The sequence below is a fragment of the Gordonia sp. X0973 genome (assembly GCF_013348785.1).
Lineage (GTDB): Bacteria > Actinomycetota > Actinomycetes > Mycobacteriales > Mycobacteriaceae > Gordonia.
Map to the genome: position 1 here is coordinate 964,066 of NZ_CP054691.1, position 54,632 is coordinate 1,018,697.

The following is a 54,632-nucleotide window of genomic DNA, read 5'->3' on the forward strand; positions in this document are numbered from 1 at the left end:
CAAGACGGCCGGCGCCTACCCGCTGATGCTGACCACCTACGAGGTGGTCTGCTCGACCGGCTACTCCGACGCGAAGACCGGACCGGCCATCAAGGAGGCGTTCACGACGATCCTCTCCGACGGTCAGAAGGGCCTCGCCGAGCTCGGCTACGTGCCGCTGCCGGAGGGCTACCAGGCGACGCTGCGCTCCACCGTCGACGCCCTGAAGTAGACCGTGCCGGCTCCCAACGACATGACGACTCCCCGACAGGGGCGCCATGCCAAGCCCGATGACGCCGCCGCCACCGCGGCGGCGCCATCGGGCGACCGGCCCCCCTCATCGCTCACCGGATCGGCGGCCAGCCGCCTCGGCGATGTCGTCTTCAAACGCCTCGCGACCGGATCCGGACTCCTGGTCACCCTGGTGATCGCCCTTATCGCGGCCTTCCTCATCATCTCGGCGGCACCGTCGCTGGCGGATAACCAGGCCAACTTCTTCACCTACTCCGGCGACTGGTCCATCGGCGGCGGAGAACTCAAGTTCGGCATCCCCAAACTCCTCTACGCGACGCTGGTGGTCTCGATCATCGCGTTGCTGATCGCCATGCCGATCGCCCTGGGCATCTCGGTCTTCCTTACCGAGTACGCGCACAAGAAGCTCGTCGGCCCGGTGACCTACCTGGTCGACCTGCTGGCTGCGGTGCCCTCGATCGTCTACGGCCTGTGGGGCATCCTCGTCCTCGGCCCGGCGATGGTCCCGGTCAACCGCTGGCTGGTCGACAACCTCGGCTTCCTCCCGTTCTTCACGGAGCCGAAGGACAACGTGACCAACATGTCGACCGGCGGAACCCTGCTCACCGCGGGGATCGTGCTGGCCGTCATGATCCTGCCGATCATCACCGCCGTCACCCGCGAGGTGTTCACGCAGACGCCGGTCAGCCACCGCGAGGCGGCCCTGGCACTGGGTGCGACCAAGTGGGAGGTCGTGCGCACCGCCGTCCTGCCGTTCGGTTTCTCCGGCTACATCAGCGGTTCGATGCTCGGCCTGGGCCGCGCCCTCGGCGAGACGATGGCGCTCTACCTCATCATCTCCAACACCGGCCCGATCGACTTCAACCTCATGGAGAGCGGCGAGACCTTCGCGACGAAGATCGCCAACAACGCCGCCGAATTCGACTCGCCCGCCAAGACCGGTGCGTTCATCTCCGCCGGCCTCGCGCTGTTCGTGCTGACCTTCCTGGTCAACGCCGCCGCGCGCGCCATCGTCGCGAGAAAGAAGGCGTGACATGACCACCGTCGAATCGGTCCGGTCCAGCTTCAAACCGCTCAGCGGCCGTCGCAAGGCGGTCAACGGCGTGGCCCGCGGCGCGGTCGTCCTGGCCGTCGTCATCGCCATGATCCCGTTGGTGTGGCTGCTGGTGACGCTGATCGCCAAGGGGATCGGCCCGATCGTCGACCCGAATTGGTGGCTGCGTTCGGAGCGCTACGGGGGTGCGGCGAACGCCGTCGTCGGCACCTTGGTGCAGACGCTGCTGGCGACGATCATCTCGGTGCCGCTGGGCATCCTCGTGGCCGTCTACCTCGTCGAATACTCCGACGGGAAATCGGTCCTGGCCCGCGCCACCACCTTCATGGTCGACATCCTCTCCGGCGTCCCGTCGATCGTCGCGGCGCTGTTCGTCTACGCGGTGTGGCGCACGACGCTGGGCATGCCGCGGATGGGATTCCTCGTCGCCATCGCGCTGGTGCTGCTGATGATGCCGCTGGTGGTGCGCAGCACCGAGGAGATGCTGAAGATCGTGCCACAGGACCTGCGCGAGGCGTCCTATGCGCTGGGCGTGCCCAAGTGGAAGACCATCCTGCGGATCGTGCTGCCGACGGCGCTCTCGGGCATCGTCACCGGCGTCATGCTGGCCATCGCCCGCGTCATGGGCGAATCCGCGCCGGTGCTGATCCTCGTCGGCTCGACCAAGGCGATGAACTGGAATCCGTTCGACGGTAACCAGGAATCGCTGCCGCTGATGATGGTGCAGCAGTACGGCCAGGGACCCGGCGCCTTCGACAAGGTCTGGGGGGCGGCCCTCTCGCTGGTCATCCTCGTCGCCATCGCCTACGTCGGAGCCAAGGTCGTCTCGACCGTCTTCGCGCCCAAGAAGAGCTAAGGACTATCCATCATGGCCAAGCGCCTCGATATCACCGATCTGAACGTCTACTACAGCAAATTCCTCGCCGTGAAAGACGTGTCGCTGAAGGTGCCGCCGCGCAGCGTCACCGCCTTCATCGGCCCGTCCGGCTGCGGCAAGTCGACGGTGCTGCGCACCCTCAACCGCATGCACGAGGTCACCCCCGGCGCGTATGCGACCGGGTCGGTGCTGCTCGACGGGGAGGACATCTACGGCAAGGCCGTCGACCCGGTGAGCGTGCGCTCCACCATCGGCATGGTCTTCCAGCGCCCCAACCCCTTCCCGACGATGTCGATCCGCGACAACGTCGTCGCCGGGCTCAAACTGCAGGGCGAGCGCAACGGCCGAAAACTCGACGAGGTGGCCGAGCGCAGCCTGCGCGGGGCGAACCTCTGGGATGAGGTGAAGGATCGCCTCGACAAGCCAGGCGGGGGACTGTCCGGCGGTCAGCAGCAGCGGCTGTGCATCGCCCGGGCCATCGCCGTCGAGCCCGACGTGCTGCTGATGGACGAGCCCTGCTCGGCCCTCGACCCGATCTCCACACTGGCGATCGAGGATCTGATCGGCGAGCTCAAGAAGGCGTTCACCATCGTCATCGTCACGCACAACATGCAGCAGGCCGCCCGGGTCAGCGACAAGACCGCCTTCTTCAACCTCGAAGGCGTCGGGCAGCCCGGGCAGCTCGTCGAGATCAACGACACCGAGACCATGTTCTCCAACCCGACCAAGCGGGAGACCGAGGACTACATCTCCGGCCGGTTCGGCTGACCGTCCGCACCGACTCACCCACCGACTCGCCACCACGATTAGCAGGGATACCGATGCGTACCGCATATCACGAGCAATTGACCGAATTGAATTCCACGCTGGGCCAGATGTGTGAGCTGTCCGGCGTCACGATGGAGCACGCGACCCGGGCGCTGCTGCAGGCCGACCTCGACGTCGCCGAGGAGTTGCTGCGCGACCGCGAGGGGATGACCGGGCTGGCCGCCGACGCCGAGGACCGGGCCTTCAAGCTGCTGGCGCTACAGGCGCCGGTGGCCGGCGAACTCCGCGAGGTCGTCAGCGGCTTCCAGATTGTTGCCGACATCGACCGGATGTACGCGCTGGCGCTGCACGTCGCCAAGGTGGCGCGACTGCGCCACCCGGAGCCTGCGTTGCCCGAGGAAGTGCGCGGCTACTTCGCCGAGATGGGCCGGTTGGCCGTCCGGCTCGCGCACGGGGCGCGCGACGTGCTCGACTCCCTCGACGCCAATGCGGCGCTCGCGCTCGGCGCCGACGACGACGCGATGGACGACCTGCACCGCCACCTGTTCAGCGTGCTGATGGACCGGGATTGGCCGCACGGGGTGGCCGCCGCCGTCGACGTGACGCTCTTGGGCCGCTACTACGAGCGGTTCGCCGACCACGCCGTCGCCGTCGGGCGGCGCGTCGTGTTCCAGGCGACCGGGAAGACCCCGGAGCAGATCATCGCCGAGCAGGAGTAGGGCTCAGTCGATCGCGTCGGCCACGACGATGCCGCCGCGGGCCGGGATCATCGTGACGTTGCGGTGCCGCGGCTTCTCGGCCGGTCGGTCGTGGGTGCGCAGGTCGACCCGGCGCAGGATCGCGCCGACGACCGTCTGCAACTCCGCCATCGCCAGCGGTGCGCCCAGGCAGCGGCGGATACCCCCGCCGAAGGGCATCAGCTCGTAGGGGTTGATGCGGGTGCCCAGGAAGCGGTCCGGGTTGAACTCGAAGGGGTGCGGATACAGGTCGTCGCGGTGGTGCAGCAGCAGGATGCTGACGAGCGCGGTGGTGTCCGGCTCGACGCGGACGTCGCCGAAGTCGAAGGGGGCCAACAGGTTCCGCGCGACGATCGGGACGACGGGGCGCGCCCGCATCGATTCGTTGATGACGGCCTCGACGTAGGGCTCGTCGCCGCCCAACGCCGCGGCGCGGGCCCGCGTGTAGACCTCGCGGTTGCGGGTGAGGCGCTCGAAGGTCCACGCGACCGTGTTGGCCGTCGTCTCGTGTCCGGCGAGGACCAAGGTCATCAGTTCGTCGCGGATCTCGCTGTCCGACAAGGGGTTTCCGTCGGTGTCGCGGGCCGCGAGCAGTAGCGCCATGATGTCGTCGCGCGACGTCGATCCCGGTTCGGCGCGGCGCTCGGCCAGCACGCGGTAGACGGCGCGGTCGACCCCGGCCAGGACCAGTTTGAGCAGGCCGACCGGGTCTTCCCGCCGTGCGTTCACCAGCTGGGTGACGGTGGCGAAGGGGGTCGTCGACAGCCGCAGCAGGCGCAGGATGGCGGTGCGCATGGCGCGCTCGGCGTCGGTCGCCTCGCTCGGATCGGGCAGGCCGAAGATGGCCGACATGATCACGTCGAGGGTGATCGCGTGGGCGATGTCCGACAGCGGTACCGGCTTGCCGACCGGCCACGCGCGCAACCCGGCGTCGGTGGCCCGTTCGATGCTCTGCTGATACTTCGCGACGGCCTTGCCGTGAAAGCGGGGGAGCAGCAGTGCGCGTTGCTGGCGGTGGCGCTCGCCGATGGAGGTGAGCACGGAGTCGGGCCCGACGATGGGGGCCAACGGCGACTGGTGGGTGGCCGACGGGGCGATCGACTCATCGGCGGTCATCACCGTCTTGATCTGCCCGGGGTCGTAGATCAGGACGACGGGCCCGCCGGGGCCGCCGGGCAGCGTGTAGCGCAGGACGTCGGTGCCGCGCCGGGCGGCGCGCGCCGCGTCGCCGAACAGGAGGTCGCCCTGGCGGGTGACGAAGGCCAGCGACGTGGAGAACCCGCCGGGCAGCAGGGAGCGATGGGCGTCGACCAAGGCCACCGGCCCGTCCGCACCTGCGCCGTCGCCGAGGCCGGACCGTGCGTCCGGCGGTGCGAGATACCAGTGTCGGGTGCTCGTGCTCGGTGTGGTGATCGTCGCGGTCATCGCTATTCCTCCCCGTTGATCCAGCGTATTACGCGGCGTGGTGGGCCGCACCGGCTTCCAGCGCGTGCCGGGCGGCCTTGCGCTCGCGTTCTCGTCGGAGTTCCCGATCGTGCAGCGCGTCGGCGAACTCGCGGTTGCGGAAGTCCAGGCCGTTGGGGTTGTGCATCAACAGGTAGATGGCTTCTCCGATGACTGCGGCGGCGGCGATGACGTACAGCATGACGTGCTCCTTCACCTCGGCGTCCCGGGCCGGGTGTCCGGGGCTTGGTAATCACGCTAGGTCCGCCATCGGGGCACGTCAGCGGGCTACGGGACCATCTTGTGCCCGTCTCGGGGAGGAGTGGCGAATCCGCCCGTGGGCGGAGGTCCGGCGGCGCGGCGGGGGCTAGGATCGCAGGGGTGGTGCGCTGGATTCTCGACCGCTACCGACATGCCTTCGCGCTGACCGGCTACAACTACCCGCCCTACTACATGCTGGTGGCCGAAGCCGGCATGGTCTGCTTCACCTCGTTCGCGGCCGTCCAGCGCCTCGTCGCGGGAGTATCCGGTTGGCAGTGGTCGATCCTCGCCGCCGCCTTCGTGTTGGGGAGCGCGTCCTCGGTCCTCACCCTGTTCAAGGGTCATCGTCCGCTGATCCCGGTGCTGTTGGTCAACAGCGTGGCGACGACGGGGCTGTTCTGGTCGATTCCGGTACACGGCGACGTCTCGCCACTGATCCTGGTGCTGGCCGCCACGATGACGACGGCGGTCGTGCCCTTCCGGCAGGCGATCCTCTACGTGCTCGCCTTTGAGGCGGCGATGATCGGCGGCGTGGTGTCGGGTGCCGTCGAACAGGGCTGGCTGCCCCTGGTCATGATGGTGGGCTTCGGTGGCTGCGTCGGCCAGCTGATGCAACAGCAGCTGCGGGCGTCGGATGCGGAGCGGCGCGAGCGCGAGCAGCAGCAGATCGTCGATCGCGCCGGGATCGCCGGTGAGGTCCACGACGTCGTCGCGCATTCGCTGAGCATCGTGCTGCTGAACGTCACGGCGGCCCGACGTGCGCTGGAGTGCGGAGACGACGTCGCCGACGCGGTGGAGGCGCTGCGCGACGCGGAGAGTCAGGGGCGGGCGGCGATGGGCGATGTGCGGCGCACCATCGAGTTGCTGCGCACCGACGGGGTGTCCGACGCCGCCCAGCCCGGTTTGGCGGATGTCGGCGAACTCGTGGCCGGCTTCCGTCGGGCGGGGTCCACCGTCTCCGTCGCTGTGCGCGATCCCGTCGAAGACCTGTCCAGCGCCACGGGTCTCGCCGTCTACCGGGTGGTGCAGGAATCGCTCACGAACGCGTCGAAGCATGCGGCGGATCGTCCGGTCGAGGTGTCGGCGGGGCCGGTCGGCCGACGGGGCTACGCGGTTCGCATCACCAATCCCGTCGGCGCCGTGCGCCGGGGCAGCAGTGGCCTGGGGTTGGCCGGGATGGCCTCGCGCGTGGAGAACCTGGGCGGCGTGTTCTCCGCGGGTGTCGTCGGCGGCGAATGGGTGGTGCGCGCGGAGTTCGGCGACGTGGTGCCCGACCGGGTCACCTGCCCGGTCGAGGAGGTCTTCGGTGGACGCTGAGCCGATTCGCGTGGTCCTCGTCGACGACCAGGAACTGGTCCGCTCCGGCCTGCGCCGCATCCTGCGGCGGCGCGACGGATTCGAGATCGTCGCCGAGTGCGGTGACGGCGACGAGGTGCCGGCCGCCGTCGCGTCCTGCGATCCCGACGTCGTCGTCATGGACCTGCGGATGAAGCGGGTCAGCGGGATGGCGGCCACCGCCGCGCTGCGCGGCGGGCCGCCCGTGCTGGTGCTCACGACTTTCCGCGACGAGGAGCTGCTCTCCGCGGCCCTGCGGGCCGGTGCGGCCGGTTTCGTGCTCAAGGATTCGCCGGCCGAGGAACTCATCCGGGCGGTGCGGCTGGTGGCCGCGGGGGAGGCGGTGCTCGACCCGGCGGTGACCGGCCGGGTGCTCGAGGCCTATCGCTCGTCGAGCCCGCCGCCAGGCGCCGACGTCGCCCGGGCGCTGCAGCGGCTCACCGCGCGCGAGCGAACCGTCCTCGAATTGATGGGTCGCGGGCTGACCAACGACGAGATCGCGGCGGAGCTGGTCATCTCCGTGGTCACGGTGAAAAGCCACGTCGGAAAGATCTTCCGCGCCCTGGACGTCCGCGACCGGGCGGCGGCGGTCGTCTTCGCCTTCGACCACGGTGTCGTGGCGCCGCGTTCCGGCGGCTGATCACATGGCGCGGTAGTCGCGCACCGACATGCGCGGTCCGCGCCGCGCCGGGCGCGTCCCGCACACCTCGCACAACCGCACCACACGGCCGCGCTGCCCGGCGAAGGGCTCGAGCAATTCGAGCATCCCGGCGTCGTCGACGGCCTCGCCGATCAGCGTGTGGCCGACGACCGTCGGCAGGTGGTAGTCGCCGACGGGGACGGCATCTGGGTCGCCGACGGCCCGGCGTCGGACCTCGGCCGCCGTCCACGGCCCGATGCCGCGCAGCGACCGCAGATGGTCGGCGCCGCGCTCGACGTCCATCGCCGCGGCGCGCACGATGGTCCGCATCCGGACGGGTTCGGCGCCGCTGCGGTGCCACTCCCAGGACGGGATCGATGCCCATTCCCGACGCGGGGGCGGCACGAACAGGGCGGAGTTCGGGCCGGGGGCGGGCTCGCCGTGGCGGCGTACCAGGTAGCGCCAGGCCCGCCAGGCCTCGGTCCCGACGACTTTCTGCTCGAGAACCGCAAGCACCAGGGACTCCCAGACCCGCGCCGAGCGACCGATGCGCAGACCGGGAGCCCGCTGCTGCATACGTGCGACGACGGGGTGGTCGGTGCGCAGCGATTCCGGATCGTCGGCCGCGCCGAGCAGATCGGGGAACTGCTCGATCAGCCACGCCGCGCCCGGACCCCAGGCCCGGGCGTCGACGTCGCCGCCGCGCCGCCGCAGGTAGAGGGTGCCGGGACCGTCGGGCGTGTGGCTGGCACGCCACACCGATCCGTCAGCGTCGAATCTCATCGTCGGGTCGCCAGAGCCGCGCCGATGCGTGCCGATCGTCGTCGGCAGGTCCAGGGCGAAACCGGGTGACCAGGTGCGGGTGAGGGTACCGGTCATCGACCGTCGGCCTTGAACGCCACGATCCGCTCGACGAGATCCCACGGTATCGGCTGGTCGAGGGGGAACTGGACCGAGCCCTTGCCCTGCTTGTAGCCGGCCAGCTCGTCGGCGAAGGCCGCGTGACCCGACGGCGTCGCGTACAGCCCGACATGGTGGGCGAAGGCGGCGAAGTAGACCAGGGGTTTGCCGTTCAGCTTGTATGCGGGCATGCCGTAGGAGATCGACTCGACGGCATCCGGCGCGACGGTGTGGATCAGGGTGCGCAGGCGATCCATCCGGGCGCGGGTCTCGCCGTCGAACCGGTCGAGATAGGCGTCGACGCTGGCCGGCTTATCCATCGGCACTCTTTCGATACATCGGCCACACGGTGGGGCCGTCCGGCAGGACGACCTCGTCGACGACGGCGAACCCGAATCGCTCGTAGAGCGGGATATTCGCCCGGTTCGAACTCTCCAGGTAGGCCGGCCCCTCGATTCGGCCGAGGCGGTGTTCCAGCAGCGCGCTGCCGATTCCCCGGCCCTGCTCGACGGCGCCGATCGTCCCGAGATACCAATGCGGTTCTTTGGGGCGCATCGTGGGGAAGAGTTCCTCGACCAGTGCCGCGCGGCGGATGCGGGTGCGGAAGATCGTGACGACCCGATAGGTCGCCGTCCACTTGTTCATCGACGGCCGATACCCGGGCGGATCCCACATCGCGGCGCCCACGGGCGTGCCGTTCTCGTCGAGGAACAGGTCGGAACTGTCGGGGGCGCGGTGATAGGAGCCGGTGAAATCGAACATCGCCTGGTCGCGTTTCGGGTCGGCGACGAGCCAACGGATCAGCGGATCGTTGCGAAAGGCACGGGCCAGCACCGTGGCGGCCTGGGTGCGGTTCGAGTCGTCGACGGGAACGATCGGCATGTGATCCAACCTAGTGTGGTTGGCATCTCGCGGCGATACCCGATAAGTGTGGGGTATGAGCGATTCTGTTGAGGCGGGTGCGCCCAAGCGCCGATTCATCGTCATCGCGCTCGTCGTCGCGGTGGTGTTCGCCGGTCTCGTCGTCGTCGCGCAATTGACGTCGAAGAAGGATGCGCCGCCGCCGACGGCCGCACCGTCGGCCGCCGCTCCCTCGTCGGGCGTGCCGCTCGGGCCGCGTCCCGAGGAGCTCTCGATGGTCCGGCGCGATCCGAAGGATCCGATGGCGATGGGCGATGTGAACGCGCCCGTGGTCCTGGTGCTCTGGACCGACCTGCGCTGCCCGTTCTGCGCGGTGTTCAACCGCGAGGTGCTGCCGGTGATCGAGAAGGAGTACATCAAGCCCGGCAAGGTGCGCTTGGAGGTCACCGACATCGCCTTCTTCGGTGAGCAGTCGGAGAAGGCCGCGGCGGCTGCTGCTGCGGCGGCCAACCAGGGCAAGTTCTTCGAATTCCTCCGGGCGGTCTATGCCGAGGCGCCGGAGAAGGGCCATCCCGATCTCCCGCGCGAGAAGCTCGTCCACTTCGCCACCGTGGCCGGCGTGCCCGATATGGCACGTTTCCAACGCGACCTCGACGACGAGTCGCTGGTCACCGAGGTGCAGGCCGCCACCGTTCGCGCCCAGCAACTGACCGTCGCGAGTGTGCCCTTCTTCGTTGCCGGCCGCTCGGCGCTGGCGGGCGCCCAGCCGATCGGGACGTTCCGCGAATACCTCGACGACGCGATCAAGCACGCCGCGGGGTAGCCGGGGCGATGGAACTCGGACTACTCGGAGCCCTGCTGGGCGGCATGTTGACCCTGCTGAGCCCCTGCTCGGTGATGCTGCTGCCCGCCTTCTTCTCCTATGCGTTCGCCAGTCCCGGGCAGCTGGTCGCCAAGACGGGTGTCTTCTATCTGGGACTCATCACGACGCTGGTGCCGCTGGGCATCCTGGCCGGCACGCTCGGCGCTTTCGTGAGCGAGCACCGGACGACGTTCGTGACTGTGGCGGCCTGGGTCGTCATCGTGCTCGGCGTCGTGATGGTGGCGGGCATTCCGCTGCCGATGCCGTCGTTCACCGGTTCCGGCGCCGACTCCGCGTCGTCGGCGGCCGTGTACGCGCTGGGCACCGTCTACGGGTTGGCCGGGGTTTGTGCCGGACCGCTGCTGGGTGCCGCGTTGACCTACGCGGCGGTCGGCGGCAACGCGGTCATGGGCGGCATCACGTTGATGGTGTTCGCGGCGGGGATGGTGATCCCGCTGCTCGTCCTCGCGTTCGCCTGGGACCGGCTGCCCGTCGTCCGGCGGCTCGTCCGCCCGCGCGAGGTGACCGTCGGTCGCTGGCACAACACGTGGACGTCGATCGTCGGGGGAGTGCTCACCATCGGAGTCGGCGTGCTGTTGCTGATCACCGAAGGGACGGCGTCGCTGGGCGGGATCGTCGGCGCCACGGACCAGTACCACCTGGAGTCGTGGGTCGCGCGCGTCAGCGGCGGTGTCTCGAATTGGGTCGTCGTCGCGGTGGCGGTGGTGATCGCCGGGGTCGCGTGGTTCTTCAGCCGAGATTCAGGTAGACGGCCTTGTCGTAGAGGTAGCTCTCGACGTGTTCCCGGCCACCCTTCCAGCCGTATCCGCTCATCTTGGTGCCGCCGAATCCGATCGACGGGTCGAGGACGCCGTAGCAGTTGACCCAGACGGTGCCGGCCTGGATGGCTTGGGAGACCTTGTGGGCGGTGCCGAGGTTCTCGGTCCACAGGCCGCCGGCCAACCCGTACGGGGTGGCGTTGGCGAGGGTGATGGCCTCGTCCATCGTGTCGAACGGGATGACGGTGGCAACCGGGCCGAAGATTTCTTCCTGAGCGATCGTCATGTCGTTGGTGGCGCCGGCGAACACCGTCGGCTCGACGTAGAAGCCGTCCGCATGGTCGCCGCCGAGGCGGTTGCCGCCGGCGGCCAGTTTTGCCTCTTTGTTGCCGACGTCGATGTAGCCGAGGACGCGGTCGAGTTGTCGCTGGGAGATCAGCGGTCCGAGTTGGGTGTCGGGATCGAGGCCGTTGCCGACGCGGATCGTCTTGGTGAACTCGGTCATCCGCGCGACGAACTCTTCGTGGATCGGTCGTTGCACGAAGATTCGGGTGCCGGCGACGCAGACCTGGCCGCTGTTGGTGTAGACGCCCATCGCCGCGCCGGGGACGGCTTTGTCGAGGTCGGCGTCGGCGAACACGATGTCGGGCGACTTGCCGCCCAGCTCGAGTTGGAGGCGCTTCAGGTTGCCCGCCGAGGCGCGCACGATGGTCTGCGCGGTGCCCACCGATCCGGTGAAGGCGATGCGGTCGACGCCGTGGTGCTCGGCCAGCGCGTGGCCGGCGTCCTTGCCGTAGCCGGTGACGACGTTGATGACGCCGTCGGGGACTCCCGCCTCCGTCATCAGTTCGGCGATCCGCAGGACGGACAGCGAGGCATCCTCGGCGGGCTTGAGGACCGCCGTGCAGCCGGTGGCGAGAGCGGGGCCGAAGATCCACCACAGGCCGATCAGGGGCCCGTTCCAGGGGATGATTCCGCCGACCACGCCGACCGGTGGCCGGTACCGCAGGGTGAGGAAGTCGCCCGGCAGGGAGTTCTCCGGTGCCGCGACCGTGCCCGCGCCGACCTGACCGGCGAAGAATTGCAGGACCTGCGACGTCCAGCCGCTCAACGGCTTGGTCCGCGCGAGCGGTGCGCCCATGTCCAGGGTCTCGATCATCGCCAGCTCGTCGAAGTTCTCAAGCAGCACGTCATGGATCTTGAGGATCAACTTGCGGCGCTGGTCTGGTGTCCAGCTGCTCCACTCGCCCTCGAACGCCGCGCGTGCGGCCGCGACGGCAGCGTCGACGTCGGTCGATCCGCTCGCCGCGATCGATCCGAGTGATCCACCCGTCGCCGGGTTGATCACGGGGATGGTCTCCCCGGATGAAGCCGGCACCCACTTGCCGCCGATCAGGTTCTTCTTCTCGCCGCCGATGAAGGCGGGTAGTGCGGCTGGCTTCGCGGTCTGAACAGTCATGGCTTCTCCGTCCTTGTGCCGGAGATCGGCCCCGGGTCCGACCGGGGCCACACCTGCGCGACACGGTCCCTGGTTCTCACGTCGTCGTGGGGCTGACGCGTACAGCGTCCCCCCGTTCCGAAGCCGTGAGTGTCTAAGAATCGGGACATTGTTCTCGCGTGCGAGGTGCGGCCCCGGTCGGAGCGCGCCAGTCGTTGTGAAGTTCTCAAAGGACGTGTGCGGGCCCGTCGAAGCGGCGGGTCGCTTATGGGTGGTCGTGCCTGCCTAGTGGGTGGTCGAGTGGATCCGAGCCGCTGGGCGAGGAACCGTATCGAGACCACGGCTAGGCGGCGTGGGTGAGTGTGTGGCTGCGTCGTTGGTGGCAGGGCATCCAGTCCTTCCGTCCGGTGGTTATGTGGGGTGGGCGGAACCAGGGGTGTCCGTCGGCGCCGATGGTGACTTCCCAGCCTTGGGTGTGGATGGAGGTGTGGTGATGGCGTGAACACAGCAGCACCATGTTCGCGAGGACGGTTTCACCGCCATCGGCCCAGTGCTGGATGTGGTGGGCCTGGGTCCACGCCGCGGGTGTGCCGCAGCCGGGTGTCAACGGCGGGTGAAATCTGACCCCCTATCGACGTCTGAAACCTGACCCCCTTTGATGGTTGGTTACTGCTGTTCGCCCGGTTCGGGCGAAGTTGTGAGGAGCTCCCGTCGGGAGCGGGTCCGGTACGAGTCACCGCTGAGGGTGAGGACTTCGGCGTGGTGCACGAGCCGGTCGATCATCGCTGCGGCGACGATGTCGTCGCCGAACACTTCGCCCCACCGGCCGAACGGCATGTTCGAGGTCACCAGGATCGAGCCCTGCTCGTAACGGTGCGCGATCAACTGAAAGAACAGGTTCGCCTGATCGGCGTCGAACGGTAGGTAGCCGACCTCGTCGATGATCAACAACTTGTAGCGGCGCAGCCGCTTCAACTCGTGCTCGAGGCGGCCGTCGGTGTGCGCGGCCTGCAGGCGAGCGGCCCACCCGGTCGCGGTGTCGAACGCGACCGGATATCCGGCATGGCACGCCTTGATGCCCAGCCCGATCCCCAGATGCGTCTTGCCGACTCCGGGCGGCCCGAGGAGCACGACGTTCTCGGCCTTGGCCACGAACGACATCGTCGTCAGATGCGCCAACACGTCTCGTCGCAGCGATGGCTGGTGATCGAGGTTGAAGTCCTCCAACGACTTGACCGCCGGGAAATGGGCGCCGGCGATCCGCAACCTGGTGCCGGAGGCTTCACGGTCTGCGACCTGCCGTTGCAGGACCGCGGCCAGGTACTCCTCGTGCGACCAGCCCTCCTCGCGGGCTGTGTCGGCCAGTTGTTCCCACACCCGGCCGATCGTCGGGGTCTTGAGGACCCGAGCCAGATACGCCAACGTCGAGGCCGTCGACGAACCGGCCGCAGATGCCGTCATGGTCATGATGCGATCACCTCGCGATGACCGGTCGTCGGGTTCGGGTCGAAGTCCACCCCGAACAGTTCGTCGTAGGAGGCGGTATCGCGCACCAGCGCGGGCTCGACCGGCACCAGCTTTCCCCGACGAGCCGCCTGGTACCTGGCCTTCTGGGCTTGCGCATAGTCATGACGCAGGACCTTCGCCGCGGCCACGTGCTCGTCGTCGGTGATCGTGCGCGCAGTGTCCCAACACCGCGAATGAGCACCGATGACCTGCCCCTGGCAGGAGATCACGACCTCGTCCATGCTCGCCGCGACGTCGACGAACCGGCCGATCGCTGACGGATGCGCCGAGTAATCGTTACCGTCGACCCGCACGTAGTAGTCACGACTCAAACGGACTCGCGAGGACAAGCCGACGTGCGGCGCCACCGGCGGCAACCCGGTCATCGCGGCCAGGTCCTCGTCGAGGAAGTCGATCGGTCGACCATGCAACGACCGCACCGTCCGCGCGTTCGCCTTCGGCAACCACAACCCAAGTTGGGAGTTGAAGTCCGCGGGTGAGGCGAATTCCCGACCCGGCAGGAACGAGGTCTCGAAATAGCCGTTGTTGCGTTCGGTCATCCCCTTGAACTCCGGGTCTCGGGGCGGCGCGAGCACGATCCTGGTGCCCAGAGTTCCGGCGAACATCTGCGCCGGCTCGGTGACTTTCCCGGTGCCGCCGATCGCTGATTCGCGGTCCCACACCAGCGTTTTCGAGACCTTCCCGATCGCCGATATCAACGCCCACATCCCGGCCAGGATGTCTCCGGCCTGCCGTGACGGGATCATCATCGCCGACAGAACCTTCGAAAACGTCAACGTCATCACCAGCACCGGGAGGATCTCGGCGTTGCCGAACCCGGTCGGGATCCGCGTCTCGGGGAACCACAAGTCCATCTGCGCCGACTCGCCGGGCTTGTGGACGATCCGATCGGCCGGGTCGATCCCGACGTACTCCGGGCGGATCTGCCGGATCCGGTCCTTCAAGATCGTCAACGAGTTCGTCCACTCGATCCGTTCGGCGATCACCGTTGCCGGCATCTTCGGATCCAATGTGAGTTGCTGACGGATCTGTGGCTCGACGGCGTCGACCAACGAGCCCTTCGACGGCCGCGTGTACTTCGGCGCCGCGTCCGACCGCAGCGCCGCGCGCACCGTGTTCCGCGAGTGCCCGGTCACCCGGACGATGGCCTTGATCGACAACCCCTCCGCCTTGTGCAGCCGACGGATCTCGGCCCAGTCTTCCACTGAAATCATCCCTCCAGAATGACGAGGGGGGTCAACTTTCACCCGTCGTCTGGGGGTCAGTATTCACGCGTCGTCGACACCGGGGAACTGACAGCCACGATCACGGGCGACCAGGGCTTTGCGCAGGGCGCCGGTGGCGAAGCGGGCAGTCGGTTTCACATCGATCGGTATCCCGTCGGCCATCACGATCGCGGTGAGTTCGGGGTTGCCGCAGCACAGTGCACGGGCCTGGGAGGTCGATACCGCTCCGGTGAACCCGAGGTGGGCGATCGTGGTGTGGGGGTCTCGATACGACTTCTCGGCTAGCGCCTCGAAGTCACTCGACCACCATGGCGGGGACTCGCCGCCCGTCTCTGACGTGCGGTCACCGTCTGTGGTGCTCGGCTGTCTGGTGGGTGGTCGAGTGCCGGGTGAGGCGCTAGCCGAACACGGTGTATCGAGACCCCCAGCCAACACAGCCGGTGCCGCTGACGACGGGACTCGACCACCGTTGGCTGGTAGGAGGGTGGGTAGGGGCACGGTGAGGGTGATGTGGGGCACCACCCCACCCGAGACTGGTCGGTCGGGGTTGGCCAGATAGGTGTTGACGATGTCGACCAGGCCGTCGGCCAAACGTTGCCCCCGGGTACGCGGATCACCGTCGGGCAAATCCTTGTTGGGTGCCGACAGGGCGTCGAGGGCGGTGATCAGTGTTTCCCCGGACAGTTGGTCCAGATCTGCCTCCACCGTCACCCGACCCTCATCAGTACGGGCAATCGTGGCGGTGTTGAGCAACGGGTTCTCCGCCGGCGCGATCACCGGTGGATGATCCGGCGCCAACTCGTGGGCGATCGTGCGGGCCTTGTCTGCTACTTGGGCGGGGGTGCCCCAGCGGGCTTCCTGCAGCAAGGCGGAACCGATCTGGTTCTTGTTCTCCGCGAAACCGTTCACATCCAACCTGCTCGACACGTGGCCGAGGCCGCGGATGACCGCGTCGGCGTGCTCGAGGGAGAGGTCGCCGTCGCGGACTTCGCGGGCCAGGTCGGGTAACGCGGCAAGGTTGTCGGCCAGCCGGCCCAACCGCGCGACTGCTGCTGGTGCCAGCGGGAGTTGGCCCAGCAGGTCGCGGCCGGTCTTGAGGTTTTGTCGGGCCGGGACTCCGATGGCGTGGGCCCGATCAGCGGCGGCGGCCATCAGATAGTTCCCGATCGCCACCATGCGGAATCCGGCGGTCATGATCGCCGCCAACTTGTCGTCGTCGACGACCGCCTCGGCCGAGGCCAACACGAACCCCACCCCGGTTCCGGTTTCGGCCGCGGTCGGTGTCAGGTCATCGGCCAGCATCGTCACGAACCGGTCGAGTTCTGTGGTGTCCATCCGATCCCCCCGATCAATACGTTGTGATCCACTTGTCGTATGTGTGTTCACATGTGTTACATGTTGTTCGATCTGTTTGAATCCAGCCTACAACCGGGGTCTGACATGCCGTGAATATGGTGTTGGCCTGCAGTGATCACGCATTGCGACCTGTTGGCGAGGTCTTCTCACCGGGTCTCGATACGGTTCCTCGGCTAGCGCCTCGGATCCACTCGACCACCCACGAGGGCCCACTCGACCACCCACCGGACCGACACGGCTATCCGATCGGGTGCATTCGCTGGATGGCCGGCGCCGTGGGATTGGTGTTGTCCACGACGATGGACGCGACCGAGGATTCTGGTCAGCGATGTAGATGCGGCACGCCGCCACGTATCGCGACTCATAGGCGGCGCGTGGGGCCACTCCGCCGCCGCGGCGGGCTTTGGACGTCGCGAACCGTGCCGCGGGCCATCGCGGTGAGACTCACGGCCCGCTAGCGCCCGGCGCTGTACCTGTCGCGAATTGCGTACCAACGATGCGCGATTCCGCGCAGTTTCTGGACTTGTTCGTTTGGGAGGCCCACACGCTCAGCTGTCTTGTAGGCCCGCCACCACATGCGTCCGTAATCGTCGGCTGTCGAAACGTCTGGTGCTTGACCATCAATCGGCGCAATGTCGGGAAAGCCTGATGGGACCTCAGGTGGAACTTTCGTCAGCGTGGGTAGTCCAGCAGCTTTCAATGCCATTGAGAGCCAGGCGGCCTTATCCAGTGCGCGTTGGCGCGTGACGGCCTGAATTTCTTGTTCGGTTGCAAGTCGAGTGACGGTGACGACTTCCAATCCTTCAACTTCACGCGGATCACCCGGCCCGAGGACCACAGCGGGCGCAGGTCCGTCATAGCCGGGAACGATGACGCGCATTCCACGTTGCGGAGCGATTGGAAGGTTCCAGAGGTACACGTACCCGTGTGCACCTGGGTCAGGGACTGGCCGATCGAGAGACCGAAAGGCGACGCTCACAAGCACTCTTTGTGAAGCAGGGCCTATTCTGGGGGCGAGTTCGGGACGCTCCACACGGGGAGCGTGCGACTCAACGACTGCAGCGGTCGGCATCTCCTCGCGAGTAACGAAGCCCGGCCAGGGCATTGCTTGCAAGACGTCGCGAATCACGGCCGCATGCATAGTGCCAGCCATATCGACGTTCCAGTCGATGACCGATCCTGGACCGACTTCTCTCACCCCAGCGGATACTTTCGCTCGCCATCGGTTCTTAAGGATGGAGCGCGGCACGTCGGCGACTATCGGATTGCCAGGGTCGGTGAGGGTCGCACCAACGGCGGTGGTCAAGGCGTGGCACAGTGCAGGATGCACCTGGAAGAACGGGGCTGTGGCCTCAGTCGTGAACGCCTTCTTGGTTCCCATGCCGCTCAGAATGCCCCACCGTCTGACATACCGGGACGAGATGCGTGCGCTCGTGGGCGACCGCACAGATCAAGGCTGTACGACGACGTCAAGAACGCCACTACCTGCATCGTTGTGGTGCCCCCACAGGGACTCGAACCCTGACCTGTATCGGTTTTAAGCCGACTGCCTCTGCCAATTGGGCTATGGGGGCGCGTGCAGGACGATACCGGCGGGTCGTCGAGATGAACATCTCGACCGCGTCGCTCACGACCCTCCCGGGCGGGCGCCGACGAGCCTATGGTTGAAAGTGCATATGACACCGTCGCCGACTCGAATCTGGAGGCCATCATGCGCGCAGTGAAACTCAGCAGCCCGGGAACTGTGACGTTCGAGGAGGTTCCCGTTCCGGAGCCGGGGGCGGGGGAGATCCGCGTCAAGGTGGCCGGCGCGGGACTGTGCCACTCCGACCTGCACGTACTCGACATGGGCGATGCGTGGCCGGCGTTCGGCCTGACGATGGGGCACGAGGGCGCGGGCATCGTCGACGCGCTCGGTCCGAACGCCACCGGACACAAGGTCGGCGATCCGGTGATCGTGAACGTCGTGTGGAGCTGCGGGAACTGTCGGGCCTGCGTCGAGGGCCGCGACAACGCGTGCGAGGTGACCGGCGGCCGCGACAGCTTCCCGACCACGCCCGGACTGAGCTGCGACGGTGCGATGGCCGAATACATGATCGTCCCCGTGCGACAGGCCCTTCCCCTCGGGGATATCGATCCGGTCGGCGCCGGACCCCTCACCGATGCCGGCCTGACCCCGATGCACGCGATCAACACGGTCAAGCACCGCCTCACCCCCGGCGCCACAGCGGTGATCATCGGCATCGGAGGCCTCGGCCACGTCGGCTTACAGATCGTGAAGGCCATCTCGGCCGCACGCGTCGTCGCGATCGACGCCGACGAGAAGAAACTCGAACACGCGAAGCAGCTCGGCGCCGACTTCACCTTCGCTCCCGGTCCCGAGACCGCGTCGAAGATTCTGGAACTGACCAACGGCTACGGCGTCGACGTGGTGCTTGACTTCGTCGGGGTGCAGCCGACCGTCGACACCGCGGCCGCCGTCATCGCTCCGGAAGGGCTGGTCCGGCTGGTCGGCCTGGGCGGCGGCGCATACCCCATGAACGCCGACGTCGCGGCACCGTGGGGTGTCGACGTCCAGCGCTCTTACGGCGGCACCCGTGCGGATTTGCTGGAGGTCTTGGCGCTCGCCGCGGCGGGCAAGATCCACCTCGACTACCAGACCTATCCGCTCGAAGACTTCCAGCAGGCCATCGACGACCTGCGGGCCGGGAAACTCGTCGGGCGAGCGATCCTCGTGCCCTGACTTTCGGTCAACCCAGCTGAGATCGACCCCGCTCGATGACCGATCCGACGCTCCCGGCGACGAGTTCGGTTCCGCCCGTCTCGATCCATGCTTTAGCGGTGTCGGCCTCGATGCCGAGTTGGCGCGCCAGATGGTCGTCGCGCACACGGTCGTAGGAGCGCAGGAGCGAGGCGACGGCAGATCGGTTGTTCGACGCGATGTCGGATGCCAATTTCTTGGCCGCCGGCAGCAGGTCGTCATGCCCCACCACTTCGGTGACCAAGCCGTGCTCATAGGCCAGCTGCGCGTCGACGAAATTCCCACTCAACGACATCCGCTTGGCGAACGCGAAGCCGACCATCTCCGGCAGGCGCGCCGTCAACCCCCACATGGGCATGACCCCGACGCGAGCGTGGGTGTCGGCAAAGCGGGCGCGGTCCGAGGCGATGAGGATGTCGCAGGCCAAGGCGATCTCCAGGCCGCCGGTGATGGCCGGTCCGTTGACGGCGCCGATGATCGGCTTGCTGATCGGCGCCCACGGATGCCCGACGGGAGCTTCCTCGATATCGAACTCCTCCCAGGCCTCGGATGAGCCGAACTGCTTGAGGTCCACCCCCGCGCAGAACGCCGGATCGGCACCGGTGAGGATGACGGCGGCGACCTCGTCGTCGGCCTCCGCATCGGCGATGGCCTTTTGCAGACGGCGGATCACCTCGGTGGTCAAGGCGTTTCGCGACTCCGGGCGGTTGAGTGTGACGACGAGTGTCGCCCCGTCGCGCTCGGTGAGAACCAGATCCTGCGCCATGTGCTCACCCTCCCACATCGCCGACCGTCAGTCGTCGAATCCGGCGTGCATCTCCCAGTAGAGGAGTTCGGCCGGCTCGACGACTTCGACGTCGGTGGCCGGTTCGCCGGTCAGGCGCACGGCGTCACCGCGGCCCAGCACGTCGTCGGAGCCGGTGAGCCGCACCCGGCCGGTCGCGACGAACAGGTGGCCGAACGGCGCCGCCGGAAGCGTCGCGGATCGTCCCGGTCGCAGCCGCGCGATGTGCAGGGACGCATAGCGGTTGGCCAGGCGAACGGCCGCGCCGACGCCGGGTCTTCCCGACGCCGCGACGACGAGACCGCCGTCGGCGAGGGGCGACGACAGGTCGGCCTCGGCATAACCGGGGGTCAACCCGCGGGCGTCGGGTTCGATCCACATCTGCACCACCCGCGTCGGCACCCGCGACGACCGCGGCATGGCGCTGCGCTCGCTGTGCGAGACGCCGGTCCCGGCGGTCATCCGCTGGAGCTGACCGGGTCGCAGCACTCCCGTGTTCCCGTCCGAGTCCCGGTGCTCGACAGCGCCCTCCAGGACCCAGGTCAGGATCTCCACGTCGGCGTGCTGATGACGGTCCAGGCCCTCGCCGGGATCGATCATGTCGTCGTTGTTGACCAGCAGGACGCCGTGCGCGTTGCCCGCGAGGTCGTAGTTGCCGGTCGCCGGGAAGGACTGCCAGGAGTCCAGCCACTCGTTGTTCCAATGGTGGCGCTGTGCCGCCGGGTGCACCGTGATCATTTCCCGTCCTCCTCCGGGGACTGCAGTCGGTTGAGAATGGCGACGAGGGCGCGCCCGTCGTCGGGGGAGAGGCGCTCGACGAACAGTTCCTCGACGAGTGCGAGGTGGTCGTCGGCCGCGGCGTGCAACGCGCGCAGACCGACGTCGGAGAGGCAAGCGAAACTGCCTCGACGATCGGCCTCGTCGCGCTCTCGGCATAGGAATCCCCGGTCGGCCAGCTTGTCGATCTGATAGGAGAGTCGCGACGACGAGAACACCATCGCCTGTGCGATCTCACTCATCCGCAGGCGCTGCCCGTCCGCGTGGGAGAGCAGTAGCAATACCTGGTAGTCGCCCAGGGTCAGCGAGTGTCGTCGGCGCAGATCCTCGTCGAGCCGAGTCTGGATCCGGGCCGAGACCTCGATGAACGGTTGCCACGCCACCCAGCGCGGATCGGTCGCACCCATCGCCGCCTCAGCGGACCACGTGCGGCATGAGCGCGTCCGGCGGGATCTGGCCGAGGCGCCCGGCCTGGTAGTCCTCGATCGCCTCGACGAGCTGCTGGCGGGTGTTCATCACGAATGGACCATAGGCGACGACGGGCTCGCGGATCGGCTGTCCGCCCAGGAGCAGCACCTCCAGCGCGGGACGGTTCGAGTCCTGCGACGCGTCGGCGGCGACGGTGATCGCCTCGCCCGCGCCCAACACCGCCAACTGGCCCTGGTGGATCGGGCGACCCTCCGCGCCGACGGTGCCCCGCCCGGACAGCACATAGACCAGTGCGTTGAAGTCGCGCCGCCACGGCACGGTGACGCTCGCGCCGGGTTCGACGGTCGCGTGGGCGAACGTGATCGGGGTGTGCGTCGCACCCGGACCGGCATGTCCGTCGATGTCGCCGGCGATCACCCGGATCAGGGCGCCGCCGTCGGGCGAGGACACCAACCCGAGGCCCTGGCCCTGCAGGTTCTGATACCGCGGCGCGAGGAACTTGTCGGCGGCGGGCAGGTTGACCCACAACTGGATGCCGTGGAAGAGGCCGCCGGATTCGACGAGTTCGGCCGGCGGGGTCTCGATGTGCAGGATGCCCGCGCCCGCGGTCATCCACTGGGTGTCGCCGTTCTCGATCAGGCCGCCGCCACCGGCGGAGTCCTGGTGCGCGAAACGCCCGTCGAGCATGTAGGTCACCGTCTCGAAGCCGCGGTGCGGGTGCCACGACGTGCCCTTGGGCTCACCCGGCTGGTACTCGACCTCGCCCATCTGGTCCATGTGGATGAACGGGTCCAGCGCCGCACTGCTCACACCGGCGAAGGCGCGGACGACGGGGAAGCCCTCGCCCTCGTAGCCGCGGGGCCCGGTGGTGATCGACGTGACCGGCCGATCGACGGTTTCCAAACCGGGCTCGCCCAATCGGGGCAGGGTCAGGGTGTCTGCGGTGATGGCTGGCATGACGGTCTCCTTCGGCCGATCTCAAAATAGCTCAAATTTGAGTTATCTGCTCGATGCAACCTGACCGGGGAGCGGTCTATTCCCGAAGTCGGTGCGCGGCCGCACACCGCGGAGCGCAAGAACGGTCGGGTGGTGGTCGCGCCGACCGGCCACACTTGAGTCATGGGTGGATCACGCGACCGGCTGCGCGAACTTCTGGATGCCGTCCTCGACGAGGAGAACCGCACGCTCGGGGACATGGCGGACGACGCCTACGCGTCGCCCTTCCACTTCACCCGCCAGCTGACGCGCGACGCCGGTGAGGCGCCGGTGGCGATGCGACGTCGGGTCATGCTCGAACGTGCGGCATGGCAGCTGCACCGCGGCAGCACCGTCACCGACGCGGCCTGGGCCGCCGGATACGAATCGGTCGACGGGTTCAGCCGCGCATTCGCGCGGGCCTTCGGCCACCCGCCGAGCAATCCCGCGGCGTCGCACTGGCTCCCCGCGCCCAACGGGATCCACTTCCACCCGCCCATGTCGCTGTGGGTCCATGCGAAGGAGACCACCATGAACCCGCTGACCGAACACCTCGTCGCACACGACCTCGACGAGACGCGCGAACTCCTCGACCGGGCGAAACAGGTGCCCGACGAGCAGTATCGCCGGGTGGTGCTGACCGACCACGCGGTGAACGACTGGGAGGGACCGGAGGGGTCGTTGGCGCAGGTGCTGCGCGGCATCGTGCGCGCCAAGGAGGCCTGGATCGCGGCGATCGAGGGCACCGAGTTCCCGTCGAACGGCGACGACGATCCGGTGGCGCTGATCGCCCGCCACGACGAGGTCGCACCGCGCTGGCTGGCGATGGTTCGCGACGTCGAACGCCGCGGAGCCTGGAACGACCGATTCATCGACGCACTCTGCGAACCGCCGGAGAGCTTCGTGCTCAGCGGCGTCATCGCGCATGTCATCACCTTCGACGCGGCGCGTCGTCACCTCGCCCGGCACCTGCTGCGGGTCGCGGGTGTCGATCCGGGCGACGGGGATCCGATCAACTGGGCCCGCCGCGTGCGGGGAGAGGAGCCGGGGCAGTGACGACGACGAACGGTGTGCGGGTCCACTACTACGCGGCGACGACGCTGGACGGCTTCCTCGCCGACCCGCACGATTCCCTCGACTGGCTGCTGCGCCAACCCCAGGACGAGGAGGGCTTCGGGCGTTACGACGACTTCATCGCGAATATCGGTGCCATCGTCATGGGCTCGACCACCTACGAATGGGTGGTGCCGCACCTTCTGCGCACCGGCGAACCCTGGCCGTATGAGATGCCCGCCTGGGTCATGACGACGCGGGATCTCACCCCGCTGGCCGGCGCCGACATCCGCGTCGCCTCGGGGGACATCCGGGTCGTCTACGACGAGATGGTCGCCGCGGCGGGTGGCAAAGACCTGTGGGTCGTCGGCGGGGGAGACCTCGCCGGACAGTTCGCCGACGCCGGTCTGCTCGACGAGGTCTTCGTCTCGATCGCACCGGTGACCCTCGGTGCCGGACGGCCGCTCCTGCCGCGTCGCTACGACCTGGAACTCCTCGAGACCGGGCGCAACGGCGCTTTCGTCTGCGCGCGCTACCGCTTCGCCGGCCCACTCGTCGAGGACCGCGCCTAGCTCGGTGGGTCAGTCTTGCGCCGCCCACAGGGTCGTGACGCCATAGCGTTCGAGTGTGCGGTCACCGGAAACCAGGACGAGGCCTTCGTGGGTCGCCTGAGCGACGAGCATCCGATCGAACGGGTCGCGGTGGTGCGGCGGTAATTGTGCTGCCGCCACCGCGTGTTCGTGGGTGATCGGCAGAGGTGTGAAGCCCTCGTCGGTGGCGATGTCGCCGAGGGAGGTGTCGGCGGCGAGCGTCAGCTTGCCGATCGCCTGCTTGATTCCGGCCTCCCAAATCGACGCGGCACTCACGAAGACTTCGTTCGACGGGGAGCTGATCGCGGTCCGGGCGACTGCCGGGAGCCTAGGGTCGTCGGCCAACCACCACAACAACGCGTGCGTGTCGAGCAGGCAGCCGGTCACCGGTAGAAGTCCGCGACGATCTCTTCGGGTGTGGTGTCGAAATCGTCGCTCACGACGAGCTTGCCCGCCAGCCGACCGGGTCGGCGGGGGACCTGCAACTCCGCATAGCGGATCAGCCTCGCGACCGGCTCGCCCGACTTTGTGATCACGACGTCGAGGCCGTCCTCCTCGTTGAGCTTCTTGATCAACTCGGACAGCGTCGTCTTCGCCTGATGCATCCCGATCCGCACGGTACTCTCCGTCATTAGCTAAGCTTAGCTAAGTCTGATGTGCGCGCAAGGGGTCGGCTAGCCCTGTCGGCCCTTGAAGCGCGGGTTGGCCTTGTTGATCACGTAGTTGCGCCCGCGCCGGCGGACCACCTGGGACCCGGGCTGCTTCTTGAGCGACTTGAGTGAGTTGCGGACCTTCACGAAGACTCCTTATCGACAATCGTTACCATTAGAGTATCGGATGTCGGAGCTGTGACGAGCAGGAGGTTCCTTTGCGGTCGGTCGATGTGCTCGCGGTCGTCGGGACATGCGCCCCGGAGCGCGCCGGGTTCGCCACCCGGCTGGCCGGCGGGGCGAAGCGGGCGCTTCTCCCGGCCGCCTCACTGGAGAAGGCGGCCGATCCGCTCGACGCCGCGGTGTCGACGGTGCGCTACGGCTCCTGGCAGACCGGGGTGGTCGTCGAGTTCCCCACGGCGACCGTCGTCACCGACCTGGTCGGCACGCTCGTCGGCGACGGCCTGCTCCTGACCGACGTGGTCTGCGTCGCCGATGCGGCGCATCTGCTCGCCGATCTGTGGTGCGAGGATTACGCGGTCCAACCCCCGCCGGGCAGGTGGGGGACCTATTTGGCGACAGCGAAACTGACCGTGGGCCAGCTCGAGTTGGCGTCGACGATCGTCCTGGTGAATTGGGCGGCCCTCCCCACGCCGGCATTGGCAACGGTCATGGGCCTCGTCAGTCATCTGAACCCCGCGGCGCATATCTGGCCGGACCCGGGGGAGGGCATCCCGCCGCTGGCCGGCGCTCCCTACGCCGTCGAACAGGGACGCCCGGGGTGGGTGGCGCTGCTCAACGACGAATTCCGCCCCCGGTTCACCGACACGCGGGTCGGCGCGCTGCGGTACGAGGGCATCCGCCCCTTCCATCCCGACCGATTGCAGACCCTCCTCGATCACCGGATCGAGCAGGGCGAGTTCGGCGCCGTCATCCGGTCATCCGGTTTCTGTCGGTTCGCGACCCGGCCGAACGTCGTGGCGCAGTGGGATCACGTCGGCGCGATGATCTCCTTCGAACCGATCGGCTTCGACGACGACCCCGGACGCGAGCTGCTGTCCGTCGGACAAGACCTGGCCTTCATCGGGATCGACCTCGACGACGAGGCCCTTGCCGTCGCCCTGGACGAGGCCGCTCTCTCGGACGGCGAGCTACTGGCCGGAGTGGCGGCGTGGCGCGAATACCCCGACCCGTTTCCGCAGTGGCCTACGGCGCGACGTCGCCCCAGTCGTTAAAGCCCGACGGCCGGTGCAACCCGAAGCTGGCGTGCTCGAACATCCCCCAACCCTCCCGCTGCGTGCCGTCGGCTTCGCGGCACACCGCGTGTCCGACGTGGTCGATGACGCCGTAGGGGATCCGGCCGGCGACGGCCGGATCGGCGAGGTCATAGGTGACGCGCTCGACGAAGCCCTCGCCCTTCCACTGCCCGTGGCCCCAATCCGGATCGCCGCCGTAGCCGCCGCCGACGTGCAGCGGGGTGGCGGCCGAGGCGTCGACCTCGATCGTCACCGGCCGGCCGTCGGAGTCGGTCGCCGAGATCGTCGCCCCCGTCGGCAGACGCGTGCCCGATCGGTAGTGGATCTGTACCCGCGGCCAGCCCAGTTGCTCGACCCGGCCGTCGGACCACACACGGGTGCAGTCGTTGAGCGTGCGGAACCCGGACGGGTCCTCCTGGATGATCAGCACCATCGCGAAGTCGTCGAAGGCCATCGGCACGTACAGCCACCACATGCCCTCGAACGGCGGATCGGCCGGGCGCCCGGCCGGTTCGGGTTCCCCGACGGGTCGGATACCCCACGACCGGTCGCGGGTGCCGATCCACGTCGACGGGTCGACGGCGATCTCCTCGTCGTCGACCACCAGCTTCCCCGCCCATGAGCCGACCTGGGCGAAGCGCTGCGCGTCGAGGGTGACCCGGCTGCCCTGGCGCATCAGGTGCCGCTGTTCCTGCACGACGTCGAACAGACCCTTCCAGGTGAGGTCGGCCGCGATGCCCTCGGTGGGCGCCAGCGTGACCCGAAGCTCCGCCAGCGGCTCCACCACGTCGACGGCCAGGGGGCCGACGTGCTGGTGGAGCCGGTCGTCGTCCATCGCGTCGGACAGCCGCACCACGGTGTGCCGCGCGCCGTCGCCGTCTTTGCGGTGGACGAGCACGAACGCGTCCTTCACCCCGAGGATCGGGTAGTAGCCGACGCCGATGACGACGAAGATCTCGCCGCTGCGGTCGTGGGCGCACATGTAGGAGCGGTCGTAGAAATTACGGTCCGACGTCGTGGGCCACGCGATCGGCAGCGGGGCCTGGTGGACGGGGAACTCGTCTGCCGGGGTGATCATCGGACCGCGACTCCGTCCCAGTAGGTGCCCTCGATCATGGCTGACAGGGTGTCCTTGTTGAGGATCATGTCGTCGGTGTTCGCCGGTTCCTCCGCGTGGCCGAAGTGGATCGCGCGGCTCTGCACGCGGAACAGGATGATCGAGTAGATCAGCGTCGCGTAGGTCAGGTAGAAGTCCATGTCGTGCAGCTCGACGCCGGCCGCCTCGGCGTAGGTGGCCTCGACGTCGGCGCGGCGCCAGAACGACGGCAATCCTTCGAGTCCGGCGAGATCGGCGATGTCCTGGAAGAAGCGGTGCAGTGCGATGCCCCAGGCGACGTCGAGTTCGCGCGGCGCGCGGGCCGCCATCTCCCAATCGAGGAAGGCGACCGGGGAGCAGTCGCGGTAGATGACGTTGCCCGGCCGGGCGTCGCCCCAGCACAGCACCGCCTCCCGCGTTGTCGGCAAATGGTCGTGCGCCCAGGCCAGGGCTTTCTCCAGCAGCGGCGACCCCGCCCGGTCCCGGGTGATCCAGGCGTAGAACTCGTCGATCCGGCGCAGATGCGCGGCCAGCGGCGATTCCCCGTCGCGGGGCGCTTCGAGCAGATCCGCGGGCAGCGGCGCGGCGTGGATGGCGGCCAGGGCCAGCACCGTCTCGTCCTGCAGCCGCCGTCGGTCGCGCTCGTCGGCCTCGGTCAACCAGGACCCGAAGGTATACGGCAGCACGTCGGGCGGGATCTCGCCGTCGACGCGGCCCATCACGATGAACGGCGCGCCGATCACCGTGGCGGAGGGTTCGCTCCAATACAGCGGCGGCACGGGAACCGTCGTGGTCGCCCCGACGTGTTCCATCAACCGGAACTGGTTGTCGAGGTCGTAGGAGCCGAAGATCGGGTCGCTGTCTGGCGACGGCGCGACGCGGATGACCAACGGGTGCGACTGCCCGTCCCACTCGGCGTCGACCATGACGGTCTCGCTCGACATCCCGTTCCCGTCGGGCAGGTTGATCTGTGCGATCCTCACCTGCTGCCCGACCTTTTCGGCGAGCCAGGCGGCCAGTGCCGACTCGATGGTCTCGGGGTCCAGCCGGGAGTCCGCGGGCCGGGCCAGGTCTGCGGAGTTGGCCGGGGCCGCGTCGTCGGGAATCGGTTGCGTATTAGCCATGTCCAGAATGAGAACACGTTCTAATTACTGCCCGCATGGATTCGGGCGGTTCGGTGCCTCTGGATCGCCTGACCCGGTCTTTTGACCAGGTCTTATGCCGACTGACCTGCCCGGTTTCGACGAGGTGTTGACGCCCTAACTTATCGACGATAACTTAACGTGGGTAACCAACTTGGGAGGCTTCCGTGGAACGACTCACCCGGCTCGTGCTCGCCGCGCCGAAATCCGTCCTCACCGGTGCCCTGGCACTGCTGGTGATCTTCGGCGTCTACGGCGCCGGTGTCGCCGGACACCTGTTGTCGGGCGGATTCGAGGACCCGCATTCGGAGTCCGCGCAGGCGAGCAAGATCCTCGAGAACGATTTCGAGCGCGGCAGCATCCAGGTCGTCTTCAAGATCGACGCACCCGGCCGTGACGTCACCGTCGACCCGCTCGTCGCCAAGATCGGCAAACCGCTGGTCGCCGAGATCAAGGGCTACGACTTCGTGCAGGACCCGGTGCTGTCGATCTGGACGGATCCGGCCGCGGCGAAGAACCTGATCAGCAAGGACAAATCGTCGACGCTGATCATCGTGCCGCTCGCCGGCGGGGAGAACGTCGCCCCCGGGCACGCCCAGGAATTGGCCGAGCGCTTCGCCGGGGAGCGCGACGGGGTGACGATCACCGCGACCGGGCAGGGCAAGGTCTTCGCCGACACCAACAAGCAGGTGTCCAAGGACCTGGCCATCGCCGAGGGAATCGCCATCCCGATCAGCTTCATCGCGCTGATCATCATCTTCGGCGGCGTCATCGCCGCAGCGCTGCCGCTGGTGGTCGGGATCTTCGCGATCGTCGGGACACTGGCCCTGCTGCGCGTGTTCGCCCTGTTCACCGACGTCTCCATCTTCGCCATGAATCTCGCGACGGCGATGGGGCTGGCGCTGGCCATCGACTACACGCTGCTCATCGTGACGCGCTACCGCGAGGAGGTGGCCGGCGGGCTGGATCGGCCAGCGGCGATCCGCCGCGCCATGTCGACGGCCGGTCGCACCGTGATGTTCTCCGCGGTCACCGTCGGGCTCTCCCTCTCCGGGCTGTTGCTGTTCCACCAGTACTTCCTGCGGTCCTTCGCCTACGCGGGTCTCGCCGTCGTCGTGGTCGCGCTGCTCGGATCGCTGGTCATCACACCGGCACTGCTCGCAGTGCTCGGCGACCGCATCGACGGGTGGGATCTGCGCAAGCCGATCCGCCGGCTGCTCGGGCGCCCCGAGCACGGCTTCATCCCCACCGAGCAGACCTGGTGGTACCGCTTCGTCCAGTGGGTCCTGCGCCGGGCCGCGCCGGTGGCACTGATCGTCACCGTCCTCCTGCTGGTCCTCGGGGCGCCCTTCCTCTCGATGAAACTCGGCTTCCCCGACGACCGGATACTCCCGACCTCGCAGTCCTCCCGCGTGGCGATGGACGAGATCCGTTCGGACTACGCGCAGAAACTCGGCGGCGAGGTCACCGTCGTGGTGACCGGGTCCACCGACCAGGCCGTCGACGACTATGCGGCCAAGCTTTCGGCGGTGAAGGGTGCCGACGCGGTCACCACGCCCGACGCGGTGTTCGCCGGTGGCCAGCCCGTCGGGCCGCGCCAATCCGACGACCGTCGCGGGGATCACCGCATCCTCACCGTGGCCAACAACATCAACCCGCTCGACGATCAGGGCAAACAGCTTCTGGCCGAACTGCGCGCGGTGCCCAAACCCGCGTCGGCCGACGTGAAGTTCGCCGGCATCGCCGCGTCCACCGAGGACACGGTCGCGTCGATATACCACCAGCTGCCGTGGGTGCTGCTGTGGATCGCGGTCGCCACGTTCATCCTGCTGTTCCTGTTCACCGGCAGCGTCGTACTGCCGCTGAAGGCACTGGTGCTCAACCTGCTCTCGCTCTCGGTGACCTTCGGGGCGGTCGTGTGGATCTTCCAGGAGGGCCACTTCGGCGCGCTGGGCACCACCGCCACCGGCTTCATCACCGCGACCATGCCGATCCTGATGTTCTGCGTGGCCTTCGGATTGTCGATGGACTACGAGGTGTTCCTGCTCGGCCGCATCCGCGAGGAGTGGCTCAAGTCGGACAAGACCACCGCCGACAGCGACCACGCCGTCGCTTACGGTCTGGCTAGCACCGGTCGCGTCATCACCGCCGCGGCACTGCTCATGGCGATCGTGTTCGCCGCGATGATCGCCTCGCAGGTGTCGTTCATGCGCATGTTCGGCCTCGGCCTGACGATCGCGGTGCTCATGGATGCGACGTTGATCCGCATGCTGTTGGTGCCGGCCTTCATGCGGCTGATGGGGCGCGCCAACTGGTGGGCGCCGGCCCCGCTGCGCAAGCTGCACGACAAGATCGGGCTGTCTGAATCGTGAGAACCGGAGTCGCCCGCTCATTCCCGCGGAGTACGGTGCGGTCGTGACGGCACGGCGGACCCGCTCTCCCCGCGGCTCCGGAGAGCAGCTGCGGGGTGAGATCATCGACGCGGCGGCGCGTCTGCTCGAGGAGCACGAGGACGCCGACGCGGTGTCGGTGCGAGCCGTGGCCGACGAGGTGGGCGTGAGTCCGCCGTCGATCTATCTGCATTTCACCGACAAGGACGCGCTGCTCGACGCGGTGTGCGGCCAATACTTCGACCGGCTCGACGAGGCGCTCGCCACCGCGATGGTCCAGTGCGACCACCCGTTGGACCACGTCGTGGCGCTCGGACGGACGTACATCCGGTTCGCCGTCGAGCACCCCGCGGCCTACCGCTTCGCCTTCGGCCACAACGGGACCGAGGGCACGCCGATGGTCGACGAGGCGCTGCGGGCCGCCGCCTTCCTCCGGTTGAGCGCGACGGTGCGCGAACTGGTCGATCTCGGCTGGTTCCCGGACATCGAGGCCGGGTCCGTGCCCGCCGCCGACACCGACGAGCGGACGATGCAGATCGCGTTGGAACTCTGGATCGTCGCCCACGGCGCCGCCTCGTTGATGATCGCCAAACCCGAACTGCCGTGGGGGGATGAACTCGACCTCGCCGAATCGGTGATGCGGGCCGTGCTCGTGGGACGCGGCTTGGTCCCGCTGACCGGTGCGCGGGTGGTCGGGGAGCAGATGGCGCGCTTCGTCGACGGACGCCGCGCCGCCACGCCGGATTGGGCGGATGACGCCGGGCGCCGCGAATAGTCAAGAAAGAGTAAAGTCGGAACTAATCGGCGGCTCGGAGCGTTTAACGCAATGATGGAGCCGACGAGCTTTCACCCAAACCCTAAGGAGCATGCTGTGCGAGAGTCCAGCAACCCCGTGATGCGCGGCGTCGTCCGCGACAACGAGAAGGCCGCGGCGCCGTACGCCGGCTTCAACCAGGCCATCCCCGGTGCGCAGAACGCGGTCCTCGACGCCGCCGGTCAGCCCACCTACGCGCCGGCCCCGGCCGGCCGCGCCCTGACCATCGACGACGTCGTCACCAAGACCGGCATCACCCTCGGTGTGCTGAGCGTCGTCGCCGTCGCCGCCTACGCGCTGATCGGCGCCAACCCCGGCCTCGCCTTGCCGGTGTGGGCGGTCGGCGGCATCGGCGGGTTCGTCCTCGTCCTGATCGCCTCGTTCGGGCGCAAGCAGGACAACCCGGCGATCGTGCTGAGCTACGCGGCCTTCGAGGGCCTCTTCGTCGGCGCCGCGTCGTACGTGTTCAGCCACTGGAACATCGCCGGTGGCACCGCTGACGGCGGGACCAACGCCGGTGCCCTCATCGGGCAGGCGATCCTCGCGACGATCGGTGTATTCGTCGGAATGCTCGTCGTCTACAAGACCGGTGCGATCCGCGTGACCCCGCGGTTCACCCGGATGCTCGTCGCCGGCCTGATCGGCGTCGTCGTCCTGGCCCTGGGCAACTTCGTGATCAGCCTGTTCACCCACCAGGTGGGCATCCTGCGCGACGGCGGCCCGATCGCCATCATCTTCTCGCTCGTCTGCATCGGCCTCGCCGCGTTCAGCTTCCTCGTCGACTTCGACCAGGCCGACCGCCTGATCCACGCCGGTGCGCCGTCGAAGGCCGCGTGGGGTGTCGCCCTCGGCCTGACCGTGACCCTGGTCTGGCTCTACGTCGAGATCCTGCGACTGCTGAGCTACTTCCAGCGCAACTGATCGACAGCACCAATAACGCGCGGCCCCGAGGAGATCCTCGGGGCCGCGCGTTATTGGTTGTCGGGGGAGATCAGCTCAGGCGCTCGAGCACCATCGCCATACCCTGACCGCCACCGACGCACATCGTCTCGATGCCGAAGGTCTTGTCGTGGGTCTGCAGGTTGTTCAGCAGGGTCGTGGTGATGCGGGCACCGGTCATGCCGAACGGGTGGCCCAGGGCGATCGCGCCGCCGGACACGTTCAGCTTGTCGTGGTCGATGCCGAGCACGTCGGCCGAACCCAGCACCTGCACGGCGAAGGCCTCGTTGATCTCGAACAGGTCGATGTCGGAGATCTGCTTGCCCGCGGTGCGCAGCACCTTGCGGACCGCCTCGATCGGGCCGAGGCCCATGATCTCGGGCGAGAGCCCGGTGGCCGCGGTGGCGACGATGCGCGCCAACGGGGTCAGTCCCAGCTCCTTGGCCTTGGTGTCGCTCATGATGACCAGGGCGGCGGCGCCGTCGTTGAGGGGGCAGGCGTTACCCGCGGTGACGGTGCCGTCGGGGCGGAACACCGGCTTGAGCTGGCTGATCTTCTCGTAGGTGGTACCGGCGCGCGGGCCGTCGTCGGTGCTCACCGTGCTGCCGTCGGCCAGCGTGATCGGGTCGATCTCGCGGGCGAAGAAGCCGTTGTTGATGGCGGCCTCGGCGCGGTTCTGGCTCAGCACGCCCCAGCGGTCCTGGTCCTCGCGGGAGATACCGGTGTAGGAGACGACGTTCTCCGCGGTCTGGCCCATCGCGATGTACACGTCGGGCAGCAGGCCCTCGTCGCGCGGGTCGTGCCACTTGCCGGCGCCGCCCTCGGCGGCCTTCGCGGTCCGCGCCTCGGCCTCGTCGAACGCGGGGTTCTTCGAGTTGGGCAGACCGTCGGCGGCACCGGAGATGCCGAAGGAGGAGACGCTCTCGACGCCGCCGGAGATGAACACGTCGCCCTCGCCGGCCTTGATGGCGTGCAGCGCCATCCGGGTGGTCTGCAACGACGACGAGCAGTAGCGGTTGACCGTCACACCGGGGACGTGGTCGAGGCCGAGTTCGACGCCGATCACGCGGGCGATGTTGTAGCCGCCCTGGCCGCCGGGCTGACCGATGCCCCAGTGGATGTCGTCGATGTCTTTCACGTCGAGCTGCGGCACCTTGCCGAGCGCGGCGGCGACCATCTGGCGGCTCAACTCGTCGGGGCGGACGTCCTTGAGGGACCCCTTCCCGGCGCGGCCGATCGGGGAGCGGGCATGGGCGACAATCACGGCTTCTGGCATGCGGTCAGACTACCCTCCGGCATTCAGCGCCCGGGAACCGATGGCACCAATCGCTTGATGCGGTTGACCAGCCGTCGCGACTCGGCGACTTCGGACACTTCCGGCGGCGACGGCAGCGGTCCGCCCCACTCGCCGACGGCGTCGAGGACCTCCGGCATCAGGATGCTCGCGGCCAGTGCGTATCCGGCCGCCGAGGGGTGGTAGTTGTCCGGCGAGAACATGTGCTCGGGGCGCGCCAGGAACTCCTTGGCGAGGACGTCGGCGAGGGGGACCGCGCGACCGCCGTGGGCGCGGACCGCGCTGCGTTGCGCTGCGGCCAGGCGCAGGCTGTACTGCCGGATCACCCAGCGCAGCGGCTGTGGGATCGCGGTGACGACGCCCAGGTCCGGACAGGTGCCGACGACGACCTTCGTGCCGACGTCGACGAGCTGCTGGACGGCCTCGCCGAGCCGGTTGGCCGAGGCATGCACCCGGTTGACCGCGGTGACGTCGTTGGCGCCGATGAGGATGACCGCGACATCGGGCCGCGACCGGGCGATCAGCGACGCGTCGATCTGCGCGGCCAGCCCTTTCGACGTGGCCCCGACGATGGCCTTGTTGCTGTAGCGCACGACCTTGTCGGTCTCGCGGACCAGATTGCGCACGATCTGCACGCCCGGGGTCTCCTCGGCGGTGTCGACCCCGAGCCCGGCCGCCGTGGAATCCCCGTACACCGCGAGATGCAGGTCCACCTCCATCCCGCGATGGAACGGAACCGGACCGCTTCCGTCCGGGAAGTAGACGCCGTCGCCGTTGGGGGCGGCATCGGTGCGGTGCGGGATGATCTGTCTGGCGTGCGCGGCCTGCGAGTTCAGGTAGCTGTACGCGGCGTAGGAGGCGGCGGCACTTGCCCCGGCGGCGACGACGGTGGCCCCGACGTCGCGAAGCAGCCGGTCGGCCTTCTCGTGCGGATCAGCGGGCGGCACAACAGAAACTCTACTGCGTTGCGCTCATCGTGCTCGGCAACCCGGACCCGGTGCGCCCGTGACCCGCCCGGGTGCGACCATAGAGGTATGCGCATCGCCAATCACGTGATCGACTTGGTCGGCAACACACCGCTGGTCAAGCTGAACTCGGTCGTCGAACCCGGATCGGGGATCGTCGCGGCCAAGATCGAATACCTCAACCCGGGCGGCAGCTCCAAGGACCGCATCGCGGTCAAGATGGTCGACGCGGCCGAGCAGGCCGGTCTGCTGAAACCCGGCGGGACCATCGTCGAACCGACGTCGGGCAATACCGGCATCGGGTTGGCCCTCGTCGCCCAGCAGCGCGGCTACAAATGCGTCTTCGTCTGCCCGGACAAGGTCAGCGAAGACAAGCGCAACGTACTGCGCGCCTACGGCGCCGAAGTCGTCGTCTGCCCGACCGCGGTCGCACCCGAGCACCCGGACAGCTACTACAACGTCTCCGACCGGCTGGCGCGCGAGATCCCCGGCGCGTGGAAGCCCAACCAGTACGTGAACCCGGCCGGTCCGGCCAGCCACTACGAGACCACCGGCCCCGAGATCTGGCGCGACACCGACGGCAAGGTCACGCACTTCGTCGCAGGGGTCGGCACCGGCGGGACCATCACCGGCACCGGCCGCTACCTCAAAGAGGTGTCGAACGGCGCGGTGAAGGTCGTCGGCGTCGACCCGGAGGGCTCGGTCTACTCCGGCGGCACCGGTCGCCCCTACCTGGTGGAGGGCGTCGGCGAGGACTTCTGGCCGGAGGCCTACGACCCGAGCGTGCCCGACGAGATCATCGCCGTCTCCGACGCCGACTCCTTCGAGATGACGCGCCGACTCGCGCGCGAGGAGGGCTTGCTCGTCGGCGGGTCGTGCGGCATGGCCGTCGTCGCCGCGCTGCAGGTCGCCAAGCGGGAGGGCCCCGACTCGCTCGTCGTCGTCCTCCTGCCCGACGGCGGCCGCGGCTACCTCGGGAAGATCTTCAACGACGAGTGGATGAGCAGCTACGGCTTCCTGCGTTCCACCCTCGACGGGGAGGACCCCGCCGAGCCGACGGTCGGCGACGTGCTGCGCGGCAAGTCCGGCCAGCTGCCCGACCTGGTGCACACGCACCCGCAGGAGACGCTGCGCGACGCCATCGAGATCCTGCACGAATACGGGGTCTCGCAGATGCCGGTCGTCGGGGCGGAGCCGCCCATCATGGCCGGTGAGATCGCCGGCGCGGTCAGCGAGCGCGATCTGCTCGACGCGGTCTTCTCCGGCAAGGCCAGTCTCGCCGACGCGGTGTCCGAGCACATGGGGCAGGCCTTCCCGCTGATCGGCGCTGGGGAGCCGGTGTCGGCCGCCACCAACGAACTGAGCAAGTCCGACGCGCTGATGGTCGTCGACGACGGTAAGCCCGTCGGCGTCATCACCCGCCACGATCTGCTCGCCTTTGTCACCACGAATCCCACCGTCGGAGGAAAGAAATGACCGGCCAGTCCGAGCAGGATCAGTACGGGTTCGCGACGTGGGCGATTCACGCCGGCTACGAGCCCGACCCGCAGACCGGCGCGGTCAACGTCCCGATCTACGCCAGTTCCACCTTCGCCCAGGACGGCGTCGGCGGGATGCGCGACGGATTCGAATACGCCCGCACCGGCAACCCGACGCGGCGCGCGCTCGAGGCCAACCTCGCCGCGCTCGAGGGCGGGCGCTACGGGCGGGCCTTCTCGTCGGGGATGGCCGCCACCGATGCGACGCTGCGCGCGATGCTGCGCCCGGGCGACCACCTGGTCATCCCCAACGACGCCTACGGCGGGACGTTCCGACTCATCGACAAGGTCTTCTCGCAGTGGGGGATCACCTACTCGGTGGCCGCGGTCAACGACGTCGACGAGGTGCGCGCCGCGATCACCCCGAAGACGAAGCTCGTGTGGGTGGAGACGCCCACCAACCCGCTGCTGAACATCGGCGACATCGAGGCGATCGCCGCGGTGGCCCACGACGGCGGCGCCAAGCTCGTCGTCGACAACACCTTCGCGTCGTCGTATCTCCAGCAGCCGCTGGCGCTCGGTGCCGACATCGTGCTGCATTCGACGACGAAGTACCTCGGCGGGCACTCCGACGTCGTCGGCGGCATCCTCGTCACCGACTCCGCGGAGACCGACGAGGCCGTCGCCTTCCTGCAGAACGGTGCGGGTGCGGTACCCGGGCCGTTCGACGTCTTCCTCACGCTGCGCGGCATCAAGACGCTCGGCGTGCGGATGGACCGGCACTCCGACAACGCGGAGAAGGTCGTCGAATTCCTCGCGAAGCATCCGAAGATCGAGAAGGTGCTGTACCCGGGGCTGGCCGACCATCCCGGCCACGCCGCGGCGGCCAAGCAGATGCGACGCTACGGGGGCATGGTGTCGGTGCTGGTCGCGGGTGGTGCCAAGGGTGCGCAGGATATGTGCGCGGGTACCAGCGTGTTCACCTTGGCCGAGTCGCTCGGCGGCGTCGAGTCGCTGATCGAGCACCCGGCCGCGATGACCCACGCGTCGACGGCGGGCTCGCTGCTCGAGGTGCCCGAGAACCTGGTGCGCCTCTCCGTCGGCATCGAGGACGCCGACGACCTCGTCGCCGACTTGGACAAGGCACTGTCGTAACCGCTTACGAGCATCCCGACTACGCGCGCGCCGCGGGTGACGCCGCCGACGAGGGGCGTCCGCGCCGCGGCGGCCCGACGCTGGTGGGCATGGGCCTGCTGCTCTGGCTGGTCGCGATGGTCTACTCGTTCCTCCGGCCCAACCTGTGGGTGCTCGACTGGGTCGCGCTCACCGCGGCATGGATCCTGTTCCTGCTCGGGGTCGCGCTCATCGTCGTCGGACTCATCCGTACCCGCTCACTCGTCACGACGGTGGCCGTCGGCCTCGTGGTCGTGGTGGTCAGCGCGACGATCGGCTCGTGGTGGCAGCTCTCGCCGCGCGGCTGGTTCTTCGTCAACCGGCCGATGTTCAACGCGGCGCTGGCGACCGACCCGGGCAGCGAGTACTACGGCGCGCGGTTACCCGTGCCGCTGCGGTACCTCAGCATCGAGGGTCGGGTTTCCGGCGGGTACGGGGAACAACGCGATACCCGCTTCTTCGCGCAGTGGATGGGTGTCCCCGACGATGCGGGCGGCTACCTGCACTCCCCGTCGGGTTCGCCAGAGGGTTTCGACATGTACGGCATGATGTGCCGCAATCCCGTGTCACTCGGCGGCGACTGGTGGATGTGTGGGATGCGCGACTGATCGTCGGCAGGTCAGCTGAAGTGCTTTTCCGTATCGCTCTTGACGGTGCTGAACGCGGCCGCGGCGATGGGCGAGGACAGGAAGCCGGGCAGCGACAGGCCGCTGGTGCGCAACGCGAACTTCCAGACGATTCGCGTGCCGCCGCCGGCGTCATCGGCCGGGGTGACCTCGGTGTACTCGCCGAAGTTCTTCAACCCGGGCACCGAGGCGACCTTGCCGTAGAAGGCGTGTCGATACCGGTGCTGCTCGGGATCCTCGTCCCAGATGAAGAACTGCTCGTTCAAGGTGACGACCCCGGGCGAGAGCACCGCGGTCCGCGTCGTCTTCGCGTTGTACGGCGCCGGGCTGGTGTAGGTGACCTTTTTCAGCGCCCGGCACCAGTCGAGGGTGTCCTGCCTGGTGAACTCCCGCCAGACGAAATCGGTGTCGGCGGGAACGACGATATCGATGACGTAGCGCACCGGCGCCTCGTCGAAGAAGGACTCGGTGATCGGCTGCAGCGCATAGGGCATGGATGCAGTGTATCGACGTACAAAGCCGCCGAGTGCGGATAGCATTCGGGGACTGTCCCCGTAGTAGGAGGTGCCATGCGCGTCAGCTTCCGAATGATCGGGAATTGTTCTGCAGCAATACTTCTCGCGTTCGCCGCGGCCTGCGGTACCAATGACGGAGAGGGTCAGAGCCAGGCGACGACGGTGTTCGTCGGCAAGATTCTCACCGTCGACGCGAAGGATTCGGTGGCGCAGGCCGTCTCGGTCGACGCGGCCGGACACATCGTGAAGGTGGGATCCGAGAAGCATGTCCGCGAGGGATTGCGGGCCGACGTCAAGACGGTCCAGCTCTCGCCTGGACAGGTCCTGGCGCCCGGCTTCGTCGAGCCGCATATGCACCTGGGGCCGACGATCATCCAGGACCTCGTCGGCACCCACAACATCGCGCCCTGTCTGCCGCCGCCGTTCGAGGGCCGTGACGCGCAGGAGTGCGGCCGACTCGCCGACATCACGTCGGCGCTGCAGTCGATGAAGGTGGCCCCGACGTCCCCGGCCAACGCCGGCGAGTTCATCCTCGGTATGAACCTCGACCCGTCGCGTCAGCAGTTCCTGCCCGGACGGTGTGGGACCACCGGTCCGGCGACCTTCAGCCAGCGGCCCAAGGACTTCCTCGACGCATGCGTGAGCAAGGACCGGCCGGTGCTGGTCCTCGACCAATCCGGTCACCTCGCCTATGCCAACGACAAAGCCTTCGCCGCCGTCTGCGGCGGACAACCGAAATGCCCGGTACCCGATGCGGTGACGCAGGCCGGCGGAGGCTGGGTCGTCGACGACAAGGGCGAGTTCACCGGGGTGCTGCAGGAGTCCGCCGGATACGCGCCGTTCATGGCGGCGATGGAGCGCAGCCACCTGGCCGGTCTGCAGGAGGCGAATCCGCGCAAGCTCATCAGCGAAAACCTGCCCGCGGTGATGAAGTCGATCGAGAAGCTGCGCGCCGCCGGTCTCACGACCATCACCGACGGTGGTGTGACGGGCCGCAAGCAACTCGACGCCGACGAACTCCTCGCACAGGAAAAGGACTTCCCGCTGCGCATCACCGGAGTCGTCACCTATGACACCGCGAACCGCGACGGCATCACCTCGGCCGGCCCGGGGTGTGACCCGGCGGCGGACAAGGACTGCGTGTTGCCGCGCTGGCTGGGGGCACGGGGCATCAAGCTGTGGGTCGACGGGTCGACGCAGGGGTGCACGGCCAAGCTCGCGCCGCCGATCTCCTATCGGCAGGGCGGCCATTGCGACGGCGCGGGTGAGGGTCGCGCCGACGTGTCGGGCCCCGACGAGATCGTCAAGGATCTACGGCCCTATTGGACCGCGGGGGACTGGATGATCCAGACGCACGTCAACGGCAACGGTGCGAATCGGTGGATCGTGTCTGCGCTGGCGCAGATGCAGTTGGAGAAGCGCGCGACCCGCCCGGTGCTGCTGATCCACCACACCGTCGTCGACGAGTCGCTCTCCGCCGACATCGGCAAGCTGCGCCGCGGTGAGTACGTGTTCAACGGCAAGAAGGTGCCCGCGCTCGACGTGCGGGTCACCCATCTGATCGGCCACGTCGCGTACTGGGGCGCCGCCTTCGACGACATGCTCAGCCCGGGAGCGGGTCCGAACATCGACCCGATCGGATGGGACAAGAAGTACGGCAACCCGTGGTCGTTGCACAGCGACTCGATGGTCACCCCGGCCCACCCGCTCTGGTACATGCAGCAGGCCGTGACCCGGCAGACGTGGGCGTACCCCGATTTCGCCAAGAGCTACGTCCTGGGCCCGCAGCACCGCGCGACGGCAGCCGAGGCGTTGCGCGCCGTCACGATGGAGCCGGCCGTGCAGCAGGGATTGGGGACGTGGGTCGGGTCCGTCGAACCGGGCAAGGTCGCCGACTTCGTCGTGCTGGGCGGCGATCCGTTGACGGTGACCCCCGACCGGATTGGTGCCATCCCCGTGGTCAACACCTATCTCGGCGGGGTGCCCACCAAGTAGCACCGATCGCCGACGGTGCGATCAGTCGCGCAGGGGAAGTCCGCGCTCGAGGAGGTCGATGGCGGCCAGGAGCCGGGCCCGTGCCTCGTCGTGGTCGGGCTCTTCTTGGGAGTTGGCGAGGTAGAACATCACCCCGCTCACCGCGGCGACGAACACCTGCAGGTGCAGATCGGTCGTCGGCACCCCGGTGTAGTCGGAGATGAACTCGGTGGCCTCCGAGATCGCCCGCTCGGTCTCGAGTTGATAGGCGAAACGCAGTTCCGGGTCGCTGTTGATGAGGGCGAGCCGCTCATGGCTCGCCGCCCATTCATCGGCCAGCCCGACTTCGAAGAGCCCCGCGATCATCTGCCGCAGCAACTCGAAGTGGTCCAGCCCCGGGGGAATCGCGGCCAGTGCCTCGTCGCGCGCCTCCTGCAGGTCGTCGCTGATGATGACCTGCTCCTTCGAGGTGAAGTAGCGGAAGAAGGTGGTGTGGGAGACGCCTGCGGTATGCGCGATCTGCTCGACCGTCGTCGCCGAATACCCCTGTTCGGTGAACAGGGTCATCGCGGCCGACCGAATGGCGGCGCGGGTGCGGGCCTTCTTCTGGGCCCGCACCCCGCCGTCGACCGGGGTCGCCATGACTAGGGCGCCAGGCCCCGGTCGCGGACGGCCTCGCCCTCGATGTCGAAGTTGACGACCAGCTTGTCCAGCCACTTGGGCAGACCCCAGGCACGGTCGCCGAGCAGGGCGATCACGGCGGGGACCACCGTCATGCGGATGATGAAGGCGTCGAAGAAGATGGCGATCGCCATCGAGAAGCCCATCATCTTGGCCATCGTGTCCGGTGCCAGCATGAACGCGGAGAAGACGCTGATCATGATGATCGCCGCCGACGTCACGACGCGCGCGCCGTGCCGGTAGCCGGCGATGATCGCCTCCTTGGCGCCCATGCCGTGGATGTACTCCTCGCGCATGCGCGTCACCAGGAACACCTGGTAGTCCATGGCGAGGCCGAACACCACGCCGATCAGGAAGATCGGCAGGAACGAGAGGATCGGCTTGGTGTGGTCGATCAGGCCCAGGCCGCCCTCTTGGAAGAAGAAGACCGTGGCGCCGAAGGTCGCGAGCACCGAGAAGATGAACCCGAGCGTTCCGATCAGCGGCACCCACAGCGAGCGGAAGACACCGATCATGATGAGGAAGGCGAGTCCGACCACGACGATCAGGTAGGGGATCAGCGCCTTGTCGAGCTTGGCGGTGAGATCCGACATGATCGCGGTCTGACCGCCGACGTGGAGTTCGGCTCCCTGCTTGGCGATCGCCGGACTCGTCGAACGGATCTTCTCCACGAGGTCGTGGGTCTGCGGGGACGACGCGGAGCTGATCGGGGTCACCGAGATGATCGCGGTGTTCGCGTTCTGGGTTCCCAGCGGGCCGGAGCCGTTGCCGAGCCAGGTGAGGGTCGTCGGCTGGGCGACGCCCGGCATGCCCTGGATCTCCTTGACCGCGGCGGTGGCGGCGTCGTTGACGGTGCCCTTGTCGGCGTGCACGACGGCGATCAGCGGTGCGCCGTTGCCTTCGCCGAATCCGCGCGCGAGCAGCGATTGCGCCGCGACCTCGTCGTCGGAGACGGTGTCCATGCCCAATTCCATCCGGGACATCGGGAGGGCCGCGAGGATCAGGATGAGCAGCCCGCCGACGATGAACGGGATCGGGCGCTTGACGATGGCCCGGCCGTATTTGACGCCGAGTGTGTCAGCGGTCGCCGACTCCTGCGCATGCCGGATCCACGGGATCTTCGGGCTGAAGGCGAAGCGTCCGGTGGCGCCGAGGAGGGCGGGGATCAGCGTCAGCGCCGCGAGCACGGCGACGGCAACGGCGACCGCCGCACCCAGACCCATCTGGGCGATCAGCGGGATGCCGATCACCGTCAGCGCGGCGACGGCGATCATCACCGTCAGGCCGGCGAAGACGACGGCCGAACCGGCGGTGCCGACCGCGCGGCCGGCGGCGTCCGCGGGATCACCGCCGCGCTCGCGTTCGGACCGGTAGCGCGACACGATGAACAGCGCGTAGTCGATGGAGACGGCGATACCGAGCATCGTCACGATGGCGGTCGCGGTCTGGTTGACCGACATGAACTTGGCCGACACCGTCAGCAGCATCATGGTCAGACCGACGCCGACCATGCCGGTGATCAGCGGGATGAAGGCGGCGACGATCGCGCCGAAGGCGATGATCATGACGACGAAGGCGATGGCGAAGCCGATCATCTCCGCCTTGCCCGGCTGCTCCTGGGCCTGCATCACGCCCATCGTCGCGGCCACCTCGATGCCGTGCCCGCGATGCCGTTCGAGGATGTCGGTCAGCGCCTTCTTGTCCTCGGGTTTGAGGTCCATGACGTTGATCGACTGGTGGACCGTGATCTGTCCGACGCGGCCGTCGTCGCCGAGGACCTTGGAGGCCATCTGCGGCATGAGCTGCGCGGCCGTCACCGGGTTGGCGATCGTCGACGTCTGCGGGTTCTTGTCCGTGGCGCTCACATGCGGGAGCTGCCGCAGATCGTTGACGAGCTTGTCGATCTCGACGGTGTGGTCGGCGAGCTTGTCGGTCGGCTTGGACTTGTCGGTACCGAGCACGATGATCGTGTTGGCCTCGGTCTGCGACTTGGTCACCTCCGGGAAGTACTGCTGCATCTGGGACATGGCGACGCCGCCGTCGGTCCCGGGAAGGTCGAAGTCTTTGGCGAACTTGGGCTGCAGGGCGCCGATCAGCCCGCCGAGGATGACGAGGAGGGCGAGCCAGGCGCCGATCACCCACCACTTGTTGCGGAACGAGAAGCGTCCGAGGTTGAACAAATAGGTCGACATGGCATCAAGTGTTACTGACTAACACTTTTTCGCGCAACCGCTGCCGGATCGCAGTGGTGAGCCTCACCGCCACGGCGGCCCGGCGCTCACATCTCGGTGTGCTGACAATCAGGTGTGGCTCTAGAAGATTGGAGCGCGTGCCAGAACGAGTCCGCGGATCCCTCGATTGGGGGACCTATGCCAACTCGTTCGCCTTCCGATTAGTCCAGGTCAGACGCATTCGCGGCCTCTCGCAGGAGGCGTTGGCACACAAGGCCGGGATGCATCGAAACCAGGTGTCGAACCTGGAGCGGGCGCGTAGCAATCGCGAGCCGTTCATCTCCGATCCGCAGCTCTCCACGGTCTACCGTCTCGCCGTCGCCCTCGACGTCCCGCCCGCCTATCTGCTTCCCGACGCCGACGGAAGACTGCCGGAACAGTCGCCCGAGTTGACCGACGGTTCCCGGGTCGAGAAGGAGCTGTACGAGCGGCTGGCGCCGGGGACCGACTCCGCGCTGGGCTAGTCGGAGTCGTGACTTCCCAGTCGATCCACAGGTATTGCCGATAGCTCTCTCACCTGTGCGACGGACGATAGATGCATGAGCAACAACGGCCTGTACCCCGAATCCGTCGAACTGATCGTTCTCGACGACGAGGCGGCCCGTCGCTATGCGCACGAGCTGCTGGACGCCGGGCTGCCCGTCGCCGTCGTCGCGCGCACCGCGTCGCTCGTCGTGCCCTTCCTCGAGGCCGGCGGGCGGACCGTGGCCGTCGTCGCCGACATCGACGATCCCGACCAGCTGGCCGGTGCGATCATGCGCGTCGAGAGTCGACTCGCGCCGGTCGGCGCGCTGATCCGCTACCGCTGCGACGTGCCGGTGCACCCGACGGCGTTCCACGCCGCGTGAGCATGGGCGATAGCTCGCAAGTGATGTCAGCGAGTGTGCTTTAGCATCACTTATCGTTATAAGTGATGCTATGATCGGATCATGACGTCACTTGGTACCGCCGTCACCTATGAACAGCTGACGTGGCCGGTGGCCGACGAGGCCGGCTACGGGGTCGCCGATCAGCGCGCAGCCCTACGGCAATCCGGGCCATACGACGCCGCGGTGCCCGCTGAGATCGCCGACCTGAGACTTGACTTGCCGCCCGGGGTCTTGGCCGAAGCGGAGGACGCCGCCGCCGAGCTTGCCCGATTCGACGCGGAGTTGGGCACCGAGATCGCGCCGTTCACGGCCATTTTGCTGCGGTCGGAAGCCGCGTCCAGTTCCAACATCGAAAACCTCACGGCGTCGGCCCGTGCAATCGCCGAGGCGGAGGTGTTGGTCGGTACCCACCGTCGCAACGCGGGACTCATCGTCGCCAACGTGAACGCGATGCGCGCCGCTGTCGACCTGTCCGACGACGTCGATGCGGGGGCCATCCTCGCCATGCACCGCGCATTGATGGAATCGAGTGATCCGGCGACGGCAGGCAGGTGGCGCAAGGAACAGGTATGGATCGGCGGCGGACCGTTCGGTCCGCGTGGCGCCGACTTCATCGCGCCGCACCACGCCCGGGTGCCCGGTGCGGTCGACGATCTCGTCGACTTCGCCAGACGTCGCGACCTGCCCGTCGTCCCGCAGGTCGCGATCGCCCACGCCCAGTTCGAGACCATCCACCCCTTCCCCGACGGGAACGGGCGCACCGGACGTGCGTTGCTGCAGGCGATGCTGCGATACCAACGACTGACGAGGCGAATCACGGTGCCGGTGTCCGCCGGACTCCTTGCCGACACCGAGGGGTATTTCTCCGCGTTGCACGCCTACCGCGAGGGTGATGCCGCGCCGATCGTGTCGACGGTCTCCGCGGCTTCTCTCCATGCCGTGGCCAATGGGAGACGGCTCGTCGACGATCTGCGCGGTGTGCGCGCGGGCTGGCGGGAGCTGATCACCGCGCGGAGTGACTCGGCCATTCACCGCGTCGCCGATCATCTGCTGATCCGCCCCGTCTTCGACGCGGCGCTGCTGAATCGCGAACTGGGGATCCGGACGGGAAATGCTCGCCGATATGTCGACCCGCTGGTCGAAGCGGGGATCGTCGTCGAGTTCACCGACCGGGCTCGCAACCGTGCCTGGCGGGCTCCGGAGGTGCTGGCCGCGCTCGACGACTTCGCGGAGCGCGCCGGTCGGCGAAGATTGCCGTGAGGACGGCTACGCGACGACCGTGCCCTGGTGATACAGCGCGACCCAGTCGGCACCGCGGCGCTGCCAGACGGTGGCGCGCCGGGTGCGTCGCACACCCTGCGTGAGCGCATAGGTCACCAGATACGTGTCGACGGCCAGTTCGCGAACCTGAAGGTCCGTGGCCGGCCCGGTTTCGTCGGGCTCGCCAGAGGCGAACCGCTCGGCCAGCACCGACCACACGAACTCGCGATCGTAGACCTGGCCGGATGCCCCGGTCTCGGAGAAGTCGTCGGCGGTTTGGCGCAGGAAATCCGCGCGCGTCAGCGGCTGGTGGAACAGCGGCTCACGCCGGGCCAATTCCGTCAGCACATCGTCGAGAGACGAATCAGCCGTGGTACGGCTCCGCCTTGACCAGGGTCACCTTGACCTGGGCGCCCGACGGCACGGCGTATTCACGGGTGTCGCCGACCTTCGCGTTGAGCAGCGCGGCGCCCAGCGGCGAGCTGGGGGAGTAGATCTCCAGCGAATCCGAGCCGCTGTCCTCGCGCGTGGCGATCAGGAAGGTCTCGGTGTCCGACTCGTCGCCGTCGTAGTAGACGGTGACCACGGAACCGGGCAGCGCGACGCCGGACTGGGTGGGCGCCTCGCCGACCTTCGCGTTGTTGAGCAGCTCCTGCAGCTGGCGGATGCGCGCCTCCTGCTGGCCCTGCTCCTCGCGCGCGGCGTGGTAGCCACCGTTCTCCTTGAGGTCGCCCTCTTCACGGCGTTCGTTGATCTCGGCGGCGATGACCGGACGGTTGGCGATCAACGAGTCCAACTCGCCCTTGAGGCGGTCGTGCGACTCCTGCGTCAGCCAGGTGGTGTCGGTCATGGGAACTCCTTTGTCTGTCCGCTGCCCGCGCTGCTCACTGTCGATGAGGCGGTATCGCGGGTGGACGCTGTCCTAATGCAACTGAACACGGCCCCCACGTTCGGGGGCCGTGCCTGTGAACAACAGACTACCAGTCGATGTGTTGCAAGGCACAACCGTTATCGGTTCGTTGCCGTCGGTCGGGGCGCTGACGACCTACTGCGCGACGAGTCCGTAGGTCGGCTCGTTGCGTTTGAGCCACCCGCACACGGCGTAGGTGACGGGCATGACCAGGACTTCGACGAGGACCTTCCAGATGAACCCGACCACCGTGTAGGACAGCCACGACGAGAAGCTGGTGAACCCCAGTGCCGGTGCGGCGATGGAGCAGAACACGATGGTGTCGGCGGCCTCGCCGACCACCGTCGAACCGAGCAGCCGCGCCCACAGGCGCCGCTCGCCGGAGCGTTCCTTCATCTTCACCAGGACGTAGGAGTTGAGGAATTCGCCGACGAGGTACCCGGCGAGCCCGGCGAGCAGGATCTGCGGGATCACCCCGGACACGGTGTGGAAGGCGGTCTGTAAATCGTGGGTCTGCGGGTCGGTGACCGGATCGGACATCGGCAGGTGATCGGCCACCCACAGGCTGCCCGACGCGAGCAGCAGGATCGCGAACCCGAGCGCGATCACCCGCCGCATCGCGCGGAAGCCGTACACCTCGCTGATCACGTCGCCGAGGACGTAGGCCAGCGGGAACAGGAAGAACGCCCCGTCGGTGGGCAGCCCTTGCACGTGCAGCGGGCCGAGGTCGAAGTGCAGCCACGACGCGAAGAAGACCGCCGGCCGCGACGCGGTGACGTTGCTGATGAGCATGACGCCGACGAACAGCCCGACGAGGATCGGGAAGTAGCGGCTGCCGGTCGACGCGAAGTTCACGCGTCGTTCGGTCGTGGTCGCTGCTTCTGCGCTGGTCATGGCTTATCCGTCCGGGTGAGGTAGGGCGGCACGTTCGGGTCGCAGCCGAAGACCTCGCCGATCACCGGCTGGGCCGACGTGTGGATGGTGGTGCGCACACCGACGCGCTGCGCGCTGCCGCCGACGATGAGGACTTCCCGTCGGCCGACCTCGGCGCCGTCCTTGGAGCGGGCCTTCACGACGCAGGCGACGGGAGTGCTCGGGTCGGCGCGGTCGACGGTGAACTGCACGTCGACGGTGTCGGGTCCGGTGAGGAAGAACCCGGTGGTCTCGCCGGAGACGTCGGGGTTGCCGAACTTCTGGAAGCCGATGACCGCCAACACAACGCCGAGCACCACGACGGCCGCCGTCAGCAGTGCGAACCAGCGGCGTCGCGACATCGACGACTGTTCGACGGGGTAGGTGGCACGGGGGCCGTAGCCGCCCCCGTCGGATGCGTTCACCCGTCAATACCTACCATGAACGCATGGCCAGACTGATGGCGGTTCACGCGCATCCCGACGACGAGTCGAGCAAGGGCGCCGCGACGATGGCGCGCTATGCCGCCGAGGGGCATGACGTCCTGGTGGTGACCCTGACCGACGGTTCACGCGGCGACATCCTCAATCCGGCGATGGATCGGCCGGGCGTCCTGGAGAACATCACGCAGGTGCGGCGCGAAGAAATGGCCGCCGCCGCCGCCGCGCTCGGCGTGCGGCAGACCTGGCTGGGGTTCGTCGATTCCGGGTTGCCAGAAGGGGATCCGCTGCCGCCGCTGCCGGAGGGCTCCTTCGCGACCATCCCGTTGGAGGAGTCGACCGAGGCGCTGGTCCGCGTCGTGCGCGATTTCAAGCCGCACGTGATGATCACCTACGACGAGCACGGCGGATACCCGCACCCCGACCACATCCGCTGCCACGAGGTCTCGGTCGCGGCTTACGAACAGTCCGGCGACGCCGCGGCCTTCCCGGAGGCGGGGGAGCCGTGGACGGTGAGCAAGTTGTACTACACCCACGGATTCATCCGCGACCGCATGGTGCGCTTCTCCGACGAGTTCGAGCAGCACGGTCAGGAGAGCCCGTTCAAGGAGTGGCTGGCCAAGTGGGATTCGTCGCGCGGCGACCTCATGGGGCGCGTCACCACGCAGATCACCTGTGGTGACTACTTTCCGCAGCGCGACGACGCACTGCGGGCGCACGCCACACAGATAGATCCGAACGGCGTCTTTTTCGCAGTACCCTTGGAGTGGCAGCAGCGCTTGTGGCCGACCGAGGAATACGAGTTGGCGCAGACACGGGTGACGACGTCGATCCCCGAGACCGACTTGTTCACCGGGATCGAGGAATGATGAGCCCGACGATCACCGTCGTAGCGACACGGGCCGCGATGCTGCTCGCCGCCCCCGACGGCGGCGACACCAAGGGCCCCGAGTTCGGCAAGGCGTCGCCGATCGGTCTGCTGATCATCCTGGTGCTGCTCGTCGGCACGGCCCTGCTGATCCGTTCGATGAACGCGCAGCTGCGCAAACTCCCGCAAACCTTTGACGCCGAGCACCCCGAGCCCGACCAGGCGTTCGATGAGGGGACCGATAAGGTGAGCGTCCCCGACGACGGGTCGGAGAGCCCGACGGATCCGGTCGTCCCGAAGACGGACGAGTAGTTGGCCAACCGTCTCGCGGCCGCGACCAGTCCGTATCTGCGTCAACATGCCGATAATCCGGTCCACTGGTGGGAGTGGTGCGACGAGGCGTTCGCCGAGGCCGCCCGTCGGGACGTCCCGGTTCTGCTGAGCGTCGGATACGCCGCCTGCCACTGGTGTCACGTGATGGCGCACGAGACCTTCGACGACCCGGCTCTCGCGCAGCAGATGAACGACGGATTCGTCTGCATCAAGGTCGATCGCGAGGAGCGCCCCGACATCGACGCGGTCTACATGAACGCGACGACGGCGATGACCGGTCAGGGCGGTTGGCCGATGACCTGCTTCCTGACCGCGACCGGTGAACCCTTCTTCTGCGGTACCTACTACCCGCCCGTGGCACGCAACGGCCAACCGGGATTCGGGGAGGTCCTCGCCGCGGTGACACAGACCTGGCAGGGCAATCGCGGTGAGATCAACCGGGTCTCGGCGCAGGTGCGCGAACACTTGGCGAGGTCGGCGTCGGGATTGCCCGGCGGGGACGGCAGCGTCGACGACGAGTTGGCCCGGGCGGCGGTGGCGGCCCTCATCATCGACGAGGACCCGGTCTACGGCGGATTCGGCACGGCACCGAAGTTCCCGCCGTCGTCGTTCATGTTGGCGCTGATCCGCCACGACGAGCGGGTGGGCTCCCCCGAGGCCTTCGACGTCGCGGTGCGCGCCGCGGTGGGTATGGCGGGTGGCGGCATCCGTGACCAGCTCGGTGGCGGGTTCGCGCGCTATGCGGTCGACCAGGCATGGATCGTCCCGCACTTCGAGAAGATGCTCTACGACAATGCGCTGCTGTTGCGGGCGTACGCACAGTTGGCCCGCCGCGATAGTCCCATCCGTGAGATGTCGCAGCGCATCTGCGAGGAGACCGTGGCGTTCCTCGACGACACGCTGGGTACGTCGAGTGGATACGCCTCGTCACTCGACGCCGATACCGATGGCGTGGAGGGGGCGACCTACGTCTGGACACCCGAACAACTCTCCGACGTCCTCGGTCCCGACGACGGTGCCTGGGCGGCAAGGGTTTTCGGTGTCACGAGCGCCGGGACGTTCGAAGAGGGCACCTCCACGCTGCGATTCGCCGAACCACCCGATGACATCGACCGGCTCGGGCGGATCGTCGAGAAGCTGCGCGCGGCCCGCTCGGGTCGCCCCCAGCCCGCGCGCGATGACAAGGTCGTGACGGTGTGGAACGCGCTGGCCATCACTGCGCTCGTCGAGGCCGGACTGGGGATGTCCCGGCCGGAGTGGGTTGACCGGGCCGCATGGTGCGCCGAGGAAATCCTGAGCCGCCACCTGGTCGACGGCGAGCTGCGCCGGGCATCGCTACACGGCGAGGTCGGGGCGCCCCGCGCGATGCTCGACGACCATGCGGCGCTCGTCGTCGCCCTGCTCTCGCTGTTCGGTGCCACCGGCGAACAGCGGTGGCGCACCGCGGCGATCGATCTGCTCGATACCGCGGTGGATACCTTCGCGGACCCCGACGCGGCCGGCTCCTGGTACGACGCGCCGGCTGACGGCGGGCTCATCGTGCGCCCGCGCGACCCGGCCGACGGTGCCACCCCGTCCGGCTCGTCGCTGATGGCTGAGGCCCTGTTGACGGCGTCGATGCTCGCCGAGCCCGAAGCGGCGGGTCGATACGCGGAATTGGCCGAGCAGACCCTGTCCCGTGCCGCGGTTCTCTTGGCGCGTGTCCCGCGCGGGGCGGGTCACTGGTTGGCGGTTGCCGAGGCGCGGTTGGGCGGTCCGCTGCACGTCACGGCATCGTCGCCGGAGAAGCTCGCCCTCGCGCGCGAGCTGGCTCCCGGCTTCGCAATCGTTACCGCGGCTGGCGATTCCGGCTTCTCCGCCGACCAACCCGCGAACACGGTGCTCGTGTGCCGGGGAAGTACCTGCTCGCTCCCGCTGTCGGACGCCGACGAGATCGCTTCCCAACTCCGTCCGGTTTGAGGGCGGTGGCACTACGGATCAGAGTGAATCCGTGATGACGCCGGGAAGATCGCCGAAGCGGGCAGACGAGTCCCGAGTCAGCAGGATTCGGCCCGTTTCTGCCGCGTGAGCCGCGATGACGAGGTCGTGGGCGCCGCGCGGACGCCCGACCTTTCGCACGTGGGCGATCAACCGCGCGTGGTGGGCGGCCGTCGCCTCGGTGTAGTCGAGGACGTCGACCGCGCCGGTGATCGCCGCCAGCGCCTGCGCGCGTGCTGCGGCTTGATCAGCGTTCGCCGCCAATTCGATCCCGGTGCGGTACTCGGCGACGGTGATCGCCGCGATGGCCACATCGTCGTCGTCCAGGGCCGATCGGTCGATCGCATTCCGCTCGTAGGCGATGAGGAGATTCGTGTCGAGGACTACTCGTCGGCCCATGGGTCCGTTTGGTCGGCGACCAACAGGTCGACAGCGGCAGAGATGTCGGCGGTGAAGGAATCGTCTGGTGGGGTGGTGTCGGCGAGGGCGCGGGCCAGGTCGCGTCCGGTCCGTCGGCGCACCGGGCGGATCTCGGCGATCGGGCGGTTGCCGCGCGTGACCACGACCGTGTCGCCCGCCTCGATGGAATCGAGGAGGTCGGAGAAGCCGCGGGAGGCCTCGGTGGCGCTGATCTTTCGCACGATCACATCATATCTGATAATCAGATTTCTTGCCGGTGGACGACCGGGTGCTACTGTGGGCGACGTGAACATCTCCGTGCGCGCCTATTGGCGCTTTACCGAGGCTCCGGGTGGGCCTGCGGTGAAGCGGTAGTTTCGCGCGCACATTCCACATCCGGAGCCCGAGCAGTGACCATCACGGTCGCTGCTCTTTCCTTTTCCAGGGCTCCGACCGCGGGGCCCGGCGGACCAACGCGAGAGGCCAACACCGTGACCACCACCCCCGACCTGAATGCGCAGACCACCTCCGACCGGCGCATCCGGGCCTTCCGTCCGATCCCGACGCCGGATGCGCTGCGCAGCGAGCTGCCGCTGACCGCGCGCCGCGCCGTGGCCGTCGCCCGCGACCGCGAGGAGATCGCCGCCATCCTCGCCGGGCGCGACGACCGCCTACTCGTCGTCGTCGGTCCGTGCTCCATCCACGACACCGTCGCGGCGCTCGACTACGCGCGTCGCCTCGCGCCGCTGGCCGTCGAATACGCCGACCGCCTCAAGATCGTCATGCGCGTCTACTTCGAGAAGCCGCGGACCACCGTCGGGTGGAAGGGCCTCATCAACGACCCGGGCATGGACGGCAGCTTCGACGTGGAGCGCGGCCTGCGGACCGCCCGCGCGCTGCTGCTGGACATCATCGACCTCGGGCTGCCGGTGGGCTGCGAGTTCCTCGAGCCGAACAGCCCGCAGTACATCGCCGACGCGGTGGCCTGGGGAGCCATCGGGGCCCGCACCACGGAATCGCAGGTCCACCGGCAACTCGCCTCCGGCCTCTCCATGCCGGTCGGATTCAAGAACGGCACCGACGGGAACGTGCAGGTCGCCGTCGACGGGGTGCAGGCCGCGGCCGCACAGCACGTCTTCTTCGGACTCGACGACTTCGGCAACGGCGTCGTGGTGGAGACGGCGGGCAACGAGGACTGCCACATCATCCTGCGCGGCGGGACCAGCGGGCCCAACTACGACGCGGAGTCGGTCGCGTCGGCGGCCGGCGTGCTCGCGAAGGCCGGACTGCCCGCGCGGGTGATGATCGATGCCTCCCACGCGAACTCTGGCAAGGATCACGAGCGCCAGGCCGTCGTCGCCGCCGAGATCGGCGACCTCGTCGCGCGGGGTGTGCCGATCAGCGGTGTGATGCTGGAGAGCTTCCTCGTTCCCGGCGCCCAATCGCCCGACGGCGCCGACCTCGTCTACGGCCAGTCGGTCACCGACAAGTGCATGGGCTGGGAAGCCACCGAGGCGGTGCTCCGCACGCTGGCCCGGGGCTAACCGGCCCGGCAGTAGCCGACGAGAGCGTCGACGACGACGAAGGCGAGCAGCGGAATCCCCAACAGCGGCACGAACCATCCGACGACGAGGATCGCGACGAACAGCAGGGCGAACACGGAGCGGGTGCGCATATCGGCGGCGGCGAATGCACTCCGCATGGTTCCACCCTGCGGGGGACGCCCGGCGCGGAGTCCCGGACCGCGGCGCCACCACAGGAGGTAGCCGCGGACGATGACGGTCGTCAGCGCGATCATCAGCAGGAGCAGGGCCACCGCGCTGACCCAGCCGAACAGGATGCCCATGTGCAGCTGGATGCCCCACTCGGCCAGCTTCGCCGGCAGCGACCAGGTGGAGAACGGGACGTCGGCGGTCACGCCCATCGTCGTCGGGTCGACGGCGATGGCGTCGACCGAGTAACGCCACGGCAGTCGGGTCTGCGTGATGGTGACGGCGTCCCGAGGTCCGGTCGGCAGATCGATCTCGACCCGCCCGGACAGGCCGTGTGCGCGGGCGACGGCGAGTAGGGCGTCGAAGGAGGCGCTCGGCTGCTCGTGCGCGACGGTCGGCCCGGGGGCCGCGCCGTGGTGGTGGGCGGCCGGCACCGCCGTCGGCAACGGTGGGCGATCCCAATTCAGGTGGTGCCGCAGGTCGGCGATGTTCTGCCCCGCGTGCTTCGACCACGTCAACCCGGTCGCGGAGAGGAAGACGAGTCCGACGACGAGCCACACGCCGACGGCGCCATGCCAGTTCAGGGTGCGGTTGCGCCTGGTGCCCGTGCGCTCGACCGAGGCGATCCGCCACCACGAACGACCGGTGTTTCGGCGTCGGATGCGAAACCGGTTGACCCACAACGCGAGTCCGCCGAGCGCCACGACCCACAGCCACGACGCGGCGAGTTCGCTGTATGTCCGGCCGGGCTCGCCCAGATGCAGATTCCGGTGCAACCCGTCGAGCCACGACCGCAGCGGCAGGGCGCCGTTGCTCCCGAAGGTCACCGATTGCCCCAGGACCCGGCTGGTCGTCGGGTCGACGAAGACGGTGCGGCGTTCCGACTCGCCCAGGGAGTTGTCGGCGAAGTAGACGCGCGTCGTCTCATGTGGCGCGGCGGCCGCGTCGACCGCGGTGACGACCCCGAGTCGCGACTCCCGAGCAGCGGCGACCTGCTCGTCGATGCTGTGCGGCGGGCCGTCGGAGTCGACGTGGAGCAGGTGTCGGTAGGTCACGGACTCGACTTGTGGTGCGAGGGCGTACAGGCCGCCGCTGATCGTCGCGACGAGTAGGAACGGTGCGACGAGGATGCCGGCGTAGAAGTGCAGGCGACGGATGAGGGGCAGGAGGGGACGGAACACGGTGATCGCTCGATTCGGTGAGGGCGCACGCGGGCACGCCGACGCCGCGATGCGGCAACCGATGCTCGGTGCGGGGTTAGGAACAGACGGCGGCGATCACCGGGGGACCGCGTCTGATGTGGTGGCGTGCCGTGCTGGCGTCGAAGAGCGGGGCGCGCTCGGCGGTGACCACCGCCCACGACCGGGCCAGCGGCAACGGAGTGGGCGTGACGGCCCGTACGAGGCGGTGCAACGCGGCCAATGCGGCCTGCACCGCCGATCCGCGCGGCGCACCACGGCGACGCCGACGAGGAGCGCGATCGCGTGCGCGCCGACCATCGTCGGTGACGGCGCGGCGAAGGCGTGACCCGATCCCGTCGCCAAGGTCAGGTGACCGAGGACCTGGGCGACGAGGAGTGCGGCTGCGACGGTGTACGGGCGGTCGGCGGTCGGGCGCGCCGAGCTGGTGAGTGCACCGATGGCCGCGCATCCGATGAGCAGCATGACCAGGATTCCCGCCGACGGCGTCTCGTCGGGCATCAGCGCGCAGTGGCCGGCCATCGCCGTCGTCGCGGCGACGATGCCCACGGCCGCGCCGTACACGTGCCGCCGAGCGCGGTCGGTCCGCGGTGCGGCGGCGATGAGCATGGGAAAAGTCTAGGGGTCAGCGCAGGAGCAGCAACCAGATGGCCGTGTAGTGGGCGATGGCGGCGACGACGGTGCAGGCGTGGAAGAACTCGTGGTGTCCGAAGGTCTCCGGCCACGGGTCGGGCCAGCGCAGGGCGTAGAGGATCCCGCCGACGCTGTAGAGCACACCCCCGATGACCAGCAACGAGATGACCAGCCACCCCGAGTAGTGGATGAGGGTGGCGGCCTTGGCGATGATCACCCAGCCCAGGCCGAT

General features: G+C 68.2%; 60 protein-coding genes, 1 tRNA gene and 1 pseudogene (2 of these 62 only partly in view). 27 read left to right on the forward strand and 35 right to left on the reverse strand.

The features are described 5' to 3' along the window. The 5 genes in view from pstS to phoU are tightly spaced (at most 53 nt apart) and all read left to right on the forward strand, a layout consistent with a single transcriptional unit that may run on beyond the window. On the forward strand, nt 1–211 hold the final stretch of the coding sequence (gene pstS, locus HUN08_RS04740) for a phosphate ABC transporter substrate-binding protein PstS (RefSeq protein WP_124248437.1). 863 nt of this gene lie to the left of the window's left edge; 211 of the gene's 1,074 nt are visible here — the last part of the coding sequence; the start codon falls outside the window, past its left edge; its stop codon occupies nt 209–211. A gap of 21 nt (nt 212–232) precedes the next feature. Beyond that, nucleotides 233–1,264 carry a phosphate ABC transporter permease subunit PstC gene (pstC, locus tag HUN08_RS04745; protein WP_124248436.1) on the forward strand — a complete coding sequence of 344 codons (1,032 nt, stop codon included), beginning with the start codon at nt 233–235 and terminating at the stop codon, nt 1,262–1,264. Between the two features lies 1 nt (nt 1,265). After that, entirely contained in the window at nt 1,266–2,141 is an 876-nt protein-coding gene (gene pstA / locus HUN08_RS04750) for a phosphate ABC transporter permease PstA (protein ID WP_124248435.1), read from the forward strand. A 12-nt stretch (nt 2,142–2,153) separates the two neighbouring features. After that, nucleotides 2,154–2,930 (forward strand): phosphate ABC transporter ATP-binding protein PstB, encoded by a 777-nt coding sequence (gene pstB, locus HUN08_RS04755; protein ID WP_124248434.1) that lies wholly within the window; start codon nt 2,154–2,156, stop codon nt 2,928–2,930. Nucleotides 2,931–2,983: 53 nt separating this feature from the next. Beyond that, entirely contained in the window at nt 2,984–3,649 is a 666-nt protein-coding gene (gene phoU, locus HUN08_RS04760; RefSeq protein ID WP_124248433.1) for a phosphate signaling complex protein PhoU, read from the forward strand. Between the two features lie 3 nt (nt 3,650–3,652). On the opposite strand, the gene HUN08_RS04765 is transcribed toward phoU, so the two are convergent. Both HUN08_RS04765 and HUN08_RS04770 read right to left on the reverse strand, forming a co-directional pair. Next, nucleotides 3,653–5,092, reverse strand: coding sequence for a cytochrome P450 (locus HUN08_RS04765; protein ID WP_124248432.1), 1,440 nt, complete (start codon nt 5,090–5,092; stop codon nt 3,653–3,655). 28 nt (nt 5,093–5,120) lie between these two features. Beyond that, nucleotides 5,121–5,312 (reverse strand): hypothetical protein, encoded by a 192-nt coding sequence (locus tag HUN08_RS04770; RefSeq protein ID WP_124248431.1) that lies wholly within the window; start codon nt 5,310–5,312, stop codon nt 5,121–5,123. A gap of 179 nt (nt 5,313–5,491) precedes the next feature. On the opposite strand from HUN08_RS04770, the gene HUN08_RS04775 reads away from it, so the two are divergent. Both HUN08_RS04775 and HUN08_RS04780 read left to right on the forward strand, forming a co-directional pair. Continuing rightward, nucleotides 5,492–6,688, forward strand: coding sequence for a sensor histidine kinase (locus tag HUN08_RS04775; protein WP_124248430.1), 1,197 nt, complete (start codon nt 5,492–5,494; stop codon nt 6,686–6,688). Next, a complete protein-coding gene (locus HUN08_RS04780) occupies nt 6,678–7,346 on the forward strand; it encodes a response regulator transcription factor (RefSeq protein WP_124248429.1) in 669 nt (222 codons plus the stop codon). The genes HUN08_RS04775 and HUN08_RS04780 overlap by 11 nt, the downstream gene beginning before the upstream one ends. Here the strand turns inward: HUN08_RS04780 and HUN08_RS04785 are convergent, their stop codons facing one another. Genes HUN08_RS04785 through HUN08_RS04795 form a run of 3 tightly spaced genes read right to left on the reverse strand, consistent with a single transcriptional unit; the run spans nt 7,347 to nt 9,128 of the window. Continuing rightward, the gene (locus HUN08_RS04785; protein WP_124248428.1) at nt 7,347–8,225 is read right to left on the reverse strand and encodes a DNA-3-methyladenine glycosylase; all 879 of its coding nucleotides are present in this window, start codon (nt 8,223–8,225) and stop codon (nt 7,347–7,349) included. Beyond that, nucleotides 8,222–8,566 (reverse strand): iron chaperone, encoded by a 345-nt coding sequence (locus HUN08_RS04790; protein ID WP_124248427.1) that lies wholly within the window; start codon nt 8,564–8,566, stop codon nt 8,222–8,224. Before HUN08_RS04790 ends, HUN08_RS04785 begins: the two co-directional genes overlap by 4 nt. Then, nucleotides 8,559–9,128: an N-acetyltransferase gene (locus tag HUN08_RS04795; RefSeq protein WP_124248426.1), complete on the reverse strand. Its 570-nt coding sequence runs from the start codon at nt 9,126–9,128 to the stop codon at nt 8,559–8,561. The genes HUN08_RS04790 and HUN08_RS04795 overlap by 8 nt, the downstream gene beginning before the upstream one ends. Nucleotides 9,129–9,183: 55 nt before the next feature. Between HUN08_RS04795 and HUN08_RS04800 the strand changes: the two genes are divergently transcribed. Both HUN08_RS04800 and HUN08_RS18340 read left to right on the forward strand, forming a co-directional pair. Then, the gene (locus HUN08_RS04800; RefSeq protein ID WP_124248425.1) at nt 9,184–9,930 is read left to right on the forward strand and encodes a thioredoxin domain-containing protein; all 747 of its coding nucleotides are present in this window, start codon (nt 9,184–9,186) and stop codon (nt 9,928–9,930) included. A gap of 74 nt (nt 9,931–10,004) precedes the next feature. Then, nucleotides 10,005–10,511, forward strand: a pseudogene (locus HUN08_RS18340) (cytochrome c biogenesis CcdA family protein); the annotation flags it as partial. A gap of 208 nt (nt 10,512–10,719) precedes the next feature. On the opposite strand, the gene HUN08_RS18345 reads toward HUN08_RS18340, so the two are convergent. From HUN08_RS18345 to HUN08_RS04835, 7 genes are all read right to left on the reverse strand, one after another. Beyond that, complete coding sequence (locus HUN08_RS18345) at nt 10,720–12,207, reverse strand: aldehyde dehydrogenase (protein WP_124248423.1); 1,488 nt, start codon at nt 12,205–12,207, stop codon at nt 10,720–10,722. A 322-nt stretch (nt 12,208–12,529) separates the two neighbouring features. After that, on the reverse strand, nt 12,530–12,793 hold the full coding sequence (locus tag HUN08_RS04810; RefSeq protein WP_124248422.1) for an HNH endonuclease signature motif containing protein: 264 nt from the start codon (nt 12,791–12,793) through the stop codon (nt 12,530–12,532). Between the two features lie 59 nt (nt 12,794–12,852). Further along, nucleotides 12,853–13,647: an IS21-like element helper ATPase IstB gene (gene istB, locus HUN08_RS04815; protein ID WP_298446595.1), complete on the reverse strand. Its 795-nt coding sequence runs from the start codon at nt 13,645–13,647 to the stop codon at nt 12,853–12,855. A gap of 2 nt (nt 13,648–13,649) precedes the next feature. Further along, complete coding sequence (istA, locus tag HUN08_RS04820) at nt 13,650–14,927, reverse strand: IS21 family transposase (protein ID WP_124249144.1); 1,278 nt, start codon at nt 14,925–14,927, stop codon at nt 13,650–13,652. A 54-nt stretch (nt 14,928–14,981) separates the two neighbouring features. Then, the gene (locus tag HUN08_RS04825) at nt 14,982–16,274 is read right to left on the reverse strand and encodes a DUF222 domain-containing protein (protein ID WP_301546892.1); all 1,293 of its coding nucleotides are present in this window, start codon (nt 16,272–16,274) and stop codon (nt 14,982–14,984) included. 475 nt (nt 16,275–16,749) lie between these two features. Beyond that, on the reverse strand, nt 16,750–17,676 hold the full coding sequence (locus HUN08_RS04830) for a hypothetical protein (RefSeq protein ID WP_124247807.1): 927 nt from the start codon (nt 17,674–17,676) through the stop codon (nt 16,750–16,752). 115 nt (nt 17,677–17,791) lie between these two features. After that, nucleotides 17,792–17,869 (reverse strand) — tRNA-Leu (locus tag HUN08_RS04835). Between the two features lie 137 nt (nt 17,870–18,006). Here HUN08_RS04835 and HUN08_RS04840 point away from each other — a divergent pair. Next, nucleotides 18,007–19,038, forward strand: coding sequence for an alcohol dehydrogenase catalytic domain-containing protein (locus HUN08_RS04840; protein WP_124247808.1), 1,032 nt, complete (start codon nt 18,007–18,009; stop codon nt 19,036–19,038). A gap of 7 nt (nt 19,039–19,045) precedes the next feature. Here the strand turns inward: HUN08_RS04840 and HUN08_RS04845 are convergent, their stop codons facing one another. Genes HUN08_RS04845 through HUN08_RS04860 form a run of 4 tightly spaced genes read right to left on the reverse strand, consistent with a single transcriptional unit; the run spans nt 19,046 to nt 22,003 of the window. Beyond that, nucleotides 19,046–19,822: an enoyl-CoA hydratase gene (locus HUN08_RS04845; RefSeq protein WP_124247809.1), complete on the reverse strand. Its 777-nt coding sequence runs from the start codon at nt 19,820–19,822 to the stop codon at nt 19,046–19,048. A 27-nt stretch (nt 19,823–19,849) separates the two neighbouring features. Then, nucleotides 19,850–20,578 (reverse strand): pirin family protein, encoded by a 729-nt coding sequence (locus HUN08_RS04850; RefSeq protein WP_124247810.1) that lies wholly within the window; start codon nt 20,576–20,578, stop codon nt 19,850–19,852. After that, a complete protein-coding gene (locus HUN08_RS04855) occupies nt 20,575–21,024 on the reverse strand; it encodes a MarR family winged helix-turn-helix transcriptional regulator (RefSeq protein ID WP_124247811.1) in 450 nt (149 codons plus the stop codon). Before HUN08_RS04855 ends, HUN08_RS04850 begins: the two co-directional genes overlap by 4 nt. 7 nt (nt 21,025–21,031) lie before the next feature. Next, on the reverse strand, nt 21,032–22,003 hold the full coding sequence (locus HUN08_RS04860; protein WP_124247812.1) for a pirin family protein: 972 nt from the start codon (nt 22,001–22,003) through the stop codon (nt 21,032–21,034). Nucleotides 22,004–22,165: 162 nt separating this feature from the next. Here HUN08_RS04860 and HUN08_RS04865 point away from each other — a divergent pair, with 162 nt between their 5' ends. Both HUN08_RS04865 and HUN08_RS04870 read left to right on the forward strand, forming a co-directional pair. Beyond that, a complete protein-coding gene (locus tag HUN08_RS04865; protein WP_124247813.1) occupies nt 22,166–23,077 on the forward strand; it encodes a helix-turn-helix domain-containing protein in 912 nt (303 codons plus the stop codon). After that, entirely contained in the window at nt 23,074–23,646 is a 573-nt protein-coding gene (locus HUN08_RS04870) for a dihydrofolate reductase family protein (protein WP_301546893.1), read from the forward strand. The genes HUN08_RS04865 and HUN08_RS04870 overlap by 4 nt, the downstream gene beginning before the upstream one ends. Before the next feature lie 9 nt (nt 23,647–23,655). Here HUN08_RS04870 and HUN08_RS04875 read toward each other — a convergent pair whose 3' ends face one another. The 3 genes from HUN08_RS04875 to ykgO are packed head-to-tail and all read right to left on the reverse strand — an operon-like array spanning nt 23,656 to nt 24,461. Continuing rightward, the gene (locus tag HUN08_RS04875) at nt 23,656–24,051 is read right to left on the reverse strand and encodes a type II toxin-antitoxin system VapC family toxin (protein ID WP_124247814.1); all 396 of its coding nucleotides are present in this window, start codon (nt 24,049–24,051) and stop codon (nt 23,656–23,658) included. Next, a complete protein-coding gene (locus HUN08_RS04880; RefSeq protein ID WP_124247815.1) occupies nt 24,048–24,296 on the reverse strand; it encodes a type II toxin-antitoxin system Phd/YefM family antitoxin in 249 nt (82 codons plus the stop codon). Before HUN08_RS04880 ends, HUN08_RS04875 begins: the two co-directional genes overlap by 4 nt. Before the next feature lie 42 nt (nt 24,297–24,338). After that, complete coding sequence (ykgO, locus tag HUN08_RS04885; RefSeq protein ID WP_124247816.1) at nt 24,339–24,461, reverse strand: type B 50S ribosomal protein L36; 123 nt, start codon at nt 24,459–24,461, stop codon at nt 24,339–24,341. 71 nt (nt 24,462–24,532) lie between these two features. Between ykgO and HUN08_RS04890 the strand changes: the two genes are divergently transcribed. Then, nucleotides 24,533–25,549: a GTP-binding protein gene (locus HUN08_RS04890; protein ID WP_124247817.1), complete on the forward strand. Its 1,017-nt coding sequence runs from the start codon at nt 24,533–24,535 to the stop codon at nt 25,547–25,549. Here HUN08_RS04890 and HUN08_RS04895 read toward each other — a convergent pair. Both HUN08_RS04895 and HUN08_RS04900 read right to left on the reverse strand, forming a co-directional pair. Next, the gene (locus HUN08_RS04895) at nt 25,521–26,648 is read right to left on the reverse strand and encodes a hypothetical protein (protein ID WP_124247818.1); all 1,128 of its coding nucleotides are present in this window, start codon (nt 26,646–26,648) and stop codon (nt 25,521–25,523) included. The genes HUN08_RS04890 and HUN08_RS04895 overlap by 29 nt on opposite strands. Beyond that, nucleotides 26,645–27,790 (reverse strand): phosphotransferase family protein, encoded by a 1,146-nt coding sequence (locus HUN08_RS04900; RefSeq protein ID WP_124247819.1) that lies wholly within the window; start codon nt 27,788–27,790, stop codon nt 26,645–26,647. The genes HUN08_RS04895 and HUN08_RS04900 overlap by 4 nt, the downstream gene beginning before the upstream one ends. Before the next feature lie 185 nt (nt 27,791–27,975). Here HUN08_RS04900 and HUN08_RS04905 point away from each other — a divergent pair, with 185 nt between their 5' ends. From HUN08_RS04905 to HUN08_RS04915, 3 genes are all read left to right on the forward strand, one after another. Then, on the forward strand, nt 27,976–30,180 hold the full coding sequence (locus HUN08_RS04905) for an MMPL family transporter (protein ID WP_124247820.1): 2,205 nt from the start codon (nt 27,976–27,978) through the stop codon (nt 30,178–30,180). 43 nt (nt 30,181–30,223) lie between these two features. Beyond that, entirely contained in the window at nt 30,224–30,973 is a 750-nt protein-coding gene (locus HUN08_RS04910; RefSeq protein ID WP_124247821.1) for a TetR/AcrR family transcriptional regulator, read from the forward strand. A 96-nt stretch (nt 30,974–31,069) separates the two neighbouring features. After that, on the forward strand, nt 31,070–31,933 hold the full coding sequence (locus HUN08_RS04915; RefSeq protein ID WP_124247822.1) for a Bax inhibitor-1/YccA family protein: 864 nt from the start codon (nt 31,070–31,072) through the stop codon (nt 31,931–31,933). 70 nt (nt 31,934–32,003) lie between these two features. Here HUN08_RS04915 and HUN08_RS04920 read toward each other — a convergent pair whose 3' ends face one another. Next, nucleotides 32,004–33,227, reverse strand: a complete 1,224-nt coding sequence (locus tag HUN08_RS04920; RefSeq protein ID WP_124247823.1) for an acetyl-CoA C-acetyltransferase — start codon at nt 33,225–33,227, stop codon at nt 32,004–32,006. A 23-nt stretch (nt 33,228–33,250) separates the two neighbouring features. After that, nucleotides 33,251–34,192 carry an SGNH/GDSL hydrolase family protein gene (locus HUN08_RS04925; protein ID WP_124247824.1) on the reverse strand — a complete coding sequence of 314 codons (942 nt, stop codon included), beginning with the start codon at nt 34,190–34,192 and terminating at the stop codon, nt 33,251–33,253. Between the two features lie 87 nt (nt 34,193–34,279). On the opposite strand from HUN08_RS04925, the gene HUN08_RS04930 reads away from it, so the two are divergent. The 3 genes from HUN08_RS04930 to HUN08_RS04940 all read left to right on the forward strand — a co-directional run bounded on the left by HUN08_RS04930 (nt 34,280) and on the right by HUN08_RS04940 (nt 37,469). Beyond that, complete coding sequence (locus HUN08_RS04930; protein WP_124247825.1) at nt 34,280–35,686, forward strand: cystathionine beta-synthase; 1,407 nt, start codon at nt 34,280–34,282, stop codon at nt 35,684–35,686. Continuing rightward, the gene (locus tag HUN08_RS04935; RefSeq protein ID WP_124247826.1) at nt 35,683–36,843 is read left to right on the forward strand and encodes a cystathionine gamma-synthase; all 1,161 of its coding nucleotides are present in this window, start codon (nt 35,683–35,685) and stop codon (nt 36,841–36,843) included. The genes HUN08_RS04930 and HUN08_RS04935 overlap by 4 nt, the downstream gene beginning before the upstream one ends. A gap of 89 nt (nt 36,844–36,932) precedes the next feature. Beyond that, nucleotides 36,933–37,469 carry a hypothetical protein gene (locus HUN08_RS04940; RefSeq protein WP_124247827.1) on the forward strand — a complete coding sequence of 179 codons (537 nt, stop codon included), beginning with the start codon at nt 36,933–36,935 and terminating at the stop codon, nt 37,467–37,469. An 11-nt stretch (nt 37,470–37,480) separates the two neighbouring features. Here HUN08_RS04940 and HUN08_RS04945 read toward each other — a convergent pair whose 3' ends face one another. Continuing rightward, the gene (locus HUN08_RS04945; RefSeq protein ID WP_124247828.1) at nt 37,481–37,981 is read right to left on the reverse strand and encodes an SRPBCC family protein; all 501 of its coding nucleotides are present in this window, start codon (nt 37,979–37,981) and stop codon (nt 37,481–37,483) included. A gap of 183 nt (nt 37,982–38,164) precedes the next feature. Between HUN08_RS04945 and HUN08_RS04950 the strand changes: the two genes are divergently transcribed. Further along, complete coding sequence (locus HUN08_RS04950; RefSeq protein WP_301546894.1) at nt 38,165–39,997, forward strand: amidohydrolase; 1,833 nt, start codon at nt 38,165–38,167, stop codon at nt 39,995–39,997. 21 nt (nt 39,998–40,018) lie between these two features. Here HUN08_RS04950 and HUN08_RS04955 read toward each other — a convergent pair whose 3' ends face one another. Both HUN08_RS04955 and HUN08_RS04960 read right to left on the reverse strand, forming a co-directional pair. Beyond that, entirely contained in the window at nt 40,019–40,618 is a 600-nt protein-coding gene (locus HUN08_RS04955; protein ID WP_124247830.1) for a TetR family transcriptional regulator, read from the reverse strand. A gap of 2 nt (nt 40,619–40,620) precedes the next feature. Continuing rightward, entirely contained in the window at nt 40,621–42,849 is a 2,229-nt protein-coding gene (locus tag HUN08_RS04960; protein WP_124247831.1) for an MMPL family transporter, read from the reverse strand. Between the two features lie 137 nt (nt 42,850–42,986). On the opposite strand from HUN08_RS04960, the gene HUN08_RS04965 reads away from it, so the two are divergent. From HUN08_RS04965 to HUN08_RS04975, 3 genes are all read left to right on the forward strand, one after another. Next, nucleotides 42,987–43,352 (forward strand): helix-turn-helix domain-containing protein, encoded by a 366-nt coding sequence (locus tag HUN08_RS04965; RefSeq protein ID WP_124247832.1) that lies wholly within the window; start codon nt 42,987–42,989, stop codon nt 43,350–43,352. Nucleotides 43,353–43,427: 75 nt separating this feature from the next. Continuing rightward, the gene (locus tag HUN08_RS04970; protein WP_124247833.1) at nt 43,428–43,736 is read left to right on the forward strand and encodes a hypothetical protein; all 309 of its coding nucleotides are present in this window, start codon (nt 43,428–43,430) and stop codon (nt 43,734–43,736) included. 81 nt (nt 43,737–43,817) lie between these two features. Continuing rightward, nucleotides 43,818–45,017: a Fic family protein gene (locus HUN08_RS04975; RefSeq protein WP_124247834.1), complete on the forward strand. Its 1,200-nt coding sequence runs from the start codon at nt 43,818–43,820 to the stop codon at nt 45,015–45,017. A 6-nt stretch (nt 45,018–45,023) separates the two neighbouring features. On the opposite strand, the gene HUN08_RS04980 is transcribed toward HUN08_RS04975, so the two are convergent. From HUN08_RS04980 to HUN08_RS04995, 4 genes are all read right to left on the reverse strand, one after another. Then, the gene (locus HUN08_RS04980) at nt 45,024–45,365 is read right to left on the reverse strand and encodes a DUF4440 domain-containing protein (protein ID WP_124247835.1); all 342 of its coding nucleotides are present in this window, start codon (nt 45,363–45,365) and stop codon (nt 45,024–45,026) included. Nucleotides 45,366–45,381: 16 nt separating this feature from the next. Beyond that, entirely contained in the window at nt 45,382–45,867 is a 486-nt protein-coding gene (greA, locus tag HUN08_RS04985; protein WP_124247836.1) for a transcription elongation factor GreA, read from the reverse strand. Between the two features lie 195 nt (nt 45,868–46,062). Beyond that, complete coding sequence (locus HUN08_RS04990) at nt 46,063–46,821, reverse strand: queuosine precursor transporter (protein WP_124247837.1); 759 nt, start codon at nt 46,819–46,821, stop codon at nt 46,063–46,065. Then, nucleotides 46,818–47,264: a DUF4307 domain-containing protein gene (locus HUN08_RS04995; RefSeq protein WP_301546895.1), complete on the reverse strand. Its 447-nt coding sequence runs from the start codon at nt 47,262–47,264 to the stop codon at nt 46,818–46,820. The genes HUN08_RS04990 and HUN08_RS04995 overlap by 4 nt, the downstream gene beginning before the upstream one ends. 23 nt (nt 47,265–47,287) lie before the next feature. Between HUN08_RS04995 and mca the strand changes: the two genes are divergently transcribed. The 3 genes from mca to HUN08_RS05010 are packed head-to-tail and all read left to right on the forward strand — an operon-like array spanning nt 47,288 to nt 50,439. Continuing rightward, nucleotides 47,288–48,148, forward strand: a complete 861-nt coding sequence (mca, locus tag HUN08_RS05000) for a mycothiol conjugate amidase Mca (RefSeq protein WP_301546896.1) — start codon at nt 47,288–47,290, stop codon at nt 48,146–48,148. A 38-nt stretch (nt 48,149–48,186) separates the two neighbouring features. Beyond that, entirely contained in the window at nt 48,187–48,459 is a 273-nt protein-coding gene (locus tag HUN08_RS05005; protein ID WP_124247910.1) for a hypothetical protein, read from the forward strand. Then, entirely contained in the window at nt 48,460–50,439 is a 1,980-nt protein-coding gene (locus HUN08_RS05010; RefSeq protein ID WP_124247839.1) for a thioredoxin domain-containing protein, read from the forward strand. Between the two features lie 18 nt (nt 50,440–50,457). Here HUN08_RS05010 and HUN08_RS05015 read toward each other — a convergent pair whose 3' ends face one another. Together HUN08_RS05015 and HUN08_RS05020 are read right to left on the reverse strand one after the other, a co-directional pair. Continuing rightward, the gene (locus HUN08_RS05015) at nt 50,458–50,856 is read right to left on the reverse strand and encodes a type II toxin-antitoxin system VapC family toxin (protein WP_124247840.1); all 399 of its coding nucleotides are present in this window, start codon (nt 50,854–50,856) and stop codon (nt 50,458–50,460) included. Beyond that, complete coding sequence (locus tag HUN08_RS05020; RefSeq protein WP_124247841.1) at nt 50,841–51,098, reverse strand: type II toxin-antitoxin system Phd/YefM family antitoxin; 258 nt, start codon at nt 51,096–51,098, stop codon at nt 50,841–50,843. Before HUN08_RS05020 ends, HUN08_RS05015 begins: the two co-directional genes overlap by 16 nt. A 249-nt stretch (nt 51,099–51,347) precedes the next feature. Here HUN08_RS05020 and HUN08_RS05025 point away from each other — a divergent pair, with 249 nt between their 5' ends. Further along, on the forward strand, nt 51,348–52,400 hold the full coding sequence (locus HUN08_RS05025; protein ID WP_124247842.1) for a 3-deoxy-7-phosphoheptulonate synthase: 1,053 nt from the start codon (nt 51,348–51,350) through the stop codon (nt 52,398–52,400). On the opposite strand, the gene HUN08_RS05030 is transcribed toward HUN08_RS05025, so the two are convergent. The 3 genes from HUN08_RS05030 to HUN08_RS05040 form a co-directional block, all read right to left on the reverse strand. Then, nucleotides 52,397–53,749, reverse strand: coding sequence for a PepSY domain-containing protein (locus HUN08_RS05030; protein ID WP_124247843.1), 1,353 nt, complete (start codon nt 53,747–53,749; stop codon nt 52,397–52,399). The genes HUN08_RS05025 and HUN08_RS05030 overlap by 4 nt on opposite strands. Nucleotides 53,750–53,845: 96 nt before the next feature. After that, a complete protein-coding gene (locus HUN08_RS05035; protein WP_124247844.1) occupies nt 53,846–54,376 on the reverse strand; it encodes a hypothetical protein in 531 nt (176 codons plus the stop codon). Between the two features lie 16 nt (nt 54,377–54,392). Next, on the reverse strand, nt 54,393–54,632 hold the end of the coding sequence (locus HUN08_RS05040; RefSeq protein ID WP_124247845.1) for a hemolysin III family protein. Its footprint extends 435 nt past the window's final position; the window shows 240 of its 675 coding nt (coding positions 436–675); its start codon lies off the right edge, out of view; it ends in the stop codon at nt 54,393–54,395.

What these genes read in the sequence shown, in the direction of transcription:
- pstC (WP_124248436.1), top strand. Translation starts at nt 233, where the DNA reads ATGACGACTCCCCGACAGGGGCGCCATGCCAAGCCCGATGACGCCGCC.
- pstA (WP_124248435.1), top strand. Translation starts at nt 1,266, where the DNA reads ATGACCACCGTCGAATCGGTCCGGTCCAGCTTCAAACCGCTCAGCGGC.
- pstB (WP_124248434.1), top strand. Translation starts at nt 2,154, where the DNA reads ATGGCCAAGCGCCTCGATATCACCGATCTGAACGTCTACTACAGCAAA.
- phoU (WP_124248433.1), top strand. Translation starts at nt 2,984, where the DNA reads ATGCGTACCGCATATCACGAGCAATTGACCGAATTGAATTCCACGCTG.
- HUN08_RS04765 (WP_124248432.1), bottom strand. Translation starts at nt 5,092, where the DNA reads ATGACCGCGACGATCACCACACCGAGCACGAGCACCCGACACTGGTAT.
- HUN08_RS04770 (WP_124248431.1), bottom strand. Translation starts at nt 5,312, where the DNA reads ATGCTGTACGTCATCGCCGCCGCCGCAGTCATCGGAGAAGCCATCTAC.
- HUN08_RS04785 (WP_124248428.1), bottom strand. Translation starts at nt 8,225, where the DNA reads ATGACCGGTACCCTCACCCGCACCTGGTCACCCGGTTTCGCCCTGGAC.
- HUN08_RS04790 (WP_124248427.1), bottom strand. Translation starts at nt 8,566, where the DNA reads ATGGATAAGCCGGCCAGCGTCGACGCCTATCTCGACCGGTTCGACGGC.
- HUN08_RS04795 (WP_124248426.1), bottom strand. Translation starts at nt 9,128, where the DNA reads ATGCCGATCGTTCCCGTCGACGACTCGAACCGCACCCAGGCCGCCACG.
- HUN08_RS04800 (WP_124248425.1), top strand. Translation starts at nt 9,184, where the DNA reads ATGAGCGATTCTGTTGAGGCGGGTGCGCCCAAGCGCCGATTCATCGTC.
- HUN08_RS18345 (WP_124248423.1), bottom strand. Translation starts at nt 12,207, where the DNA reads ATGACTGTTCAGACCGCGAAGCCAGCCGCACTACCCGCCTTCATCGGC.
- istB (WP_298446595.1), bottom strand. Translation starts at nt 13,647, where the DNA reads ATGACGGCATCTGCGGCCGGTTCGTCGACGGCCTCGACGTTGGCGTAT.
- istA (WP_124249144.1), bottom strand. Translation starts at nt 14,927, where the DNA reads ATGATTTCAGTGGAAGACTGGGCCGAGATCCGTCGGCTGCACAAGGCG.
- HUN08_RS04825 (WP_301546892.1), bottom strand. Translation starts at nt 16,274, where the DNA reads ATGGACACCACAGAACTCGACCGGTTCGTGACGATGCTGGCCGATGAC.
- HUN08_RS04830 (WP_124247807.1), bottom strand. Translation starts at nt 17,676, where the DNA reads ATGGGAACCAAGAAGGCGTTCACGACTGAGGCCACAGCCCCGTTCTTC.
- HUN08_RS04840 (WP_124247808.1), top strand. Translation starts at nt 18,007, where the DNA reads ATGCGCGCAGTGAAACTCAGCAGCCCGGGAACTGTGACGTTCGAGGAG.
- HUN08_RS04845 (WP_124247809.1), bottom strand. Translation starts at nt 19,822, where the DNA reads ATGGCGCAGGATCTGGTTCTCACCGAGCGCGACGGGGCGACACTCGTC.
- HUN08_RS04850 (WP_124247810.1), bottom strand. Translation starts at nt 20,578, where the DNA reads ATGATCACGGTGCACCCGGCGGCACAGCGCCACCATTGGAACAACGAG.
- HUN08_RS04855 (WP_124247811.1), bottom strand. Translation starts at nt 21,024, where the DNA reads ATGGGTGCGACCGATCCGCGCTGGGTGGCGTGGCAACCGTTCATCGAG.
- HUN08_RS04860 (WP_124247812.1), bottom strand. Translation starts at nt 22,003, where the DNA reads ATGCCAGCCATCACCGCAGACACCCTGACCCTGCCCCGATTGGGCGAG.
- HUN08_RS04865 (WP_124247813.1), top strand. Translation starts at nt 22,166, where the DNA reads ATGGGTGGATCACGCGACCGGCTGCGCGAACTTCTGGATGCCGTCCTC.
- HUN08_RS04880 (WP_124247815.1), bottom strand. Translation starts at nt 24,296, where the DNA reads ATGACGGAGAGTACCGTGCGGATCGGGATGCATCAGGCGAAGACGACG.
- HUN08_RS04895 (WP_124247818.1), bottom strand. Translation starts at nt 26,648, where the DNA reads ATGATCACCCCGGCAGACGAGTTCCCCGTCCACCAGGCCCCGCTGCCG.
- HUN08_RS04900 (WP_124247819.1), bottom strand. Translation starts at nt 27,790, where the DNA reads ATGGCTAATACGCAACCGATTCCCGACGACGCGGCCCCGGCCAACTCC.
- HUN08_RS04920 (WP_124247823.1), bottom strand. Translation starts at nt 33,227, where the DNA reads ATGCCAGAAGCCGTGATTGTCGCCCATGCCCGCTCCCCGATCGGCCGC.
- HUN08_RS04930 (WP_124247825.1), top strand. Translation starts at nt 34,280, where the DNA reads ATGCGCATCGCCAATCACGTGATCGACTTGGTCGGCAACACACCGCTG.
- HUN08_RS04935 (WP_124247826.1), top strand. Translation starts at nt 35,683, where the DNA reads ATGACCGGCCAGTCCGAGCAGGATCAGTACGGGTTCGCGACGTGGGCG.
- HUN08_RS04940 (WP_124247827.1), top strand. Translation starts at nt 36,933, where the DNA reads ATGGGCCTGCTGCTCTGGCTGGTCGCGATGGTCTACTCGTTCCTCCGG.
- HUN08_RS04945 (WP_124247828.1), bottom strand. Translation starts at nt 37,981, where the DNA reads ATGCCCTATGCGCTGCAGCCGATCACCGAGTCCTTCTTCGACGAGGCG.
- HUN08_RS04955 (WP_124247830.1), bottom strand. Translation starts at nt 40,618, where the DNA reads ATGGCGACCCCGGTCGACGGCGGGGTGCGGGCCCAGAAGAAGGCCCGC.
- HUN08_RS04960 (WP_124247831.1), bottom strand. Translation starts at nt 42,849, where the DNA reads ATGTCGACCTATTTGTTCAACCTCGGACGCTTCTCGTTCCGCAACAAG.
- HUN08_RS04970 (WP_124247833.1), top strand. Translation starts at nt 43,428, where the DNA reads ATGAGCAACAACGGCCTGTACCCCGAATCCGTCGAACTGATCGTTCTC.
- HUN08_RS04975 (WP_124247834.1), top strand. Translation starts at nt 43,818, where the DNA reads ATGACGTCACTTGGTACCGCCGTCACCTATGAACAGCTGACGTGGCCG.
- greA (WP_124247836.1), bottom strand. Translation starts at nt 45,867, where the DNA reads ATGACCGACACCACCTGGCTGACGCAGGAGTCGCACGACCGCCTCAAG.
- HUN08_RS04990 (WP_124247837.1), bottom strand. Translation starts at nt 46,821, where the DNA reads ATGACCAGCGCAGAAGCAGCGACCACGACCGAACGACGCGTGAACTTC.
- mca (WP_301546896.1), top strand. Translation starts at nt 47,288, where the DNA reads ATGGCCAGACTGATGGCGGTTCACGCGCATCCCGACGACGAGTCGAGC.
- HUN08_RS05005 (WP_124247910.1), top strand. Translation starts at nt 48,187, where the DNA reads ATGCTGCTCGCCGCCCCCGACGGCGGCGACACCAAGGGCCCCGAGTTC.
- HUN08_RS05015 (WP_124247840.1), bottom strand. Translation starts at nt 50,856, where the DNA reads ATGGGCCGACGAGTAGTCCTCGACACGAATCTCCTCATCGCCTACGAG.
- HUN08_RS05035 (WP_124247844.1), bottom strand. Translation starts at nt 54,376, where the DNA reads ATGCTCATCGCCGCCGCACCGCGGACCGACCGCGCTCGGCGGCACGTG.